This is a genomic window from Candidatus Dormiibacterota bacterium (assembly GCA_035635555.1).
GTDB lineage: Bacteria > Acidobacteriota > Polarisedimenticolia > Gp22-AA2 > Gp22-AA2 > Gp22-AA3.
On sequence record DASQAT010000013.1, the window covers coordinates 1 to 57,671 of the forward strand.

The 57,671-nt window shown below is 66.3% G+C and carries 40 protein-coding genes (1 of these 40 running past the window's edge); 22 read left to right on the forward strand and 18 right to left on the reverse strand.

Translation table 11 applies throughout. The features are described 5' to 3' along the window. Positions 1–204, forward strand: a 204-nt coding sequence (locus tag VEW47_03335; GenBank protein HYS04203.1) for a LamG-like jellyroll fold domain-containing protein, incomplete at its 5' end; no start/stop codon positions are given. Here the strand turns inward: VEW47_03335 and VEW47_03340 are convergent. Then, the gene (locus VEW47_03340) at positions 201–674 is read right to left on the reverse strand and encodes a hypothetical protein (GenBank protein HYS04204.1); all 474 of its coding nucleotides are present in this window, start codon (positions 672–674) and stop codon (positions 201–203) included. The two genes, VEW47_03335 and VEW47_03340, sit on opposite strands and share 4 nt — an antisense overlap. Before the next feature lie 531 nt (positions 675–1,205). Here VEW47_03340 and VEW47_03345 point away from each other — a divergent pair. From VEW47_03345 to VEW47_03360, 4 genes are all read left to right on the forward strand, one after another. Next, on the forward strand, positions 1,206–4,139 hold the full coding sequence (locus VEW47_03345) for a hypothetical protein (protein HYS04205.1): 2,934 nt from the start codon (positions 1,206–1,208) through the stop codon (positions 4,137–4,139). A gap of 42 nt (positions 4,140–4,181) precedes the next feature. Beyond that, on the forward strand, positions 4,182–5,255 hold the full coding sequence (locus VEW47_03350) for a trypsin-like peptidase domain-containing protein (GenBank protein ID HYS04206.1): 1,074 nt from the start codon (positions 4,182–4,184) through the stop codon (positions 5,253–5,255). Between the two features lie 22 nt (positions 5,256–5,277). Then, complete coding sequence (locus tag VEW47_03355; protein ID HYS04207.1) at positions 5,278–6,147, forward strand: MBL fold metallo-hydrolase; 870 nt, start codon at positions 5,278–5,280, stop codon at positions 6,145–6,147. A gap of 88 nt (positions 6,148–6,235) precedes the next feature. After that, positions 6,236–7,930, forward strand: coding sequence for a glycosyltransferase family 39 protein (locus tag VEW47_03360; GenBank protein HYS04208.1), 1,695 nt, complete (start codon positions 6,236–6,238; stop codon positions 7,928–7,930). Here the strand turns inward: VEW47_03360 and VEW47_03365 are convergent. The 3 genes from VEW47_03365 to VEW47_03375 form a co-directional block, all read right to left on the reverse strand. Next, complete coding sequence (locus tag VEW47_03365) at positions 7,812–10,895, reverse strand: efflux RND transporter permease subunit (GenBank protein HYS04209.1); 3,084 nt, start codon at positions 10,893–10,895, stop codon at positions 7,812–7,814. The two genes, VEW47_03360 and VEW47_03365, sit on opposite strands and share 119 nt — an antisense overlap. Continuing rightward, on the reverse strand, positions 10,895–12,022 hold the full coding sequence (locus tag VEW47_03370; protein HYS04210.1) for an efflux RND transporter periplasmic adaptor subunit: 1,128 nt from the start codon (positions 12,020–12,022) through the stop codon (positions 10,895–10,897). Before VEW47_03370 ends, VEW47_03365 begins: the two co-directional genes overlap by 1 nt. A 149-nt stretch (positions 12,023–12,171) precedes the next feature. Next, positions 12,172–13,416: a CIA30 family protein gene (locus VEW47_03375; GenBank protein ID HYS04211.1), complete on the reverse strand. Its 1,245-nt coding sequence runs from the start codon at positions 13,414–13,416 to the stop codon at positions 12,172–12,174. A 188-nt stretch (positions 13,417–13,604) separates the two neighbouring features. On the opposite strand from VEW47_03375, the gene VEW47_03380 reads away from it, so the two are divergent. The 3 genes from VEW47_03380 to VEW47_03390 all read left to right on the forward strand — a co-directional run bounded on the left by VEW47_03380 (position 13,605) and on the right by VEW47_03390 (position 17,047). After that, on the forward strand, positions 13,605–14,732 hold the full coding sequence (locus tag VEW47_03380; GenBank protein ID HYS04212.1) for a histidine kinase: 1,128 nt from the start codon (positions 13,605–13,607) through the stop codon (positions 14,730–14,732). Continuing rightward, positions 14,729–15,472, forward strand: a complete 744-nt coding sequence (locus VEW47_03385; GenBank protein HYS04213.1) for a LytTR family DNA-binding domain-containing protein — start codon at positions 14,729–14,731, stop codon at positions 15,470–15,472. The genes VEW47_03380 and VEW47_03385 overlap by 4 nt, the downstream gene beginning before the upstream one ends. A gap of 84 nt (positions 15,473–15,556) precedes the next feature. Beyond that, positions 15,557–17,047, forward strand: a complete 1,491-nt coding sequence (locus VEW47_03390; protein ID HYS04214.1) for a sialidase family protein — start codon at positions 15,557–15,559, stop codon at positions 17,045–17,047. A gap of 59 nt (positions 17,048–17,106) precedes the next feature. Here VEW47_03390 and rpoD read toward each other — a convergent pair whose 3' ends face one another. The 4 genes from rpoD to larB all read right to left on the reverse strand — a co-directional run bounded on the left by rpoD (position 17,107) and on the right by larB (position 21,889). Then, positions 17,107–18,795 (reverse strand): RNA polymerase sigma factor RpoD, encoded by a 1,689-nt coding sequence (gene rpoD / locus VEW47_03395; protein ID HYS04215.1) that lies wholly within the window; start codon positions 18,793–18,795, stop codon positions 17,107–17,109. Between the two features lie 14 nt (positions 18,796–18,809). Then, positions 18,810–20,582: a DNA primase gene (gene dnaG / locus VEW47_03400; GenBank protein HYS04216.1), complete on the reverse strand. Its 1,773-nt coding sequence runs from the start codon at positions 20,580–20,582 to the stop codon at positions 18,810–18,812. A 17-nt stretch (positions 20,583–20,599) separates the two neighbouring features. Next, complete coding sequence (gene rpsU / locus VEW47_03405; GenBank protein ID HYS04217.1) at positions 20,600–20,806, reverse strand: 30S ribosomal protein S21; 207 nt, start codon at positions 20,804–20,806, stop codon at positions 20,600–20,602. Positions 20,807–21,118: 312 nt separating this feature from the next. Then, positions 21,119–21,889 (reverse strand): nickel pincer cofactor biosynthesis protein LarB, encoded by a 771-nt coding sequence (gene larB, locus VEW47_03410; protein ID HYS04218.1) that lies wholly within the window; start codon positions 21,887–21,889, stop codon positions 21,119–21,121. Between the two features lie 109 nt (positions 21,890–21,998). On the opposite strand from larB, the gene VEW47_03415 reads away from it, so the two are divergent. Genes VEW47_03415 through VEW47_03425 form a run of 3 tightly spaced genes read left to right on the forward strand, consistent with a single transcriptional unit; the run spans position 21,999 to position 25,169 of the window. After that, a complete protein-coding gene (locus VEW47_03415; protein HYS04219.1) occupies positions 21,999–23,183 on the forward strand; it encodes an efflux RND transporter periplasmic adaptor subunit in 1,185 nt (394 codons plus the stop codon). 10 nt (positions 23,184–23,193) lie between these two features. Then, on the forward strand, positions 23,194–23,943 hold the full coding sequence (locus VEW47_03420; protein HYS04220.1) for an ABC transporter ATP-binding protein: 750 nt from the start codon (positions 23,194–23,196) through the stop codon (positions 23,941–23,943). Next, positions 23,940–25,169, forward strand: a complete 1,230-nt coding sequence (locus VEW47_03425; protein HYS04221.1) for an ABC transporter permease — start codon at positions 23,940–23,942, stop codon at positions 25,167–25,169. Before VEW47_03420 ends, VEW47_03425 begins: the two co-directional genes overlap by 4 nt. 791 nt (positions 25,170–25,960) lie before the next feature. On the opposite strand, the gene VEW47_03430 is transcribed toward VEW47_03425, so the two are convergent. Next, positions 25,961–34,924, reverse strand: a complete 8,964-nt coding sequence (locus tag VEW47_03430; GenBank protein HYS04222.1) for an RHS repeat-associated core domain-containing protein — start codon at positions 34,922–34,924, stop codon at positions 25,961–25,963. Positions 34,925–35,346: 422 nt separating this feature from the next. On the opposite strand from VEW47_03430, the gene VEW47_03435 reads away from it, so the two are divergent. From VEW47_03435 to VEW47_03450, 4 genes are all read left to right on the forward strand, one after another. Next, positions 35,347–36,156 carry a tetratricopeptide repeat protein gene (locus tag VEW47_03435; protein ID HYS04223.1) on the forward strand — a complete coding sequence of 270 codons (810 nt, stop codon included), beginning with the start codon at positions 35,347–35,349 and terminating at the stop codon, positions 36,154–36,156. 174 nt (positions 36,157–36,330) lie between these two features. Beyond that, complete coding sequence (locus VEW47_03440; protein ID HYS04224.1) at positions 36,331–36,714, forward strand: PilZ domain-containing protein; 384 nt, start codon at positions 36,331–36,333, stop codon at positions 36,712–36,714. 21 nt (positions 36,715–36,735) lie between these two features. After that, positions 36,736–37,335: a UbiX family flavin prenyltransferase gene (locus VEW47_03445; protein ID HYS04225.1), complete on the forward strand. Its 600-nt coding sequence runs from the start codon at positions 36,736–36,738 to the stop codon at positions 37,333–37,335. Continuing rightward, positions 37,320–38,237 carry a UbiA-like polyprenyltransferase gene (locus VEW47_03450; protein ID HYS04226.1) on the forward strand — a complete coding sequence of 306 codons (918 nt, stop codon included), beginning with the start codon at positions 37,320–37,322 and terminating at the stop codon, positions 38,235–38,237. Before VEW47_03445 ends, VEW47_03450 begins: the two co-directional genes overlap by 16 nt. 1 nt (position 38,238) lies before the next feature. On the opposite strand, the gene VEW47_03455 is transcribed toward VEW47_03450, so the two are convergent. After that, entirely contained in the window at positions 38,239–39,717 is a 1,479-nt protein-coding gene (locus VEW47_03455; protein ID HYS04227.1) for a DUF4147 domain-containing protein, read from the reverse strand. A gap of 176 nt (positions 39,718–39,893) precedes the next feature. Here VEW47_03455 and VEW47_03460 point away from each other — a divergent pair, with 176 nt between their 5' ends. Beyond that, positions 39,894–40,166, forward strand: coding sequence for an HU family DNA-binding protein (locus tag VEW47_03460; GenBank protein HYS04228.1), 273 nt, complete (start codon positions 39,894–39,896; stop codon positions 40,164–40,166). Positions 40,167–40,260: 94 nt separating this feature from the next. Here VEW47_03460 and VEW47_03465 read toward each other — a convergent pair whose 3' ends face one another. The 8 genes from VEW47_03465 to dnaA all read right to left on the reverse strand — a co-directional run bounded on the left by VEW47_03465 (position 40,261) and on the right by dnaA (position 52,752). After that, positions 40,261–40,800 carry a biotin/lipoyl-containing protein gene (locus VEW47_03465; GenBank protein ID HYS04229.1) on the reverse strand — a complete coding sequence of 180 codons (540 nt, stop codon included), beginning with the start codon at positions 40,798–40,800 and terminating at the stop codon, positions 40,261–40,263. Between the two features lie 3 nt (positions 40,801–40,803). Beyond that, positions 40,804–42,426, reverse strand: coding sequence for an acetyl-CoA carboxylase biotin carboxylase subunit (locus tag VEW47_03470; protein ID HYS04230.1), 1,623 nt, complete (start codon positions 42,424–42,426; stop codon positions 40,804–40,806). Beyond that, complete coding sequence (locus VEW47_03475) at positions 42,423–43,970, reverse strand: carboxyl transferase domain-containing protein (protein ID HYS04231.1); 1,548 nt, start codon at positions 43,968–43,970, stop codon at positions 42,423–42,425. The genes VEW47_03470 and VEW47_03475 overlap by 4 nt, the downstream gene beginning before the upstream one ends. 1 nt (position 43,971) lies before the next feature. Next, positions 43,972–44,637 (reverse strand): fructose-6-phosphate aldolase, encoded by a 666-nt coding sequence (gene fsa, locus VEW47_03480; protein ID HYS04232.1) that lies wholly within the window; start codon positions 44,635–44,637, stop codon positions 43,972–43,974. Beyond that, positions 44,634–47,222, reverse strand: coding sequence for a DNA gyrase subunit A (gyrA, locus tag VEW47_03485; protein HYS04233.1), 2,589 nt, complete (start codon positions 47,220–47,222; stop codon positions 44,634–44,636). The genes fsa and gyrA overlap by 4 nt, the downstream gene beginning before the upstream one ends. Positions 47,223–47,227: 5 nt before the next feature. Beyond that, positions 47,228–49,642 carry a DNA topoisomerase (ATP-hydrolyzing) subunit B gene (gene gyrB, locus VEW47_03490; GenBank protein HYS04234.1) on the reverse strand — a complete coding sequence of 805 codons (2,415 nt, stop codon included), beginning with the start codon at positions 49,640–49,642 and terminating at the stop codon, positions 47,228–47,230. A gap of 346 nt (positions 49,643–49,988) precedes the next feature. Beyond that, complete coding sequence (gene dnaN / locus VEW47_03495; GenBank protein HYS04235.1) at positions 49,989–51,095, reverse strand: DNA polymerase III subunit beta; 1,107 nt, start codon at positions 51,093–51,095, stop codon at positions 49,989–49,991. Positions 51,096–51,330: 235 nt separating this feature from the next. Continuing rightward, a complete protein-coding gene (gene dnaA / locus VEW47_03500) occupies positions 51,331–52,752 on the reverse strand; it encodes a chromosomal replication initiator protein DnaA (GenBank protein ID HYS04236.1) in 1,422 nt (473 codons plus the stop codon). Between the two features lie 614 nt (positions 52,753–53,366). Here dnaA and rpmH point away from each other — a divergent pair. The 6 genes in view from rpmH to mnmE are tightly spaced (at most 39 nt apart) and all read left to right on the forward strand, a layout consistent with a single transcriptional unit that may run on beyond the window. Further along, positions 53,367–53,501: a 50S ribosomal protein L34 gene (gene rpmH, locus VEW47_03505; protein ID HYS04237.1), complete on the forward strand. Its 135-nt coding sequence runs from the start codon at positions 53,367–53,369 to the stop codon at positions 53,499–53,501. Beyond that, positions 53,498–53,851, forward strand: a complete 354-nt coding sequence (rnpA, locus tag VEW47_03510; GenBank protein ID HYS04238.1) for a ribonuclease P protein component — start codon at positions 53,498–53,500, stop codon at positions 53,849–53,851. Before rpmH ends, rnpA begins: the two co-directional genes overlap by 4 nt. After that, positions 53,848–54,072 carry a membrane protein insertion efficiency factor YidD gene (gene yidD / locus VEW47_03515; protein ID HYS04239.1) on the forward strand — a complete coding sequence of 75 codons (225 nt, stop codon included), beginning with the start codon at positions 53,848–53,850 and terminating at the stop codon, positions 54,070–54,072. Before rnpA ends, yidD begins: the two co-directional genes overlap by 4 nt. Next, positions 54,072–55,856 (forward strand): membrane protein insertase YidC, encoded by a 1,785-nt coding sequence (gene yidC, locus VEW47_03520; GenBank protein HYS04240.1) that lies wholly within the window; start codon positions 54,072–54,074, stop codon positions 55,854–55,856. Before yidD ends, yidC begins: the two co-directional genes overlap by 1 nt. Before the next feature lie 39 nt (positions 55,857–55,895). Further along, entirely contained in the window at positions 55,896–56,432 is a 537-nt protein-coding gene (locus tag VEW47_03525; protein HYS04241.1) for a R3H domain-containing nucleic acid-binding protein, read from the forward strand. 31 nt (positions 56,433–56,463) lie between these two features. Further along, positions 56,464–57,671 carry the 5' portion of a tRNA uridine-5-carboxymethylaminomethyl(34) synthesis GTPase MnmE gene (gene mnmE / locus VEW47_03530; protein ID HYS04242.1) on the forward strand. 235 nt of this gene lie beyond the right edge of the window, so only the first 1,208 of its 1,443 coding nucleotides appear in the window; it begins with the start codon at positions 56,464–56,466; the stop codon falls past the right edge of the window.

Sequence of the window (57,671 nt, forward strand, 5' to 3'; positions counted from 1 at the left end):
GTGGACGGCATCCCGAAGGCGGCGCGCCCCTGGACCGGCACCGCCGGTCCCGCGACCACCGCCGCCGTCCTCACCTTCGGACGCTATCCCGGCATCGCCGCCCCGTACTTCCCCGGTGCTCTCGACGAGGTCCGGATCTACAATCGGCCATTGAGCGACGACCAGGTAGCCGATCTCTATTCGGGCGTGTTCCCGACGCTCTAGCCCGGGCGGAGCTTCTCCACGGTCTCGGAGTGGTCCCGATGGGCCAGCCGCACGAGCGACGGTAGTCTGATCTCCACGAAGTCCCGCGGGAGGCAGAAGGAGACCCCGAACGCCCGGGCGGTCCTCAGGAAGACTTTCGGCTCGTCCGGGGTGACGGCGACCACCTGCACCTCCGGACGCTCCGTCCTGAGGCGACGGACCGCCTGAAGGAGCCCGCGACGCGCCAGCGTGGACCGGATCACGATCACGCCGGGCGACTTCCGTCGCGCCACCCGGATCGTTCCCTTCGCGGTCGTCGCCTCCCCCACCAGGAGGACGTCTCCCATCCGCATCAGCGTCCTGCGGATGCGCCTGCGGCCGGCCGGAGAGCAGTCGGCCAGGAGCACCCGGATCGAGCCGATGACGAAAGCGGGGCCGCGTGACACGTCGCGCGATCCACCCTTCTCCCCCGAGGCACTTCGCGCATGCAAGCCTCCGGATCCCGTTGTACAACGGGGCGGCCGGCGGGACCATGGGTGAGGACGCTGAATCGTCGTCCGGAGATTCCCGGCACCGACATCGCCTCGAACCCGTAGCCGGCCGGCGCGACGACGGTCCGGGAGACTGCGGGTCACCGGCCGAAGGGGGCTGGGCGGGGAGCGCCGACACATCCATGACCGGCGGCGCTCCCCTGGATTTGGCGGGGTGCCTGACGGGGAGGACCTCGGGGATACCGGGCTGCTGGTGCCCGTCGGTTACGTTCCCGATCTGGACAAAGGTTGTACGACGGGGGGCGGCCACCCGCAATCAGGAGAAGCCCGATTCAGAGGGCGGATTTCTCTGAAGGACCGTGCGGAAATTCCTTGAAGGCCGCGACAATGATACGCTGGCGCGTGCCCGGGAAAGGACGCTTCCCCTTGCCCTCATCCGCATCAGGAGAGCCGCGGAACGGGTCGATTTCCTCGTCGCCCGCCGCGAGCTTTCTGTGCGCCTGCCTGACGGCCGGACTCGCGACGAACGGGGTGATCGCGCAGGCTCCGCCCGTCCCGGCGCGGCACGCGCTGGACGCGGGGATGGTCGGGATCGTGGTCCAGGACAGGGAACCGCTGCCCGGTGATCTGCGCAGCCGCTCCGCCGATGCCCCCTGTGCGGTCCTGATCCGAATCGACGCCGACGCGCTCGCGGCTCCGGAGCGGATCGATCCGGTCCTCGACACCGCAGCGGCCGCGGGGCTGCGCATCGCCGTCGGGATCCCGCTCCCCGGATGGGAGAGTTCAGCACCGGCCGAGGTTGACGCGTGGGCGGCGCGGGCGGGGATTTTCGCGCGCCACGCCGCTGGCCGCGTGGCGGCGTACCAGATCCTCGAACGCGGGGCGCCGGACGGGAGGGCGCGCGACTACGCCTATCTCCTCAAGCACGCCGCGGTGGCGATCCGCGCCGCGGATCCACGGGCGCGCGTCGTCTCCGCGGGGCTGGGAGCCGAAGACGCCGGCTGGCTCCAGGAGCTCTACGACCAGGACGCGGCCCCCTACCTGGATGTCCTCGCCGCCCGTGACCTTGCGTCTCTCAGCGCGGTTGCGGACCTGCGCGATCGGCTGGACGCCAACGCCGCGGTCTGGGTCGTCGGTGCGGCGATCGACCGAGACACCCCGCGCTCGGCAGCACTGCGCGTGTACGTCGAGGCGCGGGCCGCCGGCGCCGATACGGTCCTGTTCGCGCCGCCGTACCCGCCGGGACTCCCCGGCTTCCTCTCCGAGCTGCGGTCGCTCTTTCCACCGGCCCTTACCCCGGCTGCGCCCGCTGCCCTGCCGTTCGATCCGGCCGCGACCTCGGTCTCACCCGCCGTCACGTCCGCCGTCCGGGTCACGGGGTTCTACGATCCGCGCAGCCGCGACGGTGTAGCGGTTTACGACGCTCCGGGGACAGCCCTCGCCAGCGGACCCGAGACGTCCACGGTCCGGTTCCCGCTGCGCTTCCCAGTCGAGTCGGCCGATGTCCTCGACCCCGAGACCGGGAGCGTGGTGCCGATCGGCGTCAACGTGGCCGCCGGGAGGGTCATCTTCGCGCCGATCCGATCGACCGGCCTGCTGCTGCGCTTCCGCCGGGCCGCCGCGGGCCTGCCCCTCCAGGAGGCTCAAATCGGAGCGACGTCCGAGCTCAGCGCCGAGGAAATCATCGCCCTCGAGCGCCAGACGAGCACAGCACAAGCGGTGCGCCTGAAGCACTATCAGGCGCGCGCCTCCGTGGCGATCCATTACACCATCGCAGCCGTGGCGCAGTCGGTCGACGTGCTGAGCGAGAACAGGCTGTACGTGCACGACGGCAAGCAGGATTACGAGCAGACCGATCTCTACGTAGACGGGGCGCGCTGGCGCGGCAAGAAGCCGCCGTACCTGCCGTTCATCCAGCCGGACAAGGTGAAGGAGGTCCCCCTCACCATCACGCTCGACGAGGGGTACCGCTACACCCTCGTCAAGCGCGACCGCGTGGATGGGCGCGACTGCTACGTCATCGCGTTCGAGCCAAGGGTCGCCGGCCTCAGCCTCTACGAGGGGCGCATCTCCATCGACGCCGTGCTGTTCACGCGCGTCCGCATGGAGGCGGTGCAGACCGGCCTCAAGGATCCTCTGCGCTCCAACCAGATCACCTACCACTTCGGCCCGGTGCCGGGCGCGGACGGCGACTACTGGCTGCCGCAGGCGGTGGACGGCCAGATGGTGTTCGAGGTCCTCGGACAGAACCTTCAAGTAGAGAGGGAGGCGCGCTACAGCGAGTTCGCCATCAACCAGGAGGACTTCCGCGGGCATCTCGCCGGGGCGTACGGGTCGGGCCGCCCCCTGTACCGCGAGACCGACGAGGGGTATTACAAGCTCGATGCGTCCGGGCGGGAGGAGATCCTGACGAGCGCCAGCACCCCGCGCAACACCTTCCTGGTGATGGGCGTGAGCGTGGGGGACACCGGGATCCCCAGCGCGCCGTTCGCCGGAGTGAATTTCTTCGACTTCAACTACCGGGACACCGGGACACAGCTCAACATCGCCTGGGCCGGTCCGTTCGTCGATCTGTCCTGGACCGACCCGCACGTCACCAACCCGGGCCCAGACCGCACACCCGTCGCGTTCACCGCCCAGGCAACTCTCATCGGCGTGCCGATACGTGACAAGATCGCCCGCGAGGTAGACTCGACATCGGGCGAAAACGTCGACGTCTACCGGGAGCAGGTGCAGGCGTCATTCGCCCTGCCCATGGGCCGCTTCCTGAAATGGACGCTGCAGGGCCGGACCACCTACATGGATTTCGCCCGACGCAAGGATACCGACCCCGCGTTCGTCATCCCGGTGACCACCGTGGAAACCGGGCTTCTCCTGCGCGGCGAGTTCAACCGGAAGGGGTACGCCCTCGGGGCGTGGGGGGAGCACGCCCGCCGTAGCGCCTGGGAGCCCTGGGGACTGCCCGGGAACCCGTTCAGCCCCGGCGACAGGGACTACACCCGTCTCGGCTTCGACGTCAGGAAGGCGCTGTACCTGGGGGAGTTCCGGAAGGTGAATCTCGGACTCTCGGGTTTCGACGGGCGCAGCCTCGACCGTTTCTCGCGCTTCGAGCTGGGCGACTTCCGCTCGGCCCGCGTGCGCGGCTTCAACGGCTCGGGCTTCCACTTCGACCGCGGTCTGGTCGCCGACACCACTTACGCCTTCACGGTGCGCGACGTCCTGCGCATCGATACAGGCCTGCAGGCCGGGTGGATCCAGAGCGTCGATGATTTCGGCCCCGGCTACGTGCGCGTCATCGGCGCCGGTCTGGCCCTGGAGTTCTCGGGACCCTGGAGCACCCTGATGAACGTGCGCTACGGGCGCGCCATCGAATCGTCCCTCCCCGGCCGCTCGGGCGGCGGCAGCGACGTGCGATTCGTGATGTTCAAGACCTTCGACAGGTGGAGCCGGAAGTCGAAACCTTGAGCCGGGTCGCGGCATCTAACTTTTCGTTCTGAGGGAGCCTCCATGCGTGACAGATTGTCTCTCGTGTCGGAAGAGGCGGCCGGAGCGACCGGGCAGCCCCCGACCGGCCCGTCCGAGTCTTCCGGACGCGACGACGGTGCCCTGCTCGACGAGTACTCGCGCACCGTCATCCGCGCTGTCGAGAAGGTCAGCCCGTCGGTCGTCAACATCGACGTCTACAAGAACGTCCGGGTCCGTGGCCAGGCGTCCGGCCCGGCGGGCGGTGCGGAAGCCGGTCGGGAAGTGCGCGCCGGGACCGGCTCGGGATTCGTGTTCACCCCCGACGGGTTCGTCCTGACCAACAGTCACGTGGTGAGCGGTGCGGCCCGCGTGGACGTGACGCTCAACGACGGGCGGCGCCTGCCGGCGCAGATCGTGGGGGACGACCCCAACACCGACCTGGCGGTCCTGCGCGTGCAGGCGCCGGGGCTCCTGGCGGCGCGGCTGGGGGAATCGCGATCGGTCCGCCCGGGCCAGGTGGTCATCGCCATCGGCAACCCGTACGGCTTCCAGTGCACCGTGACGACCGGTGTCGTGAGCGCCCTCGGACGCTCCCTGCGCTCCGGCTCGGGCCGGCTCATCGACAACGTCATCCAGACCGACGCGGCTCTGAACCCGGGGAACTCGGGCGGGCCGCTCGTCGACTCCGCGGGCGAAGTCATCGGCGTCAACACGGCCGTGATCCTGCCGGCGCAGGGGATCTGCTTCGCCATGGCCATCGACACCGTGAAGTTCGTCGCCGGCCGCCTGATCAAGGACGGGAAGATCGCGCGCGCCTTCATCGGCGTGGCCGGGCAGAACGTGCCTCTGCACCGGCGGGTGGTGCGCTTCCACGGTCTGCCGCACGACAGCGCCATCCTGGTGGTCTCGCTGGAAGCGGACAGCCCGGCGCAGCGCGCCGGTCTCCAGGACGGGGATCTGATCGTCGCCCTCGACGGCCAGCCGGTCGCCGGCATCGACGACCTGCACCGCATCCTGACCGACGCCCGCGTCGGGGCGCGCGCCACGCTCACGGTGCTGCGCGGCACCGCGAAGCTCGACCTCGCCATCGTTCCTGAAGAGGCGCCGCGGCCGTAGCGCGGGTGCCAGGACTCGAGTCATGGCCAGGCTCTCCGAAAGACTGCCGGACAACGCTCCGGGCGACTTCTACGTCGATCGATCCTGCATCGACTGCGACACCTGCACGCGCATCGCCCCCGGCCTGTTCGCCCCGGCGGACGATCACTCGTTCGTGTCGCGCCAGCCCGCAGACGCGTCCGAACGGCTGCGCGCCCTGATGGCGCTCGTCGCGTGCCCTACCGCGTCGATCGGCACCGTGTCACGGCTCGACGCGGGGCCCGGTGTCGACGCTTTCCCCGAGTCGATCGCGGAGGAGGTCTCCTTCCTCGGGTTCACCTCGGAGGATTCGTTCGGCGCCTGGAGCTATCTCGTCCGCCGCAGGGAGGGGAACGTCATCGTCGACTCGCCGCGCGCCGCGGCGCCGCTTTTGAAGCGCATCGAGGAGATGGGGGGCGCCCGCATCATGTTCCTGACGCACCGCGACGACGTCGCCGACCACGAGGCGTTCCATCGCCGCTTCGGCTGCGAGCGCGTCCTGCACGCGGACGACGTGACGCCCGGAACCGCAGGCGTCGAGCGGCGTATTCCCGGAAACGAGCCGGTGCGCCTGGCCGGGGACCTGCTGGCGATCCCGGTGCCGGGGCACACGCGCGGCCACGCCGTCCTGCTCTACCGCGATCGCTTCCTGTTCACCGGGGATCACCTGGCCTGGTCGCCGGAGCGCCGGCGGCTCATCGCGTTCCGCGACGCCTGCTGGTACTCCTGGACCGAGCAGATCCGCTCGATGGAGCGCCTGCTCGACTACAGCTTCGAGTGGGTCCTCCCCGGCCACGGCTCGAGGTGGCACGCGCCGTCCGCCGCGGCCATGCGTCGGGAGCTCGAGCGCTGCATCGCCTGGATGCGTGCCTAGGAAGACTCGGGGATCCTGCCCCCGCACAATCGAGCAAAGACCCTAATGCGTCCTCCGCACGGGCGAGGAATCATGGAGCGCCATGGAGATGACGTCCGCGGAGGTCGCGCTGCCCGCGGGGCGCGCGTGGCCGCGATCCGGCGCGGCCCGCGGCGGCGTGTTCCTGCTCGAGTTCCTGCAGGAGGAGCGTTACCGCCGCCCCAGGGCCGGTCTGACGGCCGCCTTCCTCCTCCTCTTCGTCCTGCTCGCGGTCCTGCTGTCATTCACCAGGCAGCCGTGGAGCGATGAAGGGAGTTTAGCGAGTCCCGCCTACAACCTGGCGTTCCATGGATTCATGGGAACGACACTGGTCGACGAGCAGAGCAGCGGCCTGCGCGGCATCAACGAGCACACCTACTGGAATCCGCCCGTCGGCATCCTGCTGCAGGCCCTGTCGTTCAAGGTGTTTGGATTCCACCTCGTATCCATGAGGCTGCCCTCCATCCTGATGGGACTGGTGGCGGGCCTGTCGTGGTTCATCATTCTCGAGCGTCTCACCCGAAGAAGAGCCGTCGCGTACCTGGCCGCGTTGTTCATCATGACCGACTACGCGTATCTGATGGCCGCCTCGTCCGCCCGCTACGACATGATCTGCGCGGGATTCGGCGCCGCAGGACTGGCGCTGTACCTGACGCTGCGGGAGCGTTCGGTCGGCGCCGCTCTGCTCGCCTCGAACGCGGCGATCGTCGCCTCCGGGCTGAGCCATCCGCTGGGGATCGTCTACCTGCTCGGCCTGCTGCTTCTCCTCGCGCGGGATCGCCGGCGCGTCGATTGGAGGGGGATGGGCCTCGCGCTCGTTCCGTACGTCGCGGGGGGAGCGGCCTGGGGACTCTACATCCTGCGGGACCCTTCCGGCTTCCTCACCCAGTTCATGTTCAACCTGGGGGTGGGGAACCGCGGGCAGGCGCTCCTTCATCCGGCGACGGCGCTCTGGACCGAGCTGGGCCAGCGCTACCTGCGCGCCTTCGGGCTGAAGGAGCACACGCCGGGCAACACCGGCCCGATCTATCTCAAGGCGATCATCCTGGCGGTCTATGCCGCGGGCCTGGCCGGCTCGCTCGCGATCCCCGCCATCCGCAGGAGCCGGGGGTTCGGGACCGTCTTCGGCCTGCTCGCGGTCGTGTTCCTCTTCCTGACGTTCGGGGAGGGCCAGAGGGGCGCCATCTACCTGATCCATGCTCTGCCCTTGTACGGATCGGTCCTGGCCTTCTTCGTCGGATGGGTCCTGGCGCGCGGTCGTGCGGCCGCCTCGATCGCGACCGCGTGCGTCGCCGGATTTCTGGCCCTCCAGGTGGGAGGAGCCGTCCTGCGCGCCGGCCAGAACACATACGGCCGGCGGTATGACCCGGCCATGACCTACGTCCGAGAGCACTCGAGACCGGATGAGACGGTGATGGGCAGCGTGGCCTGCGCGTTCGGCGTCGGACTCGATCGCGGACTGCTCAGCGACAACCTGCTCGGCTACTACAGCGGCAAGGTGCCGGACTGGGTGATCGTGGACGACTTCTTCCGGGAAAGCTTCGGAATCGACGCGGTGAGACGCCCCTGCATGTTCCGCCACATAGACGAGGTGCTGCAACAGTGCGACAGGGTGTTCGATCGCGACGGAGTCGAGGTGTACCGTCTCAGACCGCGGCGGTCTCCAGGTCCGCCGCAGGCTCAGACTCTCCCCGCAGCGGCGCGCTCGCAAGCGCCTGCCGGTGCGCCACGAACATGTAGATCGACGGGACGACGAACAGGGTGAAGCCGGTCCCGATGATCATGCCGGTGACGAGCATGATGCCGATGCTGTTGCGTGCGCCGGCGCCGGGACCGGTGGCAAACACCAGGGTCAGATGGCCGACCACGGTGGCGGCGGTCGTCATCAGGACGGGGCGCAGACGCGTGCTGGCCGCCTCGATGATGGCGTTGAGGGGAGCCTTTCCGTGCTCCTGCAGCTTGTTCGCGAACTCGACGATCAGGATGCCGTTCTTCGAGACGAGGCCGACCAGGGTGATGAGACCGACCTGGCTGTAGATGTTGAGCGTCGTCAGGCCGAGGAACGAGAAGAGCAGGGCGCCGGAGAGGGCGAGCGGCACGGAGCCGGCCAGGATGATGAACGGATCCCGGAAGCTCTCGAACTGGGCCGCGAGGACCAGGTAGATCAGGATGGCCGAAAGGACGAAGACGCCGAGGAACTTCTTCCCCTCGGTGCGGAGCTGGCGCGACTCGCCTGCGTAGTCGACGCTGTATCCCGCCGGCAGGAGGGCCTTCGCCTCATTCTCGAGGAAGCCCAGCGCCTGGTCGAGCGACACGCCGGGCGGTATGGCGCCCTGGATGCGCACGGCGTTGAGCTGCTGGAAGCGCTTGAGCTCGCGGGGCTGCGTGCTCGTCCGGAGCGTCGCGAAGGTCGACAGCGGGACCGGCCGGCCCTCGGGGCCCGTGACGTAGATGTCCTTGAGCTGATCGGTCGTGAGCCGTTCCGAGCGCTTGACCTGAGGGATGACCTTGTAGCTGCGCCCCTGGATGCTGAAGCGATTGACATAGTTGCCGCCGAGGAGGGTCGACAGATCCGCCCCGGCCTGGCTCATGTCGACTCCGAGCGAACGCACCTTGTCGCGGTCGAAGACGACCTCGGTCTGCGGCTGATCGAACTTGACATCCGTGTCCGCATACATGAAGAGGCCGCTGGCGTACGCCTTTCTGACCAGCTGGCCGGCCAGATCGGCGATCTGCGCCGGCTCGCCCGTGGAGCCGACGATGAACTCGACCGGAAAGCCCTCGCTGCCGGGCAGCGGCGGAGGTGACAGGGGAATCATGCGCACACCCGGAAGCTTCGAGAGAGCGCCGGCCGCCTCCATCTTGAGCTGCTCGGCGGTCTTTTTCCTCTGGCTCCAGGGCTTCAGGACCATGCCGCCGAATCCACCGCCGGGCGATGTGATCTGAAAGGTGATGTCGCTCTCCGGGAACGACCCGAACACCTCGCCCACCTTGGTCGCGAAAAGCATCGTCTGCTCGAGCGTGGCGTTGGGGGCGGACTGGATGATGGCGAAGACGAATCCCTGGTCCTCGGTGGGGGCCAGCTCGTGCTGGGAGAACATGTAGAACGGCACCATCAGCAGCACGACGATCGCCCACAGAACCAGCACGACCGGCCGGAACGCCAGGGTCCGCGACAGGTGGCGCGTGTACATGCTTCGCAAGGCCTCGAAACGCCGGTTGATCAGGCCGGCGAAGCCGCGCTCGGTGTCGCCCGAGCGCAGGAGCCTCGAGCCCATCATGGGAGAGAGGGTCAGCGCCACGATGCCGGAGACGATGACGGCGCCCGCCAGCGTGAAGGCGAACTCGCGGAACAGCGTCCCGGTCAGTCCGCCCTGGATGGCCACCGGCGTATAGACCGTGGCCAGGGTGATGGTCATGGCGATGATGGGACCCACGAGCTCGCGGGCGGCGGCCAGGGCGGCCTCTATGGGCCGCTGTCCCATGCTCAGGTGGCGTTCGACGTTCTCGACCATGACGATCGCGTCGTCGACGACCAGGCCGACCGACAGCACGATGGCCAGAAGCGTGAGCAGGTTGATCGAGAAGCCGGCCACGAGCATGAGAAAGACGGCGCCGACGAGGGAGATCGGGATGGCGACCACCGGGATCATCACGGCGCGCACCGAGCCGAGGAAGAGATAGATCACCACGATGACGATGAGCAGGGTCTCGCCCAGGGTCTTCAGCACCTCGTCGATGGCGTTCTCGATGTAGACCGTGGAATCGTAGGCGACGCCGGCCTTGATCCCGGCGGGGAGCTGCGCCTGGATCTCGGGCAGAGCCCCGCGCACCCGCTTGACCACCTCCAGCGAATTGACGGTCGGGAGAACCCAGATCCCCATGAACGTGGCCGTCTGGCCGCTGAACCGCACGTCCGTGTCGTAGTTCTCGGCCCCGAGAACCACGTCGGCGATCTCGCCGAGCCTCACGATGACTCCGTTCTCCTCCTTGACCACGATCTGGCGGAACTCCTCGGCCGATTTCAGGTCGGTGTTGGCGATCAGGTTGACCGACACCATGGAGCCCTTGGTCCGGCCGAGGGCGGAGAGATAATTGCCGCGCGCCAGGGCGGTCCTTACGTCGGTCGCGGAGATGCGCAGCGCGGCCATCTTCTCCGGCTTGAGCCAGACCCGCATGGCGAACGTGCGGTCTCCCAGGATGTCGGCGCGCTGCACCCCGCTGACGGCGCTGAGCTTCGGCTGGACGACCCGGGTCAGGTAGTCGGTGATCTGGTTCTGATCGAGGATGGCGGACGAGAAGCCGATGTACATCGCGGCGAACTGGGCGTCCGCCGTCTGCAGATCGATGATCGGCGCCTCCGCCTCGGGGGGCAGCGTGTTGCGGACCTGGGCGACCTTCGCCTGGATCTGCGTCAGAGCGGCGTTCGTGTCGTAGTTCAGCTTCAAGTGTACGGTGATCGTGCTGACGCCCTGGGCGCTGGTCGATTCGATGTAGTCGATGCCGTCGGCGCTGGCGATGACCCGCTCGAGAGGGGTCGTGATGAAGCCGCGCACGAGATCGGCGCTGGCGCCGACGTAGGCGGTCGTCACGTTGATCACCGCGACGTCGCTGCGGGGGTACTGCCGCACAGCCAGCGTGCGGATCGACTGCAGGCCGGCGATCAGGATGACCAGATTGACGACGATTGCCAGGACCGGCCGACGGATGAAGAGATCGGTGAGCTTCATCAGTTGTCCTCGGGCTTCGGCGCCGGGTTGTTCGAGGGCTGCGTGGCGTTGTTCACCGCCACCGCCGCCCCGTTGCGCAGCTTGAAGACGCCCGACGTGACGACCTCCGCCCCGGCCGAGATCCCCGACAGGACCGCGACCTGGTCGCCGCGCGCGCTGCCGATCTTGATGAACTGCTGGCGCACGCCGCGGTAGGACTGACCGTTCGGACCCTTCACGTCCTCGACGACGAAGACCGAGTCGCCGAACGGCGCGTAGCTGATGGCCGAGGCCGGCAGCGCGATGACCGGCTCCCTGGCGTCGAGGAGCGCCCGCGCCGTGACGAACATGCCCGGCCGGATCCGTCCCTGGCGGTTCTCGAAGGTGGCCTGCACCCGGACGTTGCGGGTGGATTCGTCGACGACCGAGTCGATCGCCGTAATCCTCCCCGTCAGCTCGATCGGAGGAGGGCCTTCGGCCGTCACGCTCACGGAACCGCCCACCCGCACCCGCACCAACTCCTGCTGCGGGACGTCGAAGTTCACGTAGATCGGATCGTGCGACTGGAGCTGGACGATCGGATCGCCGCTCTTCAGGTATTGCCCGAGGTTCACCTGGCGGATCCCGAGGATTCCCGAGAACGGCGCGTGGATGGTCTTGCGCTCGATGGTGGCGCCGACCTCACCCACGACCCCCTCCGCCTGCTTCTGCTCGGCCACCGCGGTGTCGTACTCGGTCTGGGAGTTGATCCCCTCCTCCCTGAGGCCGCGGATCCGGTCGAGGTTCATGCGCGCCAGCTCGAGCTTCGCCGTGGCGGCGGCGAGCTGCGCCTGCTCCTGGCGCGTGTCGAGCTGCACGAGCAGCTGGCCGGACTCGACCCGGTCCCCCGATCCGAACGCGATCTTCTGGACGACGCCGGGGAGATCGGCGCTGACCATGACACCGTTCACCGCCGCCACCGTCCCGATGGCCCCGAGCGACCCCTGCCACTCCTCCTTCTGGGCGATGACCGTGGTGACCGCCTCCGGGGGCGGCTGATACGACCCGAATTGCGCCTTGGCGGTCTGGTCCCGTCTGTACTTCACGAATCCCATGGTCGCGATGAAGGCCGCCACGACCAGGAGCATGATGAGCATTCTCTTCGCCATCAGAACAGGCCTCCATCCTCTTCCAGCCGGCGCCCCCTCCGGAGCGTCCCGGCCGAACACTCGACCCGGCAAGGTGGTTGCGCCGGATATTGTACAACCTGATGCCGCCGGGTACGCCGCCGAAACACCTTCCCCGTACCCTTCAACAGTCATGGACGCACCCCCGTTCCGGGCGGGACGGCCGGCTCGAGGGAGGACGCGGCCGCATCGAGGGAGGCCGCACCGTCGTTCGGAAGGTCATCGCTGAAGAACATCGCCGAACCGACGGCGGCGACGACCCGCGACCCGCCGGCCTCGACCAGGCCGGACGGCACGCCGAGGTAGACCCGCTTCAGGGAACGATCCACGGAGAGGTGGACCTCCGCCTGGTTGGTCAGGCGCATCGCCGTCACCTCGTCTCCCGAGGCGATGCCGACCGTCCCCTCGTACCGGCCGCCCGCGCGGAAGACCCAGGCGGTCACCAGACGATCGAGGTGAAACGCCGTGTTCTTCCCCCACCAGGCCGGTCCGTCGGCGGGGTCGCCGTCCGAATCGATCGCGAGGTTGACCCCGATCCAGCCGGGGGGCGGGGGATCCTGCAGGTCGATCCGGAACCAGGCCAGAGACCGGGCAGGGTCGGGGGCCACGAACAGGGCGCGCGCGTCGGGGAGCCCCTGGCGCCCGTCCCCCTGGCCGTCGAGGGCAAGCCGTCGCCAGGGCAGCCTCCGCAGCGGTGCCGCGTCATCCGGGATCAAGGAGCGGGAGGTCGCAGGCTCCCCCGCCGCGGGCGTCGGCATCCCCCCGGACCCGTCACCACCGGCCCACGCCACGTCGTCGATCTCGATGGCGAACGGACCGGAGGCTCCGGGGACGGTCTGCACGCCGAACCAGCGGGCCTCGCGCGGATCCCAGCGTTCGCTCTCGAGCCCCTTTCCCTGGGGCTGCAGGCTGGAAAAGGGGATCTCCACCGTGCTCCAGTCGCTTCCCGCCTTCACCCTGGCCATGAAGTTCACCGACTTCGCGAACGGACCGCCCCGGACGCCGACCTGCACATCTCCGGCGCCGCGCAGACGCAGCCTCAGACCCGAGAACCGGCTCACGTCGGCCGCGCGCCCCCCCTCGGCGACCGCCGTCCAGGCCCCGCCGAAGGAGTCGGCCCCATCGCCGAGGGTACCGCTCAGACGGAGCGCCCCGCGTGATCCATCCGAACCGCCCCGTATCGCTTCCAGGTGCAGGATCGTCTTTCCGCCCAGGAGATCGTCCCCTATGGGAACCCAGGCCGAGCCGGTGGCGGCGATAAGGTCGCGGTCCTCGAAGTCGTCGATGGACGCCGCCGCGGCCGGGCCACGGACAGCAGCGGCGGTGCCGACCAGCGCCAGCAGGACGATGAACGTGCAGGCTGCCGTTCGAGACATCAGTCACCTCCCAGGATGCGCGCGGCTTGCCTCTCGACGGCGGGAGACCGCCCCGCGCGATCGGAAAGTACGGCAGATTCCGCCCGGTCGTGCCGCCGCTTCGGCGGAGGGGCGCAGGAGCGCGTTGAACGGCCGGTCCGGCCGGCGGGCGGCGCCCCTGCCGGGACGGACCGAGGCATAATGCGTTCGTGCGCGAAGCCACCGAGGACCTGCGTCTCGAGGAGCCTGCTTCCCCCCGTCCGGGCGGTGGGCTCGCGGCGCTGGGAGTATGGGCCTTCGGCTGCTTTTCCTACTGGGCGGTCGAAGTCACCGCGGTCCTGATCTCCTCGAAGAACACCTTCTGGGTGGCGGCGAGGTGGGCCCTGTTCGGCGTCCTGCCCGACTGCCTGCTGGCTCCGTTCGCGCTGTGGTTCACGCGACGCGTCCCCTGGGGGCGCGTCCCGCCGTGGCGATTTCTCCTGCGCCACGCCGCGGGGGGCGGCCTGTTCGTGGCCCTGTCCTCCACCGGGTCGGTGCTCGAGTTCGTCCTCGAGCAGCGCCTGACGACCGGCGTCTGGGGCCCGCCCCCGGGGCTCCAGACTTTCGCCTGGAAGGGGCTCGGCTCGCTGTTCGTGTACGCCACCCTGTGCGGCATCGGCAACGCCGTCGAGCTGCAGCGCCGTGCGGCACGGGCCGAGGTGCTGCGCGCCGAGGCGCAGCTCGCGGCCCTGCGGGCCCGGCTCAACCCGCATTTCATCCTCAATCTTCTCCACACCCTGATGGGACTGGTGGCGCGCGAACCGGCGACGGCGGAGGCCGCCCTGGAGCGGCTGGGAGACGTGCTGCGTTACGCGCTGCGCGTGCAGTCCCAGGGGCTGGACGAAGTCCGCCTGCGCGAAGAGTGGGAGTTCGTTGACCGCTACCTGTCCCTGGAGCGTCTGCGGCTCGGCGATCGCCTGCGGTCGCGCCTCGAGGCGGACGAGGGGCTCCTCGATGCCATCGTGCCGGCGTTCTCGCTGCAGCCGCTCGTCGAGAATGCCGTGCGCCACGCGATCGCACCGCGGGCCGAGGGGGGCACAATCGTGGTCTCCGCCCGGCGCGCCGGGTCTTCGCTCGTGCTCGCGGTCGAGGACGACGGCCCGCCGCCGCAAGGGCCTGTGGTCGCGCGCAGCGAGGGGACGCCGAAGGGAGCAGGGATCGGACTGCATCTCATCCGCGAGCGCTTGGCGGCGCTCTACGGCGGCGCCGCCATCCTGGAGACCGGTCGCTCGGCGCCGGGCGGGTTCCGCGCCAGCGTGACTCTTCCCTACACAGGCCCGTCGGGGTCGCCCGCATGAGCACCGACACGGTGTCGGCGGTCCTGGTCGAGGACGAGCCGGAGGCGCGCCGCAGCCTGCGCGAGTACCTGCGCTGGATCGACTGGATCGAGATCGCGGGGGAGGCGGCCGACGGCCGCACGGCGGTCGAGATGATCGATCGCATGAAGCCCGACCTGGTGTTTCTCGACGTGCAGCTGCCGGAGATGACGGGGCTGCGTGTCCTCGAGTCGGTGCGGCACGCGCCGGAGGTGGTGTTCACCACCGCCTACGACCAGTATGCCGTTGCGGCGTTCGAGATCGGCGCGCTCGATTATCTGGTGAAGCCGTTCGGGCGCGAGCGCATCCTCAAGACGGCGGAGCGTCTGCGCCAGCGCATGGCCGCGGCCGGCGTCCCGGCCTCCGAGCGGGCGAGGGCCGCCTTCGCCTCGGGGCCGCTGGCGCGTCTCTTCGCCCGCCGCGGCGACCGGATCGTGCCGATCCTGGCCCGCGACATCCGGCGCATCGAGGCGCAGGGGGACTACGCCGAGGTCCACACCCCGGCCGGGGCGTTCCTGCTGCACCTCAGCCTGAAGGAGATGGCGTCGCGTCTCGACCCGCAGCGCTTCCTGCAGGTGCATCGCTCGCACATCGTCAACCTGGACGCCATCGATCATCTGCGTCCGTACGACGACCGGCGCCTGCTCATCGTGCTGCGCGATGGAAGCGAGATCGTGGCCAGCCGCACCGCCTCCGAGCGGCTGCGCCACGGGGTCCGCTGAAACCCGTCCTTTCGGGCCGGACGCAAGATTTTGGTTGGCGGCCGCCCCATTCCCGCGTACTCATAGAGAAACGAGGGAACAATCATGACCAGCGCAGTGCGGTATTCGAGTGTGGTCTGTCTCGCGCTCACGCTCCTCGCGGCCGCGCCGTCCGGAACCGATGTCCGGGTCAACATCGTCCTCAAGGGCGGCCAGGTGGAGACCCCCATCGCCGCCAATCCTCTCGATCCCCTGAACCTGGTCGCCGCCTGGATCGATTTCGGACCGATGTCGGGCGGAGGCAATGTGGCGTACGGCTTCACCCGGGACGGGGGGATGACCTGGCAGAATGGCCGCCTGAATTTCGGCAAGATCAACAGCAGCACCGATCCCTCCGTGGCGGCCGACGGGAACGGGACCTTTTACATCCTGGCGCTTTCGTCCGCGGGGAGCCAGGCCAAGTCGAGCCTCAGACTGCTCCGTTCGACCGATGGGGGTGCGACCTTCACCGGCCCGTTCGTGGCGGCGACGGAGCCGTTCATCGACAAGCCTTTCATGGGGGTCGATCCGGTCACCGGCGCGATCTACGTCGTGTATTACGCGTCCGGGACCAAGTTCGTCAAGAGCACCGACGGCGGCCAGACCTTCACCCTCCCGGTTCTCGCTCATTCCCCCACGACCTTCGGCGACGGCCCCCTGCCCCTCTCCGGTCCGGGCGGCGAAATCTACGTCGTCAGCACGAACGATCAGAACACCATCAACTTCAACCGGTCACTGGACGGCGGGGTCACCTGGCTCGCCCAGGACGTCGCGGCCGCCCATTACCCCGCCGATCCGTCCCTGTCCTATCAGGACTCGGCGTTCCGCGGAATGATCTTCCCCGCGGCCGCCGTCGATCTCACGAACGGCGCGCGCCGTGGACGGATCTACCTCGCCTGGCCCGACACCCGCTTCGGAGACGCCGACATCATGCTGGCGTTCTCCGACGACAGGGGCGATACGTGGAGCGCGCCCGTGCGCGTGAACGATGACGCCATCGGCAATCATGCCGATCAGTACGGCGAATGGCTGGCGGTGGACGCGGGCGGGGGCGTGCAGGTGACCTTCCTCGACCACCGCGGCGATCCGACCGGAGCGCTCTACGCCCTGTATCTGGCCACCTCGACCGACGGCGGGACATCCTTCGGACCGAATATCCAGGTCTCGGACGGCCTGTTCGGCTCGGGCAAGGGAAACCCGTTCGGCGGCGACTACACCGGGGCCGCGATCGCCGGCGGTCGCATCTTCCCGCTCTGGCCGGACGCCCGCCTGGGCGACTTCGATGTCTTCACCCGGGGTGTGAGCCTCACGGACTATGACGAGGACGGTGTTTTGAACGACGGCGACATGGACGGGCAGTACGCCGACCATCGCTGCACGGGGGGCGCGAGCACGGGCTGCGACGACAACTGTCCCGGGACGACGAACCCGGCCCAGGCGGACGGAGATGGCGACTTTGTGGGCGACGCCTGCGACAATTGTCCGGGCGTGGCGAACACCGGCCAGAGCGACATGGATCGCGACGGCATCGGCGACGCCTGCGATCCCGCTCCTTAGAAACAAGAAGGGCGGGACATTTCGTCCCGCCCTCCTATTCCGGCGTTCGTTCCCGGGCGCTACCCTCCGGTGCTCTCCAGAAAGGCCCGCAGACGCTGGCTGCGCGAGGGGTGGCGGAGCTTGCGGAGCGCCTTGCTCTCGATCTGGCGGATGCGCTCGCGGGTCACGGCGAAGGATTGTCCGACCTCTTCCAGGGTGTGCTCGCTACCGTCGCCCACGCCGAAGCGCATCTTGAGGACCATCTCCTCGCGGGGGGAGAGAGTCTTCAGGACCTTCTGCGTTTGCTCCTTGAGATTGAGCTGGATGACCGCGTCGACCGGCGACGTCACCGCGCGGTCCTCGATGAAATCCCCGAGATGGGAGTCTTCTTCCTCGCCGATCGGGGTCTCGAGGGAGATAGGCTCCTGGGCGATTTTGAGGACCTTGCGCACCTTCGCCACGGGGATGCCCATCTTCTTGGCGATCTCCTCGGGCGTCGGCTCGCGGCCGATCTCCTGCACCAGGGCGCGCGACGTCCTGACGAGCTTGTTGATCGTCTCGATCATGTGCACGGGGATGCGGATGGTGCGCGCCTGGTCCGCGATGGCACGGGTGATCGCCTGGCGGATCCACCAGGTGGCGTAGGTCGAGAACTTGTAGCCGCGCTTGTACTCGAACTTGTCCACCGCCTTCATCAGCCCGATGTTCCCCTCCTGGATCAGGTCGAGGAACTGCAGGCCGCGGTTGGTGTACTTCTTGGCGATCGACACGACGAGGCGGAGATTCGCCTCCACCAGCTCGGTCTTGGCGCGGGCCGCCATCGCCTCGCCGGCGCGGATCCCCTCGGCGGTCATCTTGATCTCGTCGGGGGTCGTGTCCATCTCGCGGGCGACCCGGGCGATCTCCTCCTCCGCCCCGCGCACCTTCTCGCGCAGGTCGCGGCGTCCCTTCGGATCCTTGGTCAGCTTGATCCGCCGGTGGTACGAGCGGATGTCGTCCTCGAGATCCCGCAGCCGGACCGCGGTCTCTTTGACTTTGCGGGACAGATCCTTGACCTTGCCGGTGGTCATCCCCATGTCGCGGATGACCAGGCCGATGTGAACCCGCGTGCGCGCCAGGTGGTGCAGGACCTCGCGGTGGCGCCGCGAGCCTTCGGTCAGACGCGCCAGGTGCTTCTCCTGCTCCTCGAGCTTGCGGATCAGGCGCTGCGTGCGCGTCATGGCGTCGAGGAGCTGGCGGCGCTTGCGCTCGGCGGCGCCTTCCTCGTCGTCGTCGGTGACCATGATCAGGTCCTCGACGCGGATCTCCTTGTCGCGGATCTTGTGGCCGTAGTCCAGGAGCTGCTTGATGACGTAGCGGCTGCGCGACAGGGCCTTCACGACGTTCTTCTCGCCGCGCTCGATGCGCCGCGCGATCTCGACCTCCCCCTCGCGCGTCAGCAGCGGGACGGTCCCCATCTCGCGCAGGTACATCCGCACCGGGTCGTTGGTCTTCTCGAGCGCCCCGGGGGACAGATCGATCTTGGTCTCCTCGGCCTCCTCCTTCTCGGTGGCCGCGGCCTTCTCCTCGAGCTTGGCCTTGTACTTCTCCTCCGAATCGACCATCTCGATGCCGAGGGAGTCGAACAGGAGGAACATGTCGTCGAGGTCTTCCGGGGAGTGGACCTCCTCGGGCAGCACGTCGTTCACCTCGTCGTAGAGCAGGTACCCCCTCTCCCGGCCGAGGTTGATCAGCTGCCGTACCTCTTCGTATTTCTCTTCGATACCCAAGGGAGTTCTCCTCTTCAGGACAGCGACGAGGCCTTGGGGAGCGCCTCGATTCGTCTACTCAGTTCGAGTTTCAGGCGGGAGAGGTCGTCCTTCTCCTCAGACATCCCCGCGGTTTCCAGCCGCTTCTGTATGTCGCCCAACTGTCGCTTCAGTCGCGACTCGCGCAGGCCTAAAAGGCACGCGCGCCCTTCTTCCGGGGTCGCGGGGGGATAATTCAGCGCCGCGACCCTGGTGATGATGTCCCGGGCGTCGTCGCTCACAAGGGACGCCACCCGAGGATAAGTCACGTTTTCTCCTTTGACCACCAGCTCGCGGATCGTCTTCAGCACTTCCGCGATCCGGCTGATCTCGAGATCACCGTCTTCGATCTCGTCCAGGACCAGCCTGCGCACGTCCTCCGAATCCATCACGGACCTCAAGAGACGCGACTCCGCTTCGCTCACGATCCAGGCCCCGCGCGCCGAAGCAAGCGCCTCGGGCTTCAGCCCCTTGCGGCGCTGACGCACGGCGTCCTGCAGCTCCTGCAGGACCAGCCGGTCTTCGATGCCCAGGACCTCCGCGATCATCTCAACGTGCCCCGCGCGGCGCACCGGGTTGTCCATGCGCGCCAGGAAAGGGAGAATCTCGTTCAGCGCCCCCACCTTGCCGCGCGTTCCCTTGAGGTCGTGACGCGACGCCGTCTCCCGCGTCAGGAACTCGATGTACGGGAGTCCCGTCCGGAGCCTCTGGCGGTACGTCTCCGCCCCCTCCTCCCTCACGAACAGGTCCGGGTCCTTCCCCGGCGGCAGCGACACGACGTTCACCTCGAAGCCGTTCTCGAGCAGGACCTCGATCGACCGGCGCGTCGCCGCCCGGCCCGCCGCGTCCGGATCGAAGCTGACCACGACGCGGTCGGTGAATCTCTTCAGAAGCCGCACGTGCCCCGTCGTGAAGCCGGTGCCGAGCGTCGCCACGGCGTGCGCCACACCCGCCTGGTGCAGCGCTATGACGTCCATGTACCCCTCGACCAGGACGACGTACCCTTCCTTGCGGATGGCCTCCCGGGCGAAGCCGACCCCGTAGAGGTTCTCTCCCTTGCTGAACGCCGGCGTCTCGGGAGAGTTCAGGTACTTCGGCTCCCCCTCGCCGACGACCCGGCCGCCGAAGCCGATCGTCTCGTCGGCCAGGTTCACGATCGGGAAGATGACCCGGTCGCGGAAGCGGTCGTACGTCCGGCCGGTGTCCTCCTTCCGCGCCAGGAGACCGGCCAGGGTCGCCTGCCCTTCGGCGATCCCCGCCTTCTCGAGAGACCCCTTCAGGCCGCTCCAGCCTTCGGGTGCGAAGCCGATCAGGAACCTCTCGATCGTCCCCTGCGAGATCCCCCGGCCCGCCAGGTACCTGCGTCCCTTCTCCCCCGCCGGCCGCTGGAGCTGGTCGCGGAAGTACGAGAGGGCCCGCCGGTTCACCGCGAGGACCCTGTGGCGTTCGCTGTTTTCCGGGACGACACGCTCGGGCATCGGTATGCCGTAGCGCGCCGCGAGCATCTTCAGCGCCTCGGGGAATTCCAGTTTTTCATAGAGCATCAGGAACTTGAAGACGTCCCCGCCGGTGCTGCAGCCGAAGCAGTAGAACAGCTGCTTGTCCGCGTCCACGTAAAAAGACGGAGTCTTTTCGGCGTGGAACGGGCACAGCGCCCGGTACTTCGAGCCGGTGCTCTTCTTCAGAGGGAGGTAATCCGAAACAATCGAGCACAGGTCGGCCTGCGCCCTGACGGCCTCGACGACATCCGTCTTGTCTCTTCCTCCCATCGCGTGCCCACCCCCGGTCACTCGCTGAAGCGTCTTTCCTGGGCCAGTCTCTTCAGCGCCTTCTTCCTGGCGGCCAGCGCCTTGATCTTCCTCTTCTGGCTCGGCTTCAGGTAGTGCTGGCGCTTCTTCAGCTCCGATAGAACGCCGGACTTCTCGCACTTCCTCTTGAAGCGCCGAAGGGCGTTCTCCAAGGACTCATCCTCGCGTACCCTCACGAGGGGCATTCAGTAACTCCCTCCTCTCAAAGAATCGTAGGGACGGTCTTTTAGACGAATCACGCCGGGCTCCGGATACACCCAACCGGGCGCCCGCTGCAGGCCGGATCGCCCGCCGAGTAACCCCTTCGCTTAAAATAATGCCGATCCGTGGAAGTACTTGGACCGACATAGGATTACCAAAGCCCACAGACCAACGCATGCTTAATATACGAACCATACCCCAGGGTTGTCAAGAAACTGGCCAGAGAAAGGCCAAAAATCTTGCAGATAGTCTTAAGGGGTGGGAGGGAAATCAGCGTGGGCGTGTTTGATACTGCCTTACATCTTATTGGAGTGATTCTCGATATTCAAATTGATATTTGAGGCGGCATATCCGGCTCCGAACCCGTTGTCTATGTTGACCACGAGCAGACCGGCCGCGCAGGAGTTGAGCATCCCCATGAGGGCCGCCACTCCCTTGATTCCGGTGCCATAGCCGACACTGGTCGGCACTCCTATCACCGGCACATCGACCAGGCTGGCCACGATGCTTGGGAGGGCCCCCTCCATACCGGCCACGACTATGATCACCCGGGCGCGGAGCAGTTCATTTTTGTGATCGAGCAGCCGGTGCAGGCCGGCGATGCCGACGTCGTACACCCGCACGACGTCGTTCCCGAGGATCTCGGCGGTCACCGCCGCTTCTTCGGCAACCGGCAGGTCGGACGTCCCGGCGGCCAGGACCAGGATCCCGGGCCGGGTCTTCTTGGGGCCGGGCACCTCCAGGGTGATGGCCCGCGCCTGCTGGTGGTAGCGCGCTCCCCGGTAGCGCCTCCTTACCTTCTTGTAGACATCCGGCGTGACCCGTGTGACCAGCACCGGCTGTCTCTTCGACGCCACCCGCCCCATGATGGCGACGATCTGCGGCACGCTCTTCCCCTCCCCGAAGATCACCTCGGGGAAGCCGCGGCGCAGCTGTCGGTGGTTGTCCACCTTGGCGAAGCCGAGGTCCTCGTAGGGCAACAGCCTGAGACGCCTGAGCGCCTCGTCCGGCTTCATCCTGCCGGCGCGGACGCGCTCGAGGATCTTCTTCAGCTCGACGGTGTTCAGGGTCGCCTCCCGGAGACTGCGATTATATCCGCGGGGACGATGCACCGTGTAACCGGCCCCCTTTAAGGGGCGTTTGAACGGTAGAGGTGAGCGGAGTATGTTACAGGATATGAAGCGTCGGACCGCCTGGGTCGCGGGCATCATCGTCGTGACCGCCGTGGGAGCGCTGGCCGCGCTGTCCCTGGGTGGAGGGCGGGGCAAAGCCGGGACTGCAAAGTATGAAACCGTCAAGGTCGAGCGGGGCAAGATCGTGGCGAAGGTGACCGCTTCGGGGACCCTGTCGGCCCTGGTCACGGTGCAGGTCGGGACGCAGGTCTCGGGACGGATCCAGGACCTGTACGTCGACTTCAACAGCCCGGTCCACAAGGGAGAGGTGCTGGCGAAGATCGACCCGCAGTTCTTCAAGGCGGCCGTCGAGCAGGCGAAGGCGAACCTGGTGGCCGCCGAGGGGAACCTCGCCAAGGCCAAGGCGCAGGCCGCCGACGCCCACAGGCAGTACGTGCGCGCCAAGTCCCTCGTCGAGCAGGGACAGCTGATCGCCCAGTCGGACCTCGACACTGCGGACGCCAACGCCCAGGCGGCCGACGCGCAGGTCCAGGCGATGGACGGGCAGGTGGCGCAGGCGCGGGCCACCCTGTATCAGGCGGACGTCAATCTGGGCTACACCACCATCACGTCGTCGATCGACGGCACCGTGATCTCGCGCAACGTGGATGTCGGCCAGACGGTAGCCGCGTCGCTGCAGGCCCCGACGCTGTTCACCATTGCGCAGGACCTCAAGAAGATGCAGGTCGACACCAACGTCTCCGAGGCGGACGTCGGCAAGCTGAGCCCCGGCATGCGCACGAGCTTCAACGTGGACGCTTTTCCGGGGGAAAACTTCAAGGGAGTGATCCGGCAGATCCGCAACTCGCCGCAGTCGGTGCAGAACGTGGTGACCTACGACGCCGTCATCGACGTGGACAATCCCGACCTGCGGCTCCGGCCGGGGATGACCGCCAACGTCACCTTCACGTATGCCGAGAAGGACGACGCCCTCAGGTTCCCGAACGCCGCCCTGCGCTTCCGGCCGCCGGCCGAGATCGCCGCGAAGGCCCCCCGCCCCGAGCGCGACCGTCGCGTCCTCTGGGTGCTGCGCGATGGGGCGCCCGTCCCCGTCGCCATCAAGACCGGTCTCTCGGACGGCAGCGTGACCGAGATCGCCGACGGAGACCTGCAGGAAGGGGACGCCCTGGTCACCGAAGCGGTGACACCCGGAAGCGGCGTGCCGCCGGCCTTCCGGCGGCCTCTGTAGGACTGCGGCCATGGCGACCCGACCGCTCATCAGGCTTGAGAACGTCACCAAGGTCTACCACGCCGGCGAGGTCGAGGTCCGGGCGCTAGCCGGCGTCTCCCTGGTCGTCGAGGCAGGCGAGTTCGTGTCGATCATGGGGGCGTCCGGCTCCGGAAAATCGACACTGATGCATCTCATCGGCTGCCTCGACCGACCGACCTCCGGTCAGTACCTGCTCGAAGGGCGCGAGGTCTCGGGGCTGAACCGCAACGCCCTCGCCGAAGTCCGCAACCGCACCATGGGGTTCGTGTTCCAGAGCTTCAATCTTCTATCCCGCACCAGCGCCGTGGAGAACGTCGAGCTGCCGCTGGTCTATGCCGGCGTGCCGGGGGCCGAGCGCCGGCGCCGCGCCATCGAGGCGCTGCGCCAGGTCGGCCTCGGGGATCGGCTCGAGCACCATCCGGGCCAGATGTCGGGGGGGCAGCAGCAGCGCGTGGCGATCGCGCGCGCCCTCGTGGGGGACCCGAGGCTGTTGCTGGCCGACGAGCCGACCGGCAACCTCGACTCGAAGACCAGCAGCGAGGTGATGGCCCTTCTGCGCGGGTTGAGCGAGGCGGGGCTGACCGTCGTCCTGGTCACGCACGCTCCGGACATCGCCACCTGGACCTCGCGCGTCCTCAACCTGAAGGACGGCCTCATCCTGTCGGACCAGAGGCAGGCCCCGGTGACTCCCGGTGCGCCCGCGCCCGCCGCCGCCCGCCCTGTCGAGGTCGTCCCATGAGCCCCTGGGCCGTCCTGCGCGTCGCCTTCCGCGCTCTCGGACGCAACACCATGCGCTCGTTCCTGACGGCGCTGGGCATCATCATCGGCGTCGCCGCCTTCATCGCCATGGTCGTGATCGGCGAAGGGGCGAAGGCGCGCGTGGAGGAGGCGTTCTCGTCGATGGGGACGAATCTCCTGATCGTCCTGCCCGGCTCGTCCTCGCAGCGCGGCGTGTTCGGCGGGTTCGGATCGCAGCCGACCCTGACCTGGGACGACCTGAAGGCGATCCAGACCGAAGTCCCGTCGGTCCGCCACGCCGCCCCGCAGCTCCGCTCGACGGCGTCGGTCGTCAGCGAGGAGCAGAACTGGACGACCTCAGTGACCGGGGTGACCCCCGAGTACTTCGAGATCCGCAACTGGCCGGTGACGTCGGGAGTGTCGTTCACGGCCTCCGACATCGACGCCGCAACCAAGGTCGTCCTGCTCGGAACGACCGTCGTCGACCGTCTGTACGGTCCCGGGGCCGACCCGATCGGCCAGACGGTGCGGATCAAGGGGATGCCGTTCCAGGTGACCGGGGTGATGGTCCGGAAGGGGCAGTCCCCCATGGGGCAGGATTACGACGACGCGGTGTTCATCCCGGTCAGCACGTTCCGCTCGAAGATCCAGGGCGGCCTGAACAACTTCATCGCCGGCTCGATCTTCGTCGGAGCGTCCTCCCCCGCCTCGACGTCGAAGGCCGAGCGAGAGGTCAGGAGCCTCCTGCGCGACCGCCACCACCTGCCCCCCGAGGCGGACGACGACTTCCAGGTCAGGAACCTCACCGAGATCGCCACCGCCCAGCAGGAGGGGACGAAGACCCTGACGGCCCTTCTGGCCAGCATCGCCGCCGTGTCGCTCGTCGTCGGCGGCATCGGCATCATGAACATCATGCTGGTGAGCGTCACCGAGCGCACGCGCGAGATCGGCGTCCGCATGGCGGTCGGCGCCAAGCCCCGCCACATCCTGGCCCAGTTCCTGACCGAGGCTCTGTCGCTGTCGATCCTGGGGGGCGTCACCGGCGCCCTTCTGGGTCTCTTCGCCGCCTGGCGTCTCGCCGCCCAGTTCGGCTGGCCGATGCTGATCCGCCCGAGCATCGTCGTGCTGGCTCTCGTGTTCAGCGGGCTGGTCGGTGTCGTGTTCGGACTGTACCCGGCGCAGCGGGCGTCGCGGCTCGATCCGATCGAGGCGCTGCGGTACGAGTGATCTCTCCGAGCCGGCCTGTCTAGAGACAGGAGCCTTCCCTTACCAGCTCTGCAGCGTTACATGTCTAGTCCCGGCAACGCCCAAAGTCCTCATTGGGTTATCCGTCGGCCTTGAGGGGTCCGCGTCTCGCCCAAGCGCCTCTTATGCCGCGTGGACCGGAGCGCTCCGCGCGGAGGGTCACGTCGGCCTAAGCCCCGCTTGGCGAGCGCGGACTCGCGCAGCGCACCTTATTTTCACTCCCTCGCTGTGATGCGGCATCCGTTGGCGCCTGGCCGCCTCTTACCAGGCCGAGTGCGTGAGCCTCTACCTCAAAGCATGGAAGATCATCATAACGGTCCGCGGTGTCTTGATCCAAGTAACGACCATCGACCGGCGATACCGGTGCCGGACATTTTGTTGCGGTTCCGAGAGGGAGCACAACGGTCACGATGGCGCCCGGTGCTAGGACGCTCTCGTCCAAAACATTCCCCCCTTCGGTGTGTCGAATGAAGGGCGCCTCTTGGGCTGACCCAAAAAGAATCTTGAGCTTCAAGCGAGAAACACGAATGGTACCGGTCGGATCATCGAGTACGTCTGTAACAATGGACTGGCGAAAAGGTGAGGATGTCAGTTGAAACATTTCAAATGGATCCATGTGAACGACCCGCAGCTTCGCAGAAGTGGTTTCGGCATCAATCGACGATCTCCGTCGGACAGCGGAACCGCACGACAGAGCCAACGCAGCGCCAACGAGCACCGCCAACAACTGCCGTGAGAGCAGACGTCTCCACATTTGTTTCACGATCGGCATGTTACGGTGTGCTCGACACATCGACGATGTGTTGCGGTTGGCGGCTCGTAGGTAACGGTGCGTTGAGGTTGATTGGGGTGACCAATTCGGTGGTGACGTTGAGTGTGTGTGATGGATCGTTACCAACGCCCATCCTGAGCGTTGCCCCGTACAACATTCCTCCACCAATGTTCGGAGTGGGGTAGGTGATCTCTGGACCGATTTCCGTAGTCAAGGACGAAGCAAAGCTGTGTGCTCCAGCCATCCCCTGCGCCGTAGCAAGCGCCTCAATGGTTGCGTGGGCGACTGCATTGGGAGCTGTTGCCGCGCTTTGATTACTCGGATTATCTAAGAGATTAACATCCCCAAAATCGATCGTCTGCTGTCCAGCCCCTGTGGATGCATCGAAATCCACGTTGGCATCCCCGCTGACAGTGTTGATCTGGATGTTCTCCTTGCCCTCAATAGCCTGATAGAGCTGAGCGTTGGCACCGCTGAGGCCTCGCTGCGACGGCGCTTTGCCATCGAACCGGACGTGTCCCTTCTTGTCATACTTCAGCTTCCACCCTGTTTTCTTCGAGAGGTTCTTCAAATAGTCAGCCTTGTTGGTCCCGGACGCTGTGATCGTGAGCCCGAGGGGATCTATATACCTGAGAGGATTATTGAGAGTGTACGTGTAGCGATTCCAGGATTGCGGATTGCCAAGATTCCCTCCCACCGGATCGACGCTCATAAATCTTCCGAGCGACGACCCATAGTACCTAGCCAACATGTAGTCCAGCCCGTCGGGGTTTTCCGTCAACGCGCTTTCGACGTCGCGTTCGTGGCCCGTAAATTTGTTGTTGTCGGAAGAGACTCGGACGGGCAGCGGCTTCTCGTCGCCGAAGGGCATGTAGTGGTGCGTGCTCACCACGTTTCCGGATGAGTCCGTGACCACGCGCGGGCTGCCCAGATGGTCGGCGTGGAAGAACAGCCAGCGCGGAGACGCCGCTGGGCTGGCGGCGCCGCCAGGGCCGCCGCTGCTCCCCACCAGAGCTCCGATCGACCGATAGGGCGCCGTCATCTGAGCATCGGCCGGGTCCGACGCACTTCCTGGGGACGGGCCGGCCTGGGCCATGTGAGGCAACGAGTCGTCGGGTTCCCTAAGCTCCGACATCTCGTCGTCGCACGCAATGTCGCCCAGGTTGTCGGGATCGTAGCGTTCAGAGTAAGTCCCCGAGCAGCTTGTGCCCGAACAGGTGCAGGTTCCGACCGCGCAGTAATTTGGCCAGCCCGCGTTCTCAACTGAATAGGCGGACTCCTGGGTCCCTCTGATCGCGGTCACCACGTAATAATATATCTTCTGCAGCTGCTGGGTGTCCCCGTCCGAGGTCAAGGGGTACGACACTCCAAAGTCGACAATCTTGCAGGTTCCACCGGGACTTGTGGTGCATGGCGCTTGCTGCGGGTCGTTGAGGGTCGGAGCCCCTCCGGTTGCTCCGCTCTGGATGCCGCACCTCCTCGAGCCTCCGAGGCAGTCGGTCAGCGTCGTATCCGGGCTTTGGTTCGTCAGCGTCGCGATCCATGTGTAAGGGCCGCCGCTGACCGTGCTCCGGTAAATCTTGTAGCCCGTGATGCCCTCGTCGGTCGGATTCGGGCACCAGCGCAGATAGATGCCACCGCCCATGGTGGGCACCGTGGGGGCCCATGCCTTCAGGTGCCGGGGCGGCGACAACGGTTGATCGGCGTGCTTGAGGGCCATTCCGGACACCGGCGTCGAGAAGCTCGTTTCCGAAGTCGACGACGAAGAATCACCCACGGCCTTTACCTTGTAGTAGTAGACAGTGCCGGGGGTGATGTTCTTGTCGTGGAAGAAACGGGTGTTCCCTGTCTCGCTGACACTTCTCGTGAGGCTGTCCGAGTAGGCGGTCGAGTCGATGCAGAGGGGGGTGTTCGCCGGGTTGCCCGAGCCGACGTTCTTCACAATGGCACAGTAGGTTCCGTTTTCACTCGTGGCACGGTAGAGGCGGAAGCCCTGAATGCCGGTCCAGTAGCCCGTTTTCCACTGCAGCTTGATCCCGTCCATGCTGCGTGGGTTCGGGGAGAGGTTAAAAATGTTTATGCCCTGGCTGACGTTTCCACCATCAGAATTGGCGTCGTTTGTCGTCCAGATCACAGTCTTGAGGCCCACGGGCTTCGCCGGATAAGTCGCCGACAGTCCGAGAAGTGTGGATGCCGGCGAGAGGTCGGACACCCGACCCTCGTAATCGAACACGGCAACCTGAAACTGATACTTGATGTTGCCGGAAGACAAGCTCGATTGACCTTGATACCCGCGGGAGTCCCGGGCAAGGTCGCTGAAGTCGTAGGACGTCTGAGTCGGCCCTAAGGTGATAAATGGTCTGAACGGCTGGCTGCTGCTGAATCCATAAGGCGCCTGCTTGAACAAAACGACCTCGGTCACATACAGGTAGTATCCCGCCACCCTGGTCAAGTCAGCGGGGGCCGTCCAGGAGACATGGATGCTGCCGTTGATCGGTACGTTGTTGGCGTCCAGCGCCTGTGCCGCAGTAGGAGCAACGCTGATTTGGGATGGCTCGGACGTGGTGCATGCGGGGGCGCTCGTGCTCGTCGGATCGATCACGGCCGGCTGGCAGCGCGTACCGCTGCTCGCTGGGTCGTTGCTCAGTTTGGTCACGTCGAAGTTCGAGGTTGTCCCCGAGACCACGGTCTGCCAATTGCCATTTGCAAAAACCTTGTAGACCGACGACACCATGTTGCACATGTCGTAGTGCGGGTCCGGTGGAAGGGGGTAGATGAACGAGGTCCCCGGGTCCTGAAGAAGGTAGGGGTCCGCAGGAATCGTGAGGCCCCGCGTGCAAGTTGCTCCTGCCTGGCAATCGGAGTTCTGCACGCAAAAGTTGCCCCCGGGGATGCAGGTCCCCATCTGGATGCAAGAATCCCAGGGAGAGCACTGTGCCGAACCAAAGTTTGAGGCGCTGCAACCGGCCTGGGTCATTTCGCACAGGGTGTTCGTCCAGTACGTCGATCCGATGATCTCCTCCGTCAGATGGTTGGCGTCCGAGTTTCCGCCCCCGCCCACGGCCTTCCTGTAGCGGCGGACGTGATACCCCTGCAGGTAGCTGAGGTCTCCCTTGACATTCGAGGCATCGATTGGATGATAAGGCTTCCCTTGAGGCGGGTCCCATCTCATTGAAACGTAGGGGGTGTTCGGTCCATTGGGGACCGTGCACTCACGGTAATTCCTGGGTGGAGAAGCCGGAATCGCCAGGGCCGTCTCGGAGAAGCCCGACTCGTTTCCGTTGATGTCCCGGGACGTCACCGCGTAATCCCAGGCAAGATTGTTCGGAACGTTCGAGTCCGTGTACTGGAGAGGATTTGCGGTTTTCGGTATTGAGTCCACCTGCTGGAAGGCGCCGCAGGATGGTTCCGCGTTCAGCTTCCGGTAGATCACGTACGAACTGATTGACGACGTGTCCGCCGGGGCCTGGAAGCGGACTATGGCCTGGCCGTTGCCGGCGGATAGTCGCAGCTTGCCCGGTGGCACCGGGAGAGAGGTAGAGCGCTCCGCAACCCCGACCTTTTCCGAAGGTACCGAGATGTTCGAGTCGGCATCCTGGGCGGTCAACCAATAGTAATAAGTCGTGGAGGAGCTCAAGCCGCTGTCCGCATAGGACGCGGTCGGCGCGGTGATCTGCTTGGGCCCGGGAGGGATGAAGTCCGGATAACGGTAGACCCAGTACGTCGTGACACCGTCCGTCGTCGCGTTGGGATCCCAGGTGACGGTTCCCGTCCCGATACTGCAGCTGCCCGTCACGACTACGTTTCTGGGCGGGCCCGGCGGCGCATAGTCCTTCGGCATCGCCGAGAAGTTCGTGGGTAGGGATGGGGTGCACCCCGAGTTCACTACGTCAAGCGACTCATTGCTCGCGTTGTCCTGCGCGCGGACCCAATAGGTGTAAGTATAACCATTCGTGAGACCGCTGTCGACATAGGTCGTGCCAGGAGCGAGAGTCCAGCTAATCCATTCAATTGTGCAGAAGGCGCAGCGTTTGCGATAGATGTTGTAGCCACGCACGTCCGTCGAGGGGCTCGCGGTCCACGAAAGGCTGACCTGGCCATCCCCTGCTGTACCTGTGAGGCAGGTCGGTGGGCTGGGTCTCGTCACATCACCGGCAGTCATTCCGATGATGTCCGAGCCGTAGCTCTCCAAAGACCCGGAGATGGCCGTCAATTGATACGAGAATTGTGTGCCGGGGGCATTCGTGGCGTCGGTGTAGCACATGTTGGCGGTGTCGTTGGGGCACGACGTGCTGGACGTCACGTCGACCAGCGGAGAATAGGCACCGCCCGACGTGGATCGATACAGGCGATAGACGGTCACGTTGTCTTCTGCCGGGTTCTTCTTCCAATGGAGATTGATATTGCCCTGCCAGTTGGGCGACCAGATGATCAGCCCCCCCGGCGGGCTCGGCCGGCGATTCTCGACCAGCGCGACCTCCTTGCCGGCGAGATAGACATGGTGTTTGATCCATTCCGGAACATAGCTTCCCAGCGTGGTCCGGCGGAATTCCGACAGGATCTGGCCATCCGGTCCGCGCATGTAATAGGTCACCTGATCCCTCTGCCGGTCTCTCTTGATCACCCTGTCGCCGCCGGTGTCGTACTCGTAGTTCGCCAGCACCATGGCGATCGAGGCCGGGTCGGACGGAGTCGCGATGCGGATGACCGACGTCATCCGGTTCCTGGAATCATAGAGAAAGCGCCGCTCCCAGTCTTTCGTCACGTTTCCCCGGGCGTCGTAGATCAGGTTGACCGGCCCCGATCCCGGTATCTGCTCGCTCAGGATCCGATTGGTGTTCGTTCCGTCCGGTGCCGTCACGGTGAAGATGTCGTCCCAGGTCTGAATGCTCGAGCACGGAGTCGTTCCCGTGCTGTCGGTTCTGTCGACCTTGCCAAAGATATTGCCGAACGCGTCGTAGGCGAAACACTGGAGATAGTTGACCGCCGGCGATCCGAATGTTTCGTGAACTTCCTTGAGCCGGTTGGCGGTGTCGTACTTGTAGCTGTTGGATCCGATGGCTGAAATATTCCCGGCTCCGTCATAGACGTACGCGCCGCTGTCGAAATAGTGCGGAGTCGAGAAGGCGCCGCCCGTCCACTTCCCGATGCTGATCGCCGAGGGGCGGCTCTGGGAATCGTATGTGACCTGCGTCTTCGCCTGGCCTTGCGCATCGCCCTGCGTCGTCATCGTGTCGATGAGGCCGGCGGGATTGTAGGTGATCGTCGCGAGTGGATTGCCGCTGGAATCCTTGACCCTCGTCGGAATCCCGTTCGAGAAATCATAGTTCGCGGTCAGCTCGCTCCCCAGCCCCGCGGCCCCCGCAGGGTAGACGATGCTGTTGACGTTCCCATACGTGTCATAGGAAAGAGCGGCCTGTTCCGTAGAACCTCCCGGCCAACCGGCCAGCCCGTAGGTGAGACCGGAAAGCCTGCCGTTCATGCCGGCATACGCGTAGGTAGTGTTCAGGGTAAGGGAGTGGTCATCCTGATACGCGCTCGACGATGAGAGCTTGCCCAGGCCGTTGCTGCCGGTATCGTACTGATTCGCAGAGATGATGGTGTTCAAAGGGGCCTTCGACACCTGCAGGAGCCTCCCCGCCTTGTCATAGGCCGATTGAAGCGTGCCACCCGTGGCATCGGTAACCGACAGGACATTCCCCAGCGAGTCATAGTCCGTGTAGACCGTCGTGCCGTTCTCCGGGTTCGACGCCTGGTAGAGATGGTTCAACCCGTCGTATTCGAAGAAGCGCGACTGGATCCTGTTCGTCGCCTGATCCACGAGGTCGGCTCGAATGAGGTTATCCCGGGTGTCGTAGACGTAGCTCGCGTCGGCCCCGTCGGTGGCCGCGCAGGTGTGTCCCGTCCCGCACTCGGCGTTCGTTGTACAGATGTTCCCCCACGTGTCACAGCGCTTCTCCGACGGCGCGTCGACCACGATCAGGCGGTTCCAGCCATCCCGGAAATACGTCGTGGTCACATTGCCTGTCCCACCCCCCACCCCGACACCCATCACGTTCTGAACCGTTACCGTCGAATCCAATCCTTTGTAGGTGGTCGTGGTGACGCTTCCATCTGCCGTTGTCACCCTCTGGATCCGGCCAAAGGGGTCCCCTCCGAAGTCGAATTGAGTGCCGGCAATGTACGGTGGGGGTGGGAGACCCGGGTCGCAGGGCTTTGCCCCCGTGACCGTCGGGCCGAGCCACTCCGACTTGAAGGTTGCTCGATCTGCGACGTCATAGCAGGTGGCACGGAAAGGATTGCCGGCCGAGGCGTCCGCGGGTCGGCGCTCCTCGCGAATCACCCGGCCCAGGCCATCATAAAGGTACCGGCTGAACTGGTAATCCGTACCACTTCCCCGCGTCAGCGTCGTTTCCTTGAGCGAGACGTAGTCGATCGCAGACGGAAGCTCCGGCGTGACCGGGGTAATGTCGGTAAGTCGGCCGAGCCTGTCGTAACTGTAGGTGGTCTCGATGCCCACCGTGTCCTTCGTCGAGAATATGGCGCCGGTGTTCCCGTCCCGTTTCCGATCGATGGCATTCCATCCAATCGAAGTATTCGCCGTGCAGTCGGTGAAGAAGGTCTTGGACTTGAGATACCCTTGGTTCCACTTGTATCCGACGCAGTACTCCGTGATCTCCGAACCCGGCAGACCAACCCATCGGCTGAGTGTCTTCTTGGCCACGTTGCCGTCGGCGATACTCCCGTCGAGCGGAGCATAGGAATAGGCTGTCTTCACGTCCCCGGCGGCCATCGTGGCGACGTTCTTCGGTGTCCCAACGGCACCAGGCAGCGTCTTTCTGGCGATCCTCAGGTTCACGCGGCCGTCATTGGATCGGTAGTAATTCTCGGTGCGCTCGAGAACCCGGTACCCATCGTGAACCTCTCGATAATCGAAAAGACCGGAGAGATAACCCATGGTCTGGGTATGGGCCTCGTCCAGGTATTGCGTGTGCGTGTATCTGGTGCCGGAAATGCCGAACCCCGTCTCCGAGACTGTCCGCCAGTGGCCAAAAGTGTCCCAGTCGGCATTGGCGACAACTGTTTCCGCACCACCGTCGTCTTGAAAAACAGTTGCTTTGAGCCTGAGCCTTGAATTCTTCTTCGTATGTTCGATGATGCCGGTGTTTGGAGCGGGACCCAGGTCCGCGTCGTACTCGAGGTTCTCCGTACGAAGCAGCTGCCTGGTGGACAGGGTCCCCTTGTAGTACTCAATCTTGTAATTCACTCCATCGTCCCAGTCGGGCGCAATGTGGTCCTCAGGGTCCTGTCCGGAGTGCAGATCCGTGGAGAGCGGCGGCAGCGTCGCCTTGTAATAGTAGACAGTGTCGTTGTTGAACGGGTCGGTGACGGTTACCTTCGGCGGATTCGAGTAACCCGAGATCTGCAGCCGGTCGTAGCCCCATTGCGAGGTTCCGGCGCCCGGCACAACCAGTTTCTTCGTCTTGACCTGTCTGCTCGCGCTCGTGATATCCGGGGATCCGGCGTAACCCGCGGATACACCGCTCATTTGCTTCTCCGTGCCTTTTCCACCCACCATGAAGAGCGAGACATACGGATAGTATTCATACTCGTACTTGGTAATGACCTCCGTCCCTTCCCAACCGGTGCAGGTCGCGCTCCCCGCCGGTTGGAGGATCGGCATGGTGCGGCAGTTCAGCTCACCGCGGTTTCTTGGATCGGTCAGGGACCCATCGTAGCCAAAGTAGATGCTGTAAGTGTCGCACGCGACCCCCGGCGTGCCGCAATCGCCTGTGGCGCCTCGATGTTTATAGACAGGATAGTCAAGGCGGAGGAGCTCGAGGACAGGACCATCCAGGAAGATCGTGTGGCTGGTCTGGTCATTGTAATAGTGCGTGCGCGTTATGGACGTGAAAGCATACTTGAGGAAATACGTCGCCTTGGATGCGTCCTTGTCAGGCGTCGTCGTGGGGACGGCCTCACTTCCCCAGAAGGCCGGAACGTCCACTTGATACGTCGCAATCGGATGGCGATTGTAAATCGACGGGTTGGTGTTGGGATAGGCGTCCGCCGTCGTGCTCGGGGTGTCGACACAGTTGCCCGCCGTGTCGTACTTGCAGTTGTGAAAGACGATCTCGCGGCCGCGTCCGTCCGTGATCTTCTTGATCGCATGCTCGAAGCCGGCCCGCGTGTCGTCATATTGAATCGTCATGCTCCTGGTGTACACGCCATTCTCCGGGGGGATGCTGCGATCCTCTATCCGCGTCACGTACCATCCCCCAAAGCTGAGGTTGTCCTGGCGATACGTGTTCTCTCCCGTTGGGGGATACGCGATGTGCTTGCCCAAGGTGTAGGTCAAACCGTCGGGCGTGTTCACCGTAAAACAGCCGGGGTCCTCGTTCGCGAGGCATCCGACGCCGGGTATATTCACCTTGACGTAGGACAGATCCGTCGCGACGGCAGGCCAGTCAACCGGCTGGATGTTCGAGCTCGCGCTTTCCTCGAACCAGATATCGTGCTGGTTGCCGTCCGGCGTGATCCACTTCCAGGTCGTCATCCAGCAGTCGACGCCGCCGGTGCAGACCCGCCAGTGAACGTCCTGCAGGAGTCGTCCGAAGGTGAGCGTGAAGCCGATTCCGAACGGCCCCTCGTTGTAGGGCTTCACTGTAGTCGTATTGTTCGACCTGTAGTCGCTGTAGTCCCAGACTTTCGAATTGTAGGAGAGATTCAGTTGGTAGCCGAGACGATCGTTGACCTGGTACCTGGGACCGATGGGGAGCGTCAGATGCAGCCCGCCGTTCAAGACATCGATATCTTCCCCGAAATGACCGCTCGTGAACATGTGGTTCGACTGGAATCCCACCGTCTCATTCTCGTTCTGGGCCCAGTCGCTGCTGATCGGAAAAAACAGACAGAGAAGCACGGAGATGTAAAGCGCCGCCGCTCGTGCCGTCCGATCGATCATGAGATCTCTCCTCCAAGAGCAAATCACCGTGCGCTGATGGGACACGCTGCCCGGAGCCCGACAGAGAAGTGCTACGCTACGGCGAATAACCAAGTGACGTTGAGGGAACACCCTGCCTCGAGGCAAGTAGTTTTACGGAGCCCCATTCGGGCGTTACCCTTAATGCGGCCGGAACCTACGTCAGGATCTCGGCAACGACCATCAGGCAAACCCCGAATTTGACTATGGGAAAAATACCGAAAGAGATCTCAAGGAAACTCCTGATGGTGGTGGGAGCGCAATTATGGCAGCGGCCTCTTCGCGCCGCGTTGATTACTGTCCTTGCTCTGGCCTCGGCCATGTCAGGCGTCGTCCTGGGTCAAGAGGACACTTTGCTGGCCCACCTCATGGACCTGGAGAAAGAGCACGCATCCTTGTGTTCCATGCCCGAGGGTCGTTCGGACCTGCGCTCGACCATCGACACGATCGTGAAGGAGTTGGACACGTCGGCAGGCGGCACGGCCGGTTCGCAGCGGGTCGACGCGCTGAATCACCTTCTCTTCGATCACCTCGCTATCAAAGCGAGCCAGGATCTGAAGGACCCCTGCAACCTGTTGCCCTCCGACGTGCTCGAGCGAAAGCAGGGCTACTGCGTCGGGATAGCGGCGCTGTATCTGCTGTTGGCCGGGCGGCTCGATCTGCCGATCTACGCAGTGGCCACACCCTCACACGTCTTCCTGCGATATGACGACGGCGCGGTACGCGTCAACATCGAGACCCTGCGGGGAGGAGCCGGCGTGCCGGACGAGCAGTACATCCGGGAGCAGAAGATCCCCGAGGAGTCGATCCGCCGGGGCATCTTCATGCGCAACTTGACCACGGACGAGTTCCTGGCGCAGGTCCTTAACAACCTCGGCGTGGTCTACTCGGAGAGGAAGGATTACGACGCGGCTGCCGGGGAGTACGAGCGGGCGCTCGACCTGGACCCGCGGCTGCCGGCCGCCTTGTACAACTGGGGGAACGATTTGCTCCGGCAGGGCGTGTACCGCCGAGCGGCCAGGCTTTTCTCGAAATCCCTCCGACTCTTCCCAAACGACATCTGGGCTCTCAACAACCGGGGGCTGGCGTACATGAACATGGAGAAGCGGGAGAAGGCCAGGAGAGACTTCGAGGCCGCGCTCGCGATGGACCCCGGGTTCGAGGCCGCCAGGAAGAACCTTGGCCGCCTTGCCGCGGAGCCGTCGGCGAAATGAACGCCGGCGGGCTTCCGCGCCCCTCTGCCGGCGACACCGCTTGTGTCCTTGACACGCCCCGCGCGGTTTCATAAGATGGCGGCCGCAACGTCAAGAGTTGCGCGCCTTTCGGCCGACCGCACCCTTGCCAGAGGCGGGAGACGCTCATCGGATGGCCAACGCAAAAGTGAGCGCATGAGTCAATCGAAGGACAAGCGGCGCCACCCACGCGTCGCTCAACGCATCAAGGTGCGGTCATCCTCGCGGGAGGCCGTGGAGCTGGAGACGATCGACCTCAGCGCCGGCGGCTTCAGCTGCACGGCCCCCGCCTTCCTTCCCCTGATGACCAAGCTCGCGCTGTCGCTCGTCCTGCCGACCAATGGGCCGACCGCGACCGACAAGACGAACGGGCTCGAGACGGTCACGGGCGAGGCGGTCGTCGTCCGTACGGAGCCGCCGGCCCCGGTGGACGGCCAGGGGGCGTACCGCGTGGCCCTGTTCTTCTCGAAGATGGATGACGCGGACCGGCAGAGGCTCCACGACTTCCTGGAACGGCACGGCGGCAAGGCCGGCCACTAGCCCTCCCGAAAGGATGCACCCGTGAGGCGATTCGTCGTCGGCATCACCGGCGCCAGCGGCTCGTTGTGCGCGCGGTCGGTCGTGCGTCACCTGTCGCGGCATCCCGAGGTCGAGCGGGTGCACGTCGTCCTGAGCCTCTTCTCCCTGCAGACGATGAGTGTCGAGCTGGGGCGCAAGGCGCAGGACGAGACCGAGGGGCTGCGCCTGCTGCTGGACGGAGAGACGAACGAACGGATCGTCCTGCACCGCTCGGCCGACATGGCCGCCTCGATCAGCAGCGGCTCGTACCCGACCGACGGCATGGTGGTCGTGCCCTGCAGCGGCGGGACGCTGGCGGCGATCGCCAACGGAACCTCGAGCAGCCTTCTGCACCGCGCCGCCGAGGTGACGCTGAAGGAACGCCGGCCGCTCGTCCTGGCGTTCCGGGAGACGCCGATCAGCCTGGTGCACATCGAGAACATGCGGCGCGCGGCGCAGGCGGGGGCCGTCCTCTATCCCCTCACACCCGCCTTCTACAACCGGCCGCAGGGGATGGAGGAGATCGTCGAGCACTTCACGGCGCGCATCTTCGACCTGCTCCGGCTGCCGCACTCCCTCGGGAAGCGATGGGGAACCCCCTGACCGAAAGCCTGGCCGCGCGACCGGCGCCCGCTCCACGGGCCCGCGGTCTGCGCGCCGCCTCGGCCACCCTGTCGATGATCAAGTTCCAGCACACTCTCTTTGCCCTGCCGTTCGCCTTCACGGGGGCGATCCTGGCGGCGGACGGGCTGCCGTCCCCGCGACAGATCGGCTGGATCCTGGGGGCGATGGTCGGGGCGCGCAGCGCGGCGATGATCTTCAACCGGATCGCCGACCTCGATTTCGACCGCAGGAACCCGCGCACTGCGTCGCGGCCGCTCGTGACCGGGGAGCTGGGGCTCGGGTTCGCCTGGTCGGCGCTCGCGCTGAGCGTGGCGCTCTTCTTCCTGAGCGCCTTCCGGCTGAACCGGCTCTCCTTCCTTCTGGCGGCGCCGGCGATTCTGCTCGTCCTGTCGTACTCCTACGCCAAGCGGCTGTCCTGGCTGACGCACCTGCACCTCGGCGCGTCCTTGGGTCTCGCCCCGCTGGGGGCCTGGATCGCCGTGCGGGGGAGCATCGACACGGCACCGCTCGTGCTCGCGGCCGCGGTCGCCCTGTGGGTCGCCGGGTTCGACGTCATCTACTCCTGCCAGGACGTCGAGTTCGACAGGCGCGAGCGGCTGCACTCGGCGCCGCGGTCCTTCGGCGTCGCGCGCTCGCTCGTCGTCTCTTCCGCCATGCACGCGCTGACCGTCCTGCTTCTTCTCGGCCTGCCGCTCCTCCTGCCACTCGGCCTGCCGTACCTCGCCGGTGTCGCCGGCACGGCCGCTCTCCTCATCTACGAGCACCGGCTGGTCAAGCCGGGAGACCTCAGCCGGGTGAACCACGCGTTCTTCACCGTCAACGGCTGCGTGTCGTTCCTGATCCTGGCCGCGACGGCGGCCGATCTGGCGCTGCGGGGCTGAACTAGGGGATCGGCACGCGCAGGGGGTCGATCGTCCTGCGCGTCACGATCACCGGGCCGGTCAGGAGAAGGTAGAGGTCGCGCACGTTCGTGCCGGTCGGACCGGTGGTGAAGTCGTCGTTGAGACGCTTGAAGAACTTGTAGGTCGTGGCCTCGCGCAGGATGCGCTGCGGGTCGAGACGCGCCAGGCGGGCCCGTTCGAGCGTCGTCTGGTCGACGTAGGCGCCGGCGGCGGGGGAGTTCCCGTCGGTGCCGTCGCTGCCGATCGCCAGGAAGGCCCAGGGGCGGGAGCCGAGGCCGGCCATCCGGAGCGCCAGCCGCAGGGCGAGCTCCTGCGCGCGCCCCCCCAGTCCCGGGACCCGCGGGGCGGTCAGGACCTCCCCGCCGAGCACCAGGAGGCGCGTCCCGGGAGGCGCGGTCTCGATGGCGCGCGCGATCATCTCGACGGCGGTCTCGGCGGGGCCGGTGATGTCGGTCGGCATCGCCTCGGCCGGCAGGCCGCGCGTCAGGCCGCCGCGCACCGCGGCGTTGCGCAGGTCGCGGTTCGACAGGATCGCCTCGGAGCGCGAGCGCTTGAAGACCCGGTCGCGCGGCTTCGGTGTCTCGGGCATCCGGCCCCTGTGCATCCCCTCCAGGACTTTCACCGGGATCGCCGGAGCGATGCCGTAGCGATCGATGGCGCGAATCATGTCGTCGAGCGTGGTTCGGTCCGGCAGGGACGGCCCCGAGGCGACCTCCTCGTAGCGCTCCGGGTCGACGTCGCACATCACGAGAGTCGACTGGGTCGCGGCCCGGCGCGCCAGGATCGCCAGGCGCCCTCCCTTCACCGCCGACAGGTGCTTGCGCACCGTGTTGATCGATCCGATCGGCGCCCCGCAGGTCAGGAGCACCCTGTGCAGGTTCGTCTTGTCGATCTCCCTCAAGAGCGGCGGAAGGGGCGCCGTCATGAGCGCCGAGCCGCCGCCGGAAGCGAGGAAGACGACGTCGTCCGCGGCCGTCGCCCGCGCGGCGAAGCGCATCGCCGCCTTACCCGCCGCGAACGAGTCCTTCAGCGGGACCGGGTGCTCGCCCGGCACGGTCTTCAGCCTGAGGCGGGACGCCGGCAGGCGCAGATCGGCGAGGGAGGCGGTCAAGAACGGGGGCGGATTCGATACGGTGCGGCGTCCCTTCTCCGGCCTCTCGGCCGGCGGATGGACGACGAGCGCCTCGAGAATGCGCTTGCCGCCCGCCTCCTTGAATCGCTGCACGAAGCCGATCGTCATCGCCGGTGCCGCCTTCCCGAAGGCGAGAAGGTACAGGCGCCCCTTCCTCGTCATGCTGATCGGGCGGCCGCAGATTGACAGCAGCTCGGGGCGCGCGTGCGCCGCCCGGCGCACGGCGGCGGCCGGGTCGCAGGCCGCGAGCGCCTCCCTGGCCAGGGCCTGAAGCAGTTGGGCCGCAAGCCCTGCGGCCGGGCGCGGCCCGGAGTCCCTGATCAGCATAGCGTTGTCCGTATTCCGTCAAAACGCGACGGGTCAATCGTTCTCGGGGAGCGCCTCTCCGAACGCCGCGCCCCGCAGGTCTTGACAAGAAATCGACCGCTCTGGTATAAGGCCGACACGTCGCGGGGACAAAAAGGCCTTTTCACCAACCTGATTTCACCTCGAGGAGGTGTCGAATGAACAAGGCGGATCTGATCGACAAGATCGCCAAGGACGCGAAGATCAGCAAGACGGCCTCCGGCAAGGCGCTGGATTCGCTGGTCGACGGCGTCACCAAGGCACTGAAGAAGGGCGATCGTGTCGCGCTGGTCGGCTTCGGCACGTTCACGGTCAGCAAGCGCAAGGCTCGCGTCGGCCGCAACCCGCAGACCGGCGAGCAGATCGAGATCAAGGCGCGCAAGGTGGCGCGCTTCCGTCCGGGCAAGGAGCTCGCGGCCGCCATCCGGTAACATCTCCGCGCGTCGCGACGTTTTCATCGCACACATCGAAGGGCGGCGTCCACGCGAGTGGCGCCGCCCTTCTTGCGTCCGGCCCAGGGTCCCGTTACTCAACGGTGAACAGGCCGGCGCCCGCCTCCACCGTCTCGCCCGCTCGCACGCGGATCCGGGTCACGCGCCCCTCCTTGGGGGCCAGAAGCTCGTTCTCCATCTTCATCGCCTCGACCACCAGGACCCCCTGGCCGGAGCGGACCTCCTGCCCCTCCTTCACCAGGAGCGTCGTGACTCTCCCCGGCATGATGGCGCGCACTTCGACCGGCCCCTCCAGGACCGGCGGACCGGGAGCGCCCCGGCGTCGCTGCGGGTCGAGGAGCGTCACCGAGTACGGACGTCCCGCGAGCACCACGCCCCACTCCCCCCGGCCTCCCGGCGCGGGCCGGCCGCTCCCCCCCGACGCGACGCCTCCTTCGCGCGCGACCGCGGCCTCCCGGATCTGTCCGTCGATCGACAGCCACAGGACGGCCCCGTCGCCGCGTCTCTCGATCTCGCGCGTCTTTCCGTCGAGGCTGACGCTGAAGCGGCCGCCGCCGCGCGGCGCCACCTCGATCTGGAACTCCTTCTCCCCGACGCGGGCCAGGTAGCGCATCGCTCAATGCCCTCTCGGGAGGCGCGCCTCCATCTGGGCGCGTCTTCCCGCCAGGGACCACGGACCATGCCCCGGGACCGCCTCGCGGGACGCCGGGCGGGAGGCCTCCTCGGTGGCGCGGACGGCCGCCGCGATCGCGGCGATCTCCGCGTCCGGACCCGCCTCCTGCATCAGAGGCGCCAGACGCGGCATGACGCGGTCCACGAAGCCGATGTCCAGACGGCCGGCCACGAAGTCGGGATCGGAGAGGAGGACCCGGTCGAACGGCAGCGTGGTCCTGATTCCGGCGACCAGGAACTCGTCGACCGCGCGTCGCAGGCGCGCGATCGCCTCGTTCCGGTCGGAGCCCCACGCCAGGAGCTTGGCGATGAGGGCGTCGTAGTGGAGGGTGATCTCGTCCCCCGCCTGCAGGGCGGTGTCCACGCGGATCCCCGGTCCGGCGGGGAGGCGCAGCGCGAGGATCCTCCCGGGCGAGGGGCGGAAACCGTTCGCGGGGTCCTCGGCCAGGATACGGCACTCGATCGCCCAGCCGCGCGGCTGGAGCCGATCCTGGCGGAGACCGAGGCGGTCGCCGCGGGCGATCTCGATCTGGGCGCGCACCAGATCGACGCCTGTGACGAGCTCGGTGACCGGGTGCTCGACCTGAATGCGGGCGTTCACCTCCATGAAGTACGGGCGCCCCTTCGCGTCGAGCAGGAACTCGACCGTCCCGGCGTTGCGATAGCCGCAGGCGCGCACGACCTCGAGGGCGATCTCCCCCAGGCGCGCCCGGTCGGCCGGCCGCAGGGCCACCGAGGGAGCCTCCTCGACGAGCTTCTGGTGCCGGCGCTGCACAGAGCACTCGCGCTCCCCCAGGTGCACGGCGTGGCCGTGAGCGTCGGCGAGGATCTGGATCTCGATATGTCTCACGTTCTCCATGAACTTCTCGGCGTAGATCCCGTCGTCGCCGAACGAGGCCTTCGCCTCCGACCGGGCGGCGCGCAGGGCCGGATCGAGCTCGGCCTCACGGCGCACCACGCGCATCCCCTTGCCTCCCCCGCCGGCGGCCGCCTTCAGCATGACGGGATATCCGCTCTGGCGCGCAAAAGCCGCGATCGTGGCGGCGTCGGCCGCCCGATCGAGGAGGCCCGGGATGACCGGGACGCCGCGTTTCTCCATGAGCCTCCGCGCCTCGACCTTGTCCCCCATCAGGCGCATCGCCTCGGGGGGCGGCCCGATGAAGACGAGGGAGGCGTCTTCGCAGGCCCGCGCGAACCCTGAGTTCTCCGCCAGGAAGCCGTAGCCGGGGTGGACGGCGTCGGCGCGCGCCACGCGCGCCGCCTTCAGGATCGCGTCGGTGTCGAGGTAGGACGAGGCGGCGGGCGCGTCGCCGATGCGGAAGGCGGAGTCCGCGAGGCGCACCGGCAGGGTGTCGCGGTCCGCCTCCGAGTAGACGACCACCGGGGAGATCCCCATCTCCCGGCAGGCGCGCAGGACGCGCAGGACGATCTCCCCCCGGTTGGCGATCAGGACGCGTCGGATCGGCCGGTGACGCTCACGCGGGGCCGGGCGCCGCGCCGCGGCGGACCGGCCGGTGGCGCGCCGCGCGCCGCCTCGCTTCGGGGCGGGCCGGGACGTCGTCTTCACAGCGGGATGTTTCCGTGCTTCTTCGGGGGGACCGTGTCGCGTTTCGTCTTCAGGAGGCGCAGCGCGCCGACGACCCGGCGTCGCGTGGCGCGCGGCTCGATGACTTCGTCCACGAAACCGCGCTCGGCGGCCACGTACGGGTTGGCGAACTTGTCCCGGAACTCCTCGACCTTGGTCCGGCGCAGCGTCTCCGGGTCGGACGCGGCCGCCAGCTCCCGGCGGTACAGGACCTGGACCGCCCCCTCGGGGCCCATGACGGCGATCTCGGACGTCGGCCAGGCGAAATTGAAGTCGGTGCGGATGTGCTTGCTCCCCATCACGCAGTAGGCGCCGCCGTACGCCTTGCGCGTGATCACCGTCACCTTCGGCACGGTCGCCTCGGCGTAGGCGTACAGGAGCTTGGCGCCGTGCTTGATGATCCCCCGGAACTCCTGGTCGGTGCCCGGCAGGAAGCCGGGCACGTCCTCGAAGGTCAGGATCGGAATATTGAAGGCGTCGCAGAAGCGTACGAAGCGCGCCCCCTTGAGCGAGGCGTCGATGTCGAGCGTTCCCGCCAGGACCATCGGCTGGTTGGCCACGATCCCGACGGTGCCGCCGTCGATGCGGCAGAAGCCGACCAGGAGGTTCCTGGCGTAGCGCTCGTGCACCTCGAGGAACACCCCGTCGTCCACGATGGCCCGCACGATCTCGCACATGTCGTACGGCTTGTTCGGGTCTTCGGGGACGATCGTCTCGAGACGCGCGTCCTCGCGGAACGGGTCGTCGGCGGGGGCGCGGCGCGGCGGGTCCTCCATGTTGTTCGACGGCAGGTACGACAGGAGGTCGCGGATCAGGGCGAGCGCCGAGGGGTCATCCGCCGCCGCGAAGTGGGCCACGCCGCTCACCGTGGCGTGCGTCATGGCGCCCCCCAGCTCCTCCTTGGTGACGTCCTGGTGCGTGACCGCCTTGATGACGTCCGGCCCCGTGATGAACATGTACGACGTCCCCTGCACCATGATGTTGAAGTCGGTGATCGCCGGGGAATAGACGGCGCCGCCGGCGCACGGCCCCATGATGGCGGAGATCTGGGGCACCACGCCGGAGGCCAGGGTGTTGCGCAGGAAGATGTCGGCGTACCCGCCGAGCGACACGACCCCCTCCTGGATGCGCGCCCCGCCGGAGTCGTTCAGCCCGATGATCGGTGCCCCGACCTTCATGGCCAGGTCCATGATCTTGCAGATCTTGGCGGCGTAGGTCTCGCTGAGCGAACCGCCGAATACCGTGAAGTCCTGGGCGAACACGAACACCGGCCGGCCGTCCACGGCGCCGTGCCCGGTGACGACACCGTCTCCCGGGATGAGCTGCTTGTCCATGCCGAAGTCGTGGCTGCGGTGGACGACGAGGCGGTCGAGCTCCTCGAAGGTGCCCGGATCGAGGAGCCTCTCTATGCGCTCGCGGGCGGGAAGCTTCCCTTCGGCCTTCTGGCGCTCGAGGCGCTCGGGCCCCCCGCCCGACTCGGCCTCGCGATTCCTGCGCCTCAGCTCCTCAAGCCGGTCGCGGCTCAAGTCAGCCTTTCCGCATCTGCTGCGGCAGCTTCTCCCAGTCCTTCAGGAATTTCTGCAGACCGATGTCGGTGAGCGGATGCTTGATGAGCGCCTCGAGGACGGAAAACGGCATGGTCGCGATGTCGGCCCCCAGGCTCGCGGCCTCGACCACGTGCAGGGGGGTTCTGATGCTGGCGGCCAGGATCTCGCACTTGAAGTCGTAGTTGTCGAAGATGGTCCGGATCTCGCGCACGATCTCCATGCCGACGTGGCTGATGTCGTCGAGCCGGCCGATGAACGGGCTCACGAACGCCGCCCCCGCCTTCGCCGCCAGGAGCGCCTGCGGCGACGAGAAGATGAGGGTCGTGTTGATCGTGATCCCCTCCGACGAGAGGGTCTTGATGGCGCGCAGACCCTCGCGGATCATCGGGATCTTGATGATCACATTGGGGGCCCCGACCTTGCGCTTGATCTCCCGGCCCTCGCGGATCATCTCGTCCGTGGTGGTCGAGACCACCTCGGCGCTGACCGGGCCGGAGACGATGGCGCAGATCTCGCGCACCACCTCGAGAAAGTCGCGCCCCTCCTTGGCCACCAGGGAGGGGTTGGTGGTCACGCCGTCGAGAATGCCCCACGAGTTCGCCTCCCGGATCTCCTGGATGTTCGCCGTGTCGAGAAAGATCTTCATGCCTCCTCCTCCTCCCCCTCCGGTGCAGCACCGTTCCCGCCCGTCGTCTCCAAGGCCCCGCCGATCGCCTGGGGCCCGGCCGGCGCCTCGCCGGCCGGGTCGGCGTCCCCTTCCGCCACCCGCGCCACCGCCACGACCGTGTCCCCGTCGTCGAGGTGGATGAGACGCACGCCCTGCGTCGGCCGCCCCAGGATCGAGATGTCTCTCACGTTCGTGCGGATGATCTTGCCGAAGGCGGTGATCACCATCACCTGATCGTCCCCCGAGACCTCCATGACCTGGACCACGGGCCCCGTCTTGTCGGTGACCTTGAGGTTGATGATGCCGGTCCCGCCGCGTCCCTGCAGGCGGTACTCCTCGACGGCGGTGCGCTTGGCGTATCCCTTCGCGGTGACCGTGAGGATCGTGCCGTCCTTCGATCGCAGCACGTCCATCTCGACGATCTCGTCCCTTTCGTCGGGACGCTTCGAGTCGGGATCCGGCATCCCGGCCCGCAGGGAGAGCTTCATGCCGATGACACCGTGTGCGCCCCGTCCCATCGGCCGGACGTCCGCCTCGGGGAAACGGATCGCCTGGCCATCGGCGGTCGCCATGAAGATCTCCTGCCTGCCGTCCGTCAGGTTGACCGACAGGAGCTCGTCGTCCTCTTCGATACCCATCGCGATGATCCCCCCGGCCCTGGGGTTTCCGTAGGCCGACAACGGTGTTTTCTTGATGATCCCTTTCTTCGTGCAGAAGATAACGTAACGGTCCTCGGCGAAGTCCTTGACGGGGACGAGCGCCGCCACCTTCTCCTCGGGCATGAGCTCGACGAAGTTGACGATGTTCTTCCCCTTGCCGGCCGCGCCGATCTGGGGAATCTCGTGCACCTTCAGCCAGTGCACGCGGCCCTGGGTGGTGAAGATCAGGATCGAGGCGTGCGTCGAGGCGACGAACAGGTGCTCGACGAAGTCCTCTTCGCGCGTGGTCATGCCGGTGCGTCCCTTGCCGCCCCGGCGCTGGCTCCTGTAGATGGTGAGCGGGTTCCGCTTCATGTAGCCGGCGTGGGAGACGGTGATGACCATCTCCTCCTCGGCGATCATGTCCTCGACGGAGATCTCGCCGGCGTGCGCGATGATCTCCGTGCGCCGCGCGTCGCCGTAGTTCTTGCGGATCTCCTTGAGCTCCTCGACGATGAGACCGTAGACCAGCCGATCGTTGGCGAGGATCTCCCTGAGACGGGCGATCTGCTTCAATGTCTCGGTGTACTCGTCGACGATCTTCTGGCGCTCCAGCCCCGTCAGGCGCTGCAGCTTCATGTCGAGGATGGCGTGCGCCTGCACGTCCGACAGCTTGAAGCGCAGACGCATCGCCTGGCGCGCCTCGTCGGGCGCCTTGGCGGCGCGGATGAGGGAGATCATCTCGTCCAGGTTGTCGAGGGCGACCTTGAGCCCCTCCAGGATGTGGGCGCGCTCCTCGGCCCGGGTCAGCTCGTAGGCGGTGCGCCGGGTGATCACCTCGCGGCGGTGATCGATGAAGTGCGTCAGCATCTGCTTGAGGTTCAGGACCTGCGGCCGGTTGTTGACGATGGCCAGGAAGATCGCGCCGAACGTCTCCTGCATCTGGGTGTGCTTGTACAGGTTGTTCAGGATGACCTTGGGCACGGCGTCGCGGCGCAGGTCGAGCACCACGCGGATTCCGTCGCGGTCGGACTCGTCGCGGATGTCGGTGATGCCGTCGATCTTCTTCTCGTTCACCAGGTGGGCGATCTGCTCGATCATCCGCGATTTGTTCACCTGGTACGGGATCTCGGTGACGACGATGCGGTCCTTGCCGCGCTTGCCTCCCTCTTCGACGGTCGCCCGGGCTCTCATCAGAACGTGGCCGCGGCCGGTGCGGTAGGCCTGGACGATCCCCTCCCGTCCGAGGATGTATCCCGAGGTCGGGAAGTCGGGCCCCTTGATGTGCTGCATCAGGGCGTCGATGCTGATGTCCGGGTCCTCGACCTGGGCGATGACGGCGTCCACCACCTCCGACATGTTGTGCGGCGGGATGTTCGTGGCCATGCCGACCGCGATGCCGGACGAGCCGTTGACCAGGAGGTTAGGGAAGCGGCTCGGCAGGACGAGCGGCTCCTTCTGCTGGCCGTCGTAATTGGGCCCGAAATCGACCGTGTCCTTGTCGATGTCGGCCAGCATCTCGTGCGCCAGTTTCGACATCCGGACCTCGGTGTAGCGCATGGCCGCGGGGGCGTCGCCGTCCACCGAGCCGAAGTTCCCCTGTCCGTCGACCAGGGGGTAGCGCATGGAGAAGTCCTGCGCCAGGCGGACGATCGTGTCGTAGATCGCCGTGTCGCCGTGCGGGTGGAATTTCCCCATCACGTCCCCGACGATGCGCGCCGCCTTCTTGTACGGCTTGTCGTGGTGGTTCCCCGCCTCGTGCATGGCGAACAGCACGCGGCGGTGCACCGGCTTGAACCCGTCCCGCACGTCGGGCAGGGCCCGGCCGATGATCACGCTCATCGCGTAATCGAGGTAGGACCTCCGCATCTCGGTCTCGATGGAGATGCGGCTGTGATCGGGGGCCGTCTGCGGCGTTTCGTCCATCGGCCTCAGATGTCGAGGTTACGGACCTCGAGAGCGTTGTCCTCGATGAACTTGCGGCGGGGTTCCACCATGTCGCCCATGAGGATCGTGAAGATGTCGTTCGCCTCGACCGCGTCCGCGATGTCGACCCGCACGAGGCGGCGCGATTCGGGGTTCATGGTCGTGTCCCAGAGCTGCTCGGCGTTCATCTCGCCCAGCCCCTTGTAGCGCTGGATGGTCAGCCCCTTCTTCCCCTCCTCCATCAGGTGCTTCAGGAGGTCGAGGCGGCTGTCGACCGACTGCTCGTGGCCATCCTCGGCGATCACGAACGGCGGCTGCCGCAGGTCCTTCAGGTCGTCCTCCAGGCTCTTGACCGTCCGGTACTCGATCGACGAGACCAGGTCCCAGCCCACGACGCAGGAGGCGTGGCCGCGCGCCCGCGCCTGGACCTCGAAGGTGAAGCGGCCATGCTCCTCGTCCTTCTGCATCTCGTCGGTCTTGAAGCCGGCCTTCTCCAGGGCGCGCCGGATCTCCTCGAGCGCGTCGCTGTCGGCGAACGTCTTCGCGTCCCCCGCTCCCTCCGCGAGGAGCGCTTCGACTAGCCCCGGCTCGAACCCGCGCTTCTTCAGGAGATCGAGATGAAGCTGGTAGCGGACCAGCTTGTCCAGGACGTTGCGCAGCGACGGTCCCTCGAGGACCTTGCCCGCCTTCGGCAGCTTCACCACCCGCTCCTGCGCCGCCGTCGTCATGAGGTACTTGTTCAGCTCGTCGTCGTTCGACAGGTAGGCCTCGGTCTTGGCCTTCTTGACCTTGTAGAGGGGCGGCTGGGCGATGTACAGGTGGCCGCGCTCGATGACCTGCGGCATCTGGCGGTAGAAGAACGTCAGGAGCAGGGTCCGGATGTGCGACCCGTCCACGTCGGCGTCGGTCATGATGATGACCTTGTGATAACGCAGCTTCGCGTGGTCGTAGTCCTCCTCGCCGATGCTGGTCCCGAGCGCCGTGATGATGGTGCGGATCTCCTGGCTCGACAGCATCTTGTCGAAGCGCGCCTTCTCGACGTTGAGGATCTTCCCGCGCAGGGGCAGGATCGCCTGCGTGCGGCGATCGCGCCCCTGCTTGGCCGAGCCGCCGGCGGAGTCCCCCTCGACCAGGAAGATTTCGGATTTCGACGGGTCGGTCTCCTGGCAGTCGGCCAGCTTGCCGGGGAGCGTCCCCGAGTCGAGGGCCCCCTTGCGGCGGGTCAGCTCCTTCGCCTTGCGCGCCGCTTCGCGCGCCCGGAGCGCCTCCAGCCCCTTCTCCAGGATCTTGCGGGCGATTCCCGGGTTCTCCTCGAAGCAGGCCGACAGCCTCTCGTTGAGCATCGCCTCGACGATCCCCTTGACCTCGCTGTTGCCCAGCTTGGTCTTCGTCTGGCCCTCGAACTGGGGCCGCGACAGCTTGACGCTGATCACCGCCGTCAGTCCCTCGCGCACGTCGTCGCCCGACAGGGCAATCTGCTCCTTGCTGATCACCTTGGCGGCATAGCTGTTGATGGTGCGGGTGAGGGACGAGCGGAACCCCGAGAGATGGGTGCCGCCCTCGAGGGTGTTGATGCTGTTGGCGAACGAGAAGACGATCTCGTTGTATCCGTCGTTGTACTGCAGGGCGATCTCCGCCACGACACCGTCACGCTCGCCGCGCATGTAGATCGGCTTCGGATGGATCGGCGTCTTGTTCTTGTTGAGGTGCTCGACGAACGAGGCGATTCCGCCCTTGTAGTTGAACTCGTGCTTCTTGTTCTCGGCGCGCTCGTCCTCGATGGCGATGGTCACGCCTTCGTTCAGAAACGCCAGCTCCCTGAGCCTCTGCGACAGGACGTCGAACGAGAAGTTGACCTCTTCGAAGACCGTCGGGTCGGGGCGGAACGTCACCTTCGTGCCGCGTCTCTTCGTGGTCCCGGTCTGCTTGAATTCGGTCACCGGCTTGCCGCGCTCGAAGCGCATCGCGTAGACCTTCTCGTCGCGCCAGATCTCGAGATCGAGGAACTCCGAAAGCGCGTTCACCACCGACACGCCGACTCCGTGCAGGCCGCCGGAGACCTTGTACGTGTCGTTGTCGAACTTGCCGCCCGAGTGCAGGACGGTCATGACGACCTCGGCCGCCGGGCGCTTTTCGGTCGGGTGCATGTCGATCGGGATGCCGCGGCCGTTGTCCACGACGGTCACCGAATTGTCGATGTGAATCGTGACGTCGATGTGATCGCAGAAGCCGGCCTGCGACTCGTCGATGCTGTTGTCGACGACCTCGTACACCAGATGGTGCAGGCCCCCCGCCGAGGTGTTGCCGATGTACATGGCGGGTCTCTTGCGGACCGCCTCGAGACCCTCGAGGACCTTGATCTTCGAGGCGTCGTAGGTCTCGATCCGGGGGCCTGGACGGACCCCCGTTTCAGCTTCCATCGCCTTGTCTCCCTTGCCAGAAGCCATCAGCCGGCTCCCAATATTCCGCAGTCGACGGAGGGCATCGCGACGGGCAAAGTGCGCTCGTGATCCTTGAAGTTCGCTCGATTCGGGGGGACGGTTCGGACGGGCGCTTTGCCATCATCCAAGGAGAGCCCGTCCACTGAAATCTCCGGTCAACTGGCCACGAACGAGGGCAATTTTAGCACACCGGGAAAGGCTGGAGCAACGGCATGGGGGCGGGAATTACGTGCGGAGCAGGCACTATATAGATGATAGGTCTGACGTTCGGGCCATGCTAGAACAATGTGTTTAATTTCATATACTTACGACGAAACACCAGGACTCATATCCGCATCGGCATCACGACGTAGCGGTAATCCCTGCCCTCCTGGCCGACCGGGCGCAGAAGCCCCTGGGTCCCCTCGTCCTTGAGAGCCAGAATGAACGTGCCAGGACCCATCGCCTGCAGAAAATCGAGGATGTATTTCGCGTTGAATCCGACCTCGAGCGGACCGCCCGTGTACTCCACGTCGATGCTCTCGGCCGCCTCGCCGACCTCGGGATTATTCGAGGAGATCTCGACGCTCCCTTTCTGCAGCGCGATCTTGACCGCGCGCGAGCGCTCGCTGGACAGGAGCGCGACACGCCTTACCACCTCGGCGAAGGCGGCGCCGTCGAACTTGAGCAGCTTGTCATTTCCCTCGGGGATGACCTTCTCGAAGTCCGGAAACTTCCCGGGGACGATCGTCGAGCTCATGACGGTCTTACCGGCCTTGAAGAAAACGTGATTGTCCTTCTGGCCGAACAGGATCTCGGACTCTCCGTCGCCGATGCGCGAGATCTCCTGGACGGTCTTGCGCGGGATGATGACCTCGATCCGCTCCTCCGACGCCCCCTTCTCGAGGCGCCCGCTGACGTACGCCAGGCGATGCCCGTCGGTCGACACCATCGTCAGGCTCTTCTTGCTGAGGATCATGAGGGTGCCGTTGATCTGGTAGCGTGTCTCGTCGGTCGTGACCGCGAACAGGACTTTCGAGATCATGTCGATGAAGAGCGGTCTTTCGATCGGGATTCCCTTCGCGAAGTCGAATTCGGGCATCGTCGGGAAGTCGTCGCGCGACAGACCCACGATCCTGAAGCGCGCCTTCTGGCAGGTGATCTGTGTCCAGCTGCCCTCCTCCGACTTGAGACGCACCTCGGCGTCGGGAAGGTAGCGCACGATGTCGTAGAGACGCCTCGCGGAGAGGGCGACCGATCCCGGCTTCGTCACCTTGGCCTCGCAGGTCGTTCGGATGCCGACCTCGAGGTCCGTCGCCAGGAGCTCGAGCTGGTCCTTCTGCGCGTCGATGACGATGTTCGAGAGGATCGGGATGGTGCTCTTCTTCTCCACGATCCCCTGCATCACCTCCAGCTCCTTGAGAAGATTCTCCTTCGTGGTCACGAAGTCCATGAGTCCTCCGACTGCTGGGATCGGCCCCTTACATTTCGAGGGTAAAAGATTGTAGCACTAGCAGGGCCTGTGGATGGCGCGCAAAACCGGCCCGGGCCGTGGCAGGGGCGGGGTTGAGCGCCGTCGAGGACGTGCAGGGTCCTGTGCGCGGACGGGTGTCCGCCTGTGGACGCTTTGGCGCCGGTCGCCGATCCACAGGCGGGCGTTCCGCGATCCACAGGATCCTGTGGACGTATCACTTGAACGACTCCTGCAGACCGCTGAGGACGCGGGCGAACTCCTTGTCGCGCTCGCGCATCGCCTCGATCTTGCGGACGGCGTGAATGACCGTCGTGTGGTGCTTCCCGCCGAAGGCGCTGCCGATCGCCGGCAGGGACTTGTCGGTGAGTCTCTTGCAGAGGTACATCGCCACCTGGCGCGGGAAGGAGATGTGCTTGGAGTTGTTGCGCGACTTGAGCTCCATCGTCTTGATGTGGAAATGGCCGGCCACGACCTTCTGGATCGCCTCCAGGGTGACCGTGCGCGCGCGGTCCTCCATGAGATCCTTGAGCGTGTCCTGCGCCATCGCCAGATCGATGGGGCGGCCGGTGAGGGAGGCGTAGGCGACGAGCCTGATGAGCGACCCCTCGAGCTCGCGGATGTTGGAGCGGACGCCGCCGGCGATGAACAGCGACACGTCCTCGGGGAGAAGGACCCCCTCGGCCTCGGCCTTCTTCTTCAGGATGGCCACCTTGGTCTCGAGGTCGGGCGGCTGGATGTCGGCGATGAGGCCCCACTCGAAGCGCGAGCGCAGCCTTTCCTCGAGCGTCGGGATGTCCCTCGGCGGACAGTCGCTGGTGATCACGATCTGTTTCTGCGACTCGTACAGGGCGTTGAACGTGTGGAAGAACTCCTCCTGCGTCCGCTCCTTGCCGGCCAGGAACTGGATGTCGTCGACGAGGAGAAGATCGACGTTGCGATAGCGCTCCTTGAAGTCGATCGTCTTCTCGAAGCGGATGGAGTTGATGAGCTCGTTCATGAAGGTCTCGCTACTGATGTAGAGGTGCCTGATTCCCACCTTGCTCCGCAGCACCCGGTTGCCGATGGCCTGCATCAGGTGGGTCTTCCCGAGCCCGACGCCACCGTAGATGTACAGAGGGTTGTACGCGCTGGACGGCTGCTGGGCGACGGCGGCCGCCGCGGCATGGGCGAACTGGTTGCACGAGCTGACCACGAACGAGTCGAAGGAATAGCGCGGGTTCAGTCCGGTCCCGAGGGGACCCAGGGCGGGGACCTCGGGCGAGGTGCTGTGCCGGGACAGGTTGCCGCGGAGCGGAGGCGGATCGCCGTACGAGACGACCGTCGTCCGGCCGCCTTCGGCCTGAGCGCGGCCTTCGGAGAGGGCCCTGCCGCCGGCGGGCGCCGGGCGCGCCGACGCGCCGGGCTGGCGGCTGGTGAAATGGAGGCGCAGCTCGCCCCCTTCGATCTCCCGGGCGCTCTCCTGGATCAGCGGCAGGTAATTCCGGCTGATCCAGTCGGCGAACAGCAGACTCGGCACCTCGACGTGCAGCGTGTCCTCTGCGAATGCCAGCTGCTGCGTCGGCTTGAGCCAGGTGTTGAAGCTTTGTCGGTTGATCTTCAGCTGCAGGCTGGTGAGGATTCTGTCCCAGAGATTCATGCGCGTTCGGCTGCGTGGGCTGCTTTCGCCCGATCACTTCGCCCGAAGGCCTTGCCGGCCGCCCCTCGCCTCGAACCGTCGCTCATCTTTTCAACAGCTTTTCCACAGATGTGGAAAAGTTTCTGCGCTCCAAAATGTTGATAGGAAGCCACTTCATGTCACCGACGCCTGACGCGTGACGCGATCTTATGTCAACCGATTCCGCCTCACCCCAGATATGGGACCGACACGATCCGTGTCCGAACATCTAGGGCGCCATCGAAACACCAGGCGGAAGATTCCGTGATGAGAGACACCACGACGTCCCTCGGGATCGTTCCCGAAAATTCAGCGCGCTTCACTTGTGCGATGATTTCCGAAGCGCCCAGCCACTTGGATTTTTGTTTTCGTGATCGACTCGCACTATAGCACCGCGTCACGCGACGCTGTCAACACCCTTCTTCCCTCTGAAGAGAAACTTTTTTCCTCGACCGCGCGTTGTGTTCGACGATCTCGGAGAAATCCGCGGCGGCTTCTCCAGCCACGCGGCACAGAGGAATTGCGCCGTCCCGAGTTCTTGACAGCCCGCGCGCGCCGGGTCCATAATCCGCCCTTCCTGCAACGGAGACGATGCCATGAAGCGCACCTTTCAGCCGAACAACCGCCGCCGCAGGAAGACACACGGCTTCCGGGCCCGGATGAGCACGAAGAACGGACGCCTCGTTCTGAAGCGAAGGCGGGCCAAGGGTCGCAAACGATTGACCGTGTGAAAGGCGACGCCCGCTTCCGCCCCCAGGACCGCATCCGCAAACGCAGCGAGTACAAGGTCATCTACGACAAGGGCCGCAGGATTCCGTCGGAATCCTTCGTCCTGTTCGTGATGCGGAATGCCCAGGGCCGGCCGCGGCTGGGGATCACGGCCACGCGCCGGATCGGCGGCGCGGTGCAGCGGAACAGGGCGAAGCGGCTGCTGCGGGAAATCTTCCGCAGGCATCGACTGGAGCTCGACAGCGTGGACATCGTGGTGAACGTCAGGGCCGGACTGCCCGGGGCCGAGTACCGGCGCCTGGAGACCGAGCTGCTGTCCCGTCTGCGCCCCTTCGTCCGGACGGCTTCATGATCGCCTCCGCCGCCAGGGCTGCCGCCGTCGGCGTCATCGAGATGTACCGCCGGTTCGTGTCGCCTCTCTTGCCACGGGCTTGTAGATTTTTCCCATCCTGCTCGGAGTACGGCGCCGTCGCGATCGAGCGCCATGGTTTGAGGCGCGGCCTGTTCCTCGCCTTCGCGCGCCTGCTGCGCTGTCACCCGCTGTCCCGCGGCGGCTACGATCCCGTGCGCTGATGATGGACCGAAACACCGTCCTGGCCATCGTCCTTTCGGCCGCCGTCCTGCTCCTCTGGATGGCGCTCTTCCCTCAGCAGCCGCCCCACCCGACGCCGGAGCCACCCGGCGCGGCGCAGCCCGCCTCCACGGATAAGACCGGGACCTCCTCGACACCGCCACCGGGTGCCTCGAGGACGCCGGGACCGGGTGATTCGACGCCCAGCCTCTCCGCTCTGGGCGGCGTCGCCGGCCCGCCGGCGGCCGTCCCGGACGTGCCGCCCGGCAAGCGCCTCGAGGCCGCCGCCGAGGAAGAGATCGCAATCGACACTCCTCTGGTCGCGATCCACCTGACCAACCGCGGTGCGCGGGTGACCTCCTGGCAGCTCAAGAAGTATCTGGATGACGCCGGACATCCGCTCGAGCTCGTGTCGCGCGCCGGACGCTCCCTCGACCACCTGCCCCTGCAGTTCCTGCTCGACGACCCCGACGCGACCGACAGGCTGAAGAAGGCGCTCTTCCGCGTGAGCCGGCGCGAGGGACAGGAGGACGGCCACGATTTCACGGAAATCGCGCTCGCCTGGAGCGACGGGCAGGGCCTGGCGGCCACGAAGACGCTGCGCGTGCGGCGCGACTCCTACCTCGCCGATCTCAAATTCGCGGCCGAAGCGGGCGGAAAGGGGATCGAGCCGACGCTGGTGTGGGGGGCGGGGTTCGGCGCGCACAACGGCCAGGAAAGCGGACGGTACGCCGACACGTCGTGGGGCGTCTTCGACAGTCCGGGGCTCAAATCGCCCCAGAAGCGCCCGCAGGCCTCCCTCAAGCCGGGCCAGCCCTGGCTGGAGGAGGGTGCTGTCGCCTGGGCCGGAGTCGAGGACAAGTACTTCGCCGCCGTGTTCGTTCCACCCGGTCCGGAGCCGCGGCGCGGCAGCGCGCGCTTCGAGCTGCTGCGTCTCGTGGAGGACGGTGTGGAGCAGTTCCACCTGTCCATGGCGATCGGGGTGCCGGGCGATTCGGAGATGCGGCTGTTCGTGGGCCCCAAGGACTACGACATCCTCAAGGGGCTGGGCATCGGCCTGGACCGGCTCCTGGATTTCGGCTTCTTCGGCGTCGTGGCGCTTCCGCTGTTCTACGCGATGAAGGTCCTGCAGCGCTACATCGGGAACTACGGCTGGGCGATCGTCCTCCTGACGGTGGTGTTCCGGGTGCTGTTCTTCCCGCTCCTGTACCGCGGACAGATCAAGATGCGCGTCATGCAGGAGAAGATGAAGCGCGTCCAGCCGAAGGTGAAGGCGATGCGCGAGCGCTACCACAGGCTCGAGAAGAAAGAGGCGGAGCGGGGAAATGTCGGCGCGCGGCAGAAGCTGCGCCAGGAGATGAACGAGGAGCTGATGAAGCTCTACAAGGAGGAGGACATCAACCCGCTCGGCTCCATGTCGGGCTGCCTGCCGCTTCTCCTCCAGCTTCCGATCCTCTACGCCTTCTACACGATCCTGTCCATCTCGATCGAGCTGCGGCACGCCCCGTTCATGCTCTGGATCAAGGACCTGTCCCAGAAGGATCCGTACTACGTCACGCCGATCATCATGGGCGCCACGCAGCTCGTCCAGCAGGTGATGACGTCATCGTCCATCCCCGACCCGGCGCAGCGCCGCATGATGTACCTCATGCCGATCATGTTCACCTACATCTTCCTCAATTTCCCCTCGGGGCTGGTGCTATACTGGCTCGTCAACAATCTCCTCGGGATCGCGCAGCAGTACCTGATCAACCGGCAGGCGGTCAACGACAAGGCCGCCGCATGACCCGGTGTTTCGGCGCCGGGACCCGAAGAGGACGGCGGCATGCTCGATGATCCGGGCGGCGAGACTCCCGGCGAAGACGCGGGCTTAGCACCCGCGGCCACGACCGGCGAGGTCGAACGACTGACCGATCGGGTCCTGGGCGGGCTGGGTCTCGACGTGCGGGCGAAGGCGACCGACACGGAGACTGCCGTCCTGGTCGATCTCACAGGCAGCGACCGCGATTACCTGCTCAGCCGCAAGGGTGAAGGGCTGGGCGCCCTGCAGTACCTCCTCAACCGCATCATCTACAAGGGTCGGAAGGGCAAGAAGATCCAGGTCGATTGTGGCGGCTTCCGCAAGCTGCACGAGGACGAGATCGTCGAGATCGCCGTGCGCTCGGCGGAGAAGGCGAAGGCCCGGGGCGAGGAGTGTCTCTTGAACCCCATGAACCCGTACGAACGGCGCCTCGTGCACATAGCGCTCGCCGAGCTCGGCGGTGTCGAGACCAGGAGCGTCGGAGACGGCTTCCTGAAGAGGGTCGCCATCGTGCCCGTCGCGAAGACCGGAACGGCGGGCGGGCAGGACGATCGCTCCTGAACTCCCGCGTGCAGCGCGAAGACCGCCACCCATGATCGAGCTCCGCCCACTCCCCCCGGCCGCTCACGACGACGTCGAGCCGTCCGCGGCGGTCGATCCGGAGACCATCGTCGCCATCTCCACGCCGCCCGGCCGCGGGGGGATCGGTGTCGTCCGGCTGTCGGGCCCGCGGGCCGCGACCCTCGCCCGCTCGCTGTTCCGTCCGGCCGCGGCGATCGCCGCTCCCACGGCGTCGGGGCAGGCGGTATTCGGCCGCTTCGTCGACGCGGCGGCGGACACCATCGACCACGGCTACCTGGTCGTGTTCCATCCTCCGGCGACCTTCACCGGGGAAGAGACGGCCGAGCTGTGGGCGCACGGCAGCCCCGCGGCGCTGCGTCTCCTGCTGTCGACAGCCGTCGCGGCCGGGGCCCGGCCCGCGACTCCTGGGGAATTCACGCTGCGCGCCTTCCTGAACGGCCGGATCGACGTGACCCAGGCGGAGGCGATCCGCGACCTGATCGAGGCGCGCACCGCGTTCCAGGCCAAAGTGGCCCACGACCAGGTGCGCGGCCGGATATCGGAAGCGGTCAACCGTCTGAAGGACCGCCTGGTCGAGCTCGTGGCGCGGCTCGAGGCTTCGATCGAGTTCTCGGAGGAGTCCGAGGCCGGGCGCTTCCTGCCGGACGAGGGGGCGTGGCCCGAGGCGCGCTCGCTGAGGGAGGGGATCGAGACCCTGGCGGGCACCTACGAGCGCGGGCGGCGGGTGCGTGAAGGGGCGACGGTCGCCCTGGCCGGCCCTCCGAACGCCGGCAAGTCGAGCCTCTTCAACCGTCTGCTCGAGGAGGACCGCGCCATCGTCACGCCGGTCGAAGGGACCACGCGCGATGTGCTGGAGGAAACGCTCGATCTGGGGGGCGTGCCGGTGACCCTTCTCGACACCGCGGGGCTGCACGCGCCGCGCGACGAGGCGGACGCCGAGGCGGTGCGCCGGGCGCGCGGCGCGCTCGAGTCCGCCGACCGCGTGCTCCTGGTACTCGACTGGTCGCGACCTCTCTCGGAAGAGGAGAACGGTCTCCTGGACGCCGTCGCGGACGGACGCTGTCTCGTGATCCTCAACAAGATCGACCTGGCCTGCGGCCTCGGCCTGGACACGGTGCTCCGGCTGAAGCAGAGGCGCGGCGCTCTCGAGGTGTCGGCGAAGACCGGGCAGGGGATCGAGACCCTGCGCCGGGCGCTCGGGCAGGCGGTCGCTCTGGA

What these genes read in the sequence shown, in the direction of transcription:
- VEW47_03365 (HYS04209.1), bottom strand. Translation starts at nt 10,895, where the DNA reads ATGAAGCTCACCGATCTCTTCATCCGTCGGCCGGTCCTGGCAATCGTC.
- VEW47_03385 (HYS04213.1), top strand. Translation starts at nt 14,729, where the DNA reads ATGAGCACCGACACGGTGTCGGCGGTCCTGGTCGAGGACGAGCCGGAG.
- VEW47_03460 (HYS04228.1), top strand. Translation starts at nt 39,894, where the DNA reads ATGAACAAGGCGGATCTGATCGACAAGATCGCCAAGGACGCGAAGATC.
- yidC (HYS04240.1), top strand. Translation starts at nt 54,072, where the DNA reads ATGATGGACCGAAACACCGTCCTGGCCATCGTCCTTTCGGCCGCCGTC.
- VEW47_03425 (HYS04221.1), top strand. Translation starts at nt 23,940, where the DNA reads ATGAGCCCCTGGGCCGTCCTGCGCGTCGCCTTCCGCGCTCTCGGACGC.
- dnaG (HYS04216.1), bottom strand. Translation starts at nt 20,582, where the DNA reads ATGGGAGGAAGAGACAAGACGGATGTCGTCGAGGCCGTCAGGGCGCAG.
- VEW47_03525 (HYS04241.1), top strand. Translation starts at nt 55,896, where the DNA reads ATGCTCGATGATCCGGGCGGCGAGACTCCCGGCGAAGACGCGGGCTTA.
- gyrB (HYS04234.1), bottom strand. Translation starts at nt 49,642, where the DNA reads ATGGAAGCTGAAACGGGGGTCCGTCCAGGCCCCCGGATCGAGACCTAC.
- VEW47_03355 (HYS04207.1), top strand. Translation starts at nt 5,278, where the DNA reads ATGGCCAGGCTCTCCGAAAGACTGCCGGACAACGCTCCGGGCGACTTC.
- VEW47_03435 (HYS04223.1), top strand. Translation starts at nt 35,347, where the DNA reads ATGCCCGAGGGTCGTTCGGACCTGCGCTCGACCATCGACACGATCGTG.
- VEW47_03465 (HYS04229.1), bottom strand. Translation starts at nt 40,800, where the DNA reads ATGCGCTACCTGGCCCGCGTCGGGGAGAAGGAGTTCCAGATCGAGGTG.
- rpmH (HYS04237.1), top strand. Translation starts at nt 53,367, where the DNA reads ATGAAGCGCACCTTTCAGCCGAACAACCGCCGCCGCAGGAAGACACAC.
- VEW47_03360 (HYS04208.1), top strand. Translation starts at nt 6,236, where the DNA reads ATGACGTCCGCGGAGGTCGCGCTGCCCGCGGGGCGCGCGTGGCCGCGA.
- yidD (HYS04239.1), top strand. Translation starts at nt 53,848, where the DNA reads ATGATCGCCTCCGCCGCCAGGGCTGCCGCCGTCGGCGTCATCGAGATG.
- VEW47_03430 (HYS04222.1), bottom strand. Translation starts at nt 34,924, where the DNA reads ATGATCGATCGGACGGCACGAGCGGCGGCGCTTTACATCTCCGTGCTT.
- VEW47_03440 (HYS04224.1), top strand. Translation starts at nt 36,331, where the DNA reads ATGAGTCAATCGAAGGACAAGCGGCGCCACCCACGCGTCGCTCAACGC.
- VEW47_03370 (HYS04210.1), bottom strand. Translation starts at nt 12,022, where the DNA reads ATGGCGAAGAGAATGCTCATCATGCTCCTGGTCGTGGCGGCCTTCATC.
- gyrA (HYS04233.1), bottom strand. Translation starts at nt 47,222, where the DNA reads ATGGACGAAACGCCGCAGACGGCCCCCGATCACAGCCGCATCTCCATC.
- VEW47_03350 (HYS04206.1), top strand. Translation starts at nt 4,182, where the DNA reads ATGCGTGACAGATTGTCTCTCGTGTCGGAAGAGGCGGCCGGAGCGACC.
- VEW47_03415 (HYS04219.1), top strand. Translation starts at nt 21,999, where the DNA reads ATGAAGCGTCGGACCGCCTGGGTCGCGGGCATCATCGTCGTGACCGCC.
- VEW47_03420 (HYS04220.1), top strand. Translation starts at nt 23,194, where the DNA reads ATGGCGACCCGACCGCTCATCAGGCTTGAGAACGTCACCAAGGTCTAC.
- VEW47_03450 (HYS04226.1), top strand. Translation starts at nt 37,320, where the DNA reads ATGGGGAACCCCCTGACCGAAAGCCTGGCCGCGCGACCGGCGCCCGCT.
- VEW47_03390 (HYS04214.1), top strand. Translation starts at nt 15,557, where the DNA reads ATGACCAGCGCAGTGCGGTATTCGAGTGTGGTCTGTCTCGCGCTCACG.
- dnaA (HYS04236.1), bottom strand. Translation starts at nt 52,752, where the DNA reads ATGAATCTCTGGGACAGAATCCTCACCAGCCTGCAGCTGAAGATCAAC.
- dnaN (HYS04235.1), bottom strand. Translation starts at nt 51,095, where the DNA reads ATGGACTTCGTGACCACGAAGGAGAATCTTCTCAAGGAGCTGGAGGTG.
- VEW47_03375 (HYS04211.1), bottom strand. Translation starts at nt 13,416, where the DNA reads ATGTCTCGAACGGCAGCCTGCACGTTCATCGTCCTGCTGGCGCTGGTC.
- fsa (HYS04232.1), bottom strand. Translation starts at nt 44,637, where the DNA reads ATGAAGATCTTTCTCGACACGGCGAACATCCAGGAGATCCGGGAGGCG.
- VEW47_03455 (HYS04227.1), bottom strand. Translation starts at nt 39,717, where the DNA reads ATGCTGATCAGGGACTCCGGGCCGCGCCCGGCCGCAGGGCTTGCGGCC.
- rpsU (HYS04217.1), bottom strand. Translation starts at nt 20,806, where the DNA reads ATGCCCCTCGTGAGGGTACGCGAGGATGAGTCCTTGGAGAACGCCCTT.